This is a genomic window from Rhizobium vallis, assembly GCF_003985155.1.
GTDB lineage: Bacteria > Pseudomonadota > Alphaproteobacteria > Rhizobiales > Rhizobiaceae > Rhizobium > Rhizobium vallis.
The window spans coordinates 112978-170648 of sequence record NZ_ML133695.1; the positions used below are offsets into that span (position 1 = coordinate 112978).

Annotated in this window: 44 protein-coding genes and 1 pseudogene (2 of these 45 only partly in view); 25 read left to right on the plus strand and 20 right to left on the minus strand. The window is 62.0% G+C overall.

Translation table 11 applies throughout. The features are described from left to right. On the minus strand, positions 1-672 hold the start of the coding sequence (locus EFQ99_RS25060) for a putative bifunctional diguanylate cyclase/phosphodiesterase (protein ID WP_342635427.1). The gene continues 1047 nt to the left of window position 1, outside the view; the window shows 672 of its 1719 coding nt (coding positions 1-672); it begins with the start codon at positions 670-672; its stop codon lies off the left edge, out of view. A gap of 453 nt (positions 673-1125) precedes the next feature. On the opposite strand from EFQ99_RS25060, the gene EFQ99_RS25065 reads away from it, so the two are divergent. The 10 genes from EFQ99_RS25065 to gabD all read left to right on the plus strand — a co-directional run bounded on the left by EFQ99_RS25065 (position 1126) and on the right by gabD (position 11331). Then, a complete protein-coding gene (locus tag EFQ99_RS25065) occupies positions 1126-2295 on the plus strand; it encodes a transporter substrate-binding protein (RefSeq protein ID WP_126923908.1) in 1170 nt (389 codons plus the stop codon). Next, positions 2292-2879: an ANTAR domain-containing response regulator gene (locus tag EFQ99_RS25070; RefSeq protein ID WP_126923909.1), complete on the plus strand. Its 588-nt coding sequence runs from the start codon at positions 2292-2294 to the stop codon at positions 2877-2879. Before EFQ99_RS25065 ends, EFQ99_RS25070 begins: the two co-directional genes overlap by 4 nt. Before the next feature lie 19 nt (positions 2880-2898). Further along, a complete protein-coding gene (locus EFQ99_RS25075) occupies positions 2899-3792 on the plus strand; it encodes a proline iminopeptidase-family hydrolase (protein WP_126923910.1) in 894 nt (297 codons plus the stop codon). Between the two features lie 60 nt (positions 3793-3852). Then, positions 3853-4371 (plus strand): ABC transporter substrate-binding protein, encoded by a 519-nt coding sequence (locus tag EFQ99_RS36020; protein WP_281024289.1) that lies wholly within the window; start codon positions 3853-3855, stop codon positions 4369-4371. Further along, positions 4290-5549, plus strand: a complete 1260-nt coding sequence (locus EFQ99_RS25080) for an ABC transporter substrate-binding protein (protein ID WP_281024290.1) — start codon at positions 4290-4292, stop codon at positions 5547-5549. The genes EFQ99_RS36020 and EFQ99_RS25080 overlap by 82 nt, the downstream gene beginning before the upstream one ends. Positions 5550-5646: 97 nt before the next feature. Continuing rightward, positions 5647-6684 (plus strand): ABC transporter permease, encoded by a 1038-nt coding sequence (locus EFQ99_RS25085; RefSeq protein ID WP_126923911.1) that lies wholly within the window; start codon positions 5647-5649, stop codon positions 6682-6684. Positions 6685-6694: 10 nt separating this feature from the next. After that, positions 6695-7666, plus strand: a complete 972-nt coding sequence (locus tag EFQ99_RS25090) for an ABC transporter permease (protein WP_126923912.1) — start codon at positions 6695-6697, stop codon at positions 7664-7666. Between the two features lie 2 nt (positions 7667-7668). Further along, positions 7669-8694: an ABC transporter ATP-binding protein gene (locus EFQ99_RS25095; RefSeq protein WP_126923913.1), complete on the plus strand. Its 1026-nt coding sequence runs from the start codon at positions 7669-7671 to the stop codon at positions 8692-8694. Then, the gene (locus tag EFQ99_RS25100) at positions 8691-9677 is read left to right on the plus strand and encodes an ABC transporter ATP-binding protein (RefSeq protein ID WP_126923914.1); all 987 of its coding nucleotides are present in this window, start codon (positions 8691-8693) and stop codon (positions 9675-9677) included. Before EFQ99_RS25095 ends, EFQ99_RS25100 begins: the two co-directional genes overlap by 4 nt. Before the next feature lie 199 nt (positions 9678-9876). Beyond that, complete coding sequence (gene gabD / locus EFQ99_RS25105; RefSeq protein ID WP_126923915.1) at positions 9877-11331, plus strand: NADP-dependent succinate-semialdehyde dehydrogenase; 1455 nt, start codon at positions 9877-9879, stop codon at positions 11329-11331. Positions 11332-11382: 51 nt separating this feature from the next. Here the strand turns inward: gabD and EFQ99_RS25110 are convergent, their stop codons facing one another. From EFQ99_RS25110 to EFQ99_RS25145, 8 genes are all read right to left on the minus strand, one after another. Next, entirely contained in the window at positions 11383-14277 is a 2895-nt protein-coding gene (locus EFQ99_RS25110; RefSeq protein WP_126923916.1) for a patatin-like phospholipase family protein, read from the minus strand. Between the two features lie 13 nt (positions 14278-14290). After that, complete coding sequence (locus tag EFQ99_RS25115; RefSeq protein WP_126923917.1) at positions 14291-16084, minus strand: GMC family oxidoreductase; 1794 nt, start codon at positions 16082-16084, stop codon at positions 14291-14293. Positions 16085-16086: 2 nt separating this feature from the next. Then, complete coding sequence (locus tag EFQ99_RS25120) at positions 16087-18876, minus strand: c-type cytochrome (protein ID WP_126923918.1); 2790 nt, start codon at positions 18874-18876, stop codon at positions 16087-16089. A 16-nt stretch (positions 18877-18892) separates the two neighbouring features. After that, complete coding sequence (locus EFQ99_RS25125) at positions 18893-20368, minus strand: c-type cytochrome (protein WP_126923919.1); 1476 nt, start codon at positions 20366-20368, stop codon at positions 18893-18895. Next, positions 20365-20796 (minus strand): hypothetical protein, encoded by a 432-nt coding sequence (locus tag EFQ99_RS25130; RefSeq protein ID WP_126923920.1) that lies wholly within the window; start codon positions 20794-20796, stop codon positions 20365-20367. The genes EFQ99_RS25125 and EFQ99_RS25130 overlap by 4 nt, the downstream gene beginning before the upstream one ends. Then, positions 20793-22319, minus strand: a complete 1527-nt coding sequence (locus EFQ99_RS25135; protein WP_126923921.1) for a c-type cytochrome — start codon at positions 22317-22319, stop codon at positions 20793-20795. The genes EFQ99_RS25130 and EFQ99_RS25135 overlap by 4 nt, the downstream gene beginning before the upstream one ends. Positions 22320-22352: 33 nt before the next feature. Continuing rightward, positions 22353-23738 (minus strand): NADH:flavin oxidoreductase, encoded by a 1386-nt coding sequence (locus tag EFQ99_RS25140; RefSeq protein ID WP_126923922.1) that lies wholly within the window; start codon positions 23736-23738, stop codon positions 22353-22355. A gap of 537 nt (positions 23739-24275) precedes the next feature. Beyond that, entirely contained in the window at positions 24276-26738 is a 2463-nt protein-coding gene (locus tag EFQ99_RS25145; RefSeq protein ID WP_126923923.1) for a beta-glucosidase, read from the minus strand. 197 nt (positions 26739-26935) lie between these two features. Between EFQ99_RS25145 and EFQ99_RS25150 the strand changes: the two genes are divergently transcribed. The 3 genes from EFQ99_RS25150 to EFQ99_RS25160 all read left to right on the plus strand — a co-directional run bounded on the left by EFQ99_RS25150 (position 26936) and on the right by EFQ99_RS25160 (position 28581). After that, positions 26936-27574 carry a TetR/AcrR family transcriptional regulator gene (locus tag EFQ99_RS25150; RefSeq protein WP_126923924.1) on the plus strand — a complete coding sequence of 213 codons (639 nt, stop codon included), beginning with the start codon at positions 26936-26938 and terminating at the stop codon, positions 27572-27574. A gap of 224 nt (positions 27575-27798) precedes the next feature. After that, entirely contained in the window at positions 27799-27987 is a 189-nt protein-coding gene (locus tag EFQ99_RS25155; protein ID WP_126923925.1) for a hypothetical protein, read from the plus strand. A 6-nt stretch (positions 27988-27993) separates the two neighbouring features. Continuing rightward, positions 27994-28581 (plus strand): ATPase, encoded by a 588-nt coding sequence (locus EFQ99_RS25160; protein WP_126923926.1) that lies wholly within the window; start codon positions 27994-27996, stop codon positions 28579-28581. 13 nt (positions 28582-28594) lie between these two features. Here the strand turns inward: EFQ99_RS25160 and EFQ99_RS25165 are convergent, their stop codons facing one another. The 8 genes from EFQ99_RS25165 to EFQ99_RS25200 form a co-directional block, all read right to left on the minus strand. Further along, on the minus strand, positions 28595-29419 hold the full coding sequence (locus tag EFQ99_RS25165) for a DUF6030 family protein (RefSeq protein ID WP_245441587.1): 825 nt from the start codon (positions 29417-29419) through the stop codon (positions 28595-28597). Between the two features lie 351 nt (positions 29420-29770). After that, positions 29771-31801, minus strand: coding sequence for a methyl-accepting chemotaxis protein (locus EFQ99_RS25170; RefSeq protein WP_126923927.1), 2031 nt, complete (start codon positions 31799-31801; stop codon positions 29771-29773). A 319-nt stretch (positions 31802-32120) separates the two neighbouring features. Continuing rightward, complete coding sequence (locus EFQ99_RS25175; protein WP_126923928.1) at positions 32121-32603, minus strand: NUDIX hydrolase; 483 nt, start codon at positions 32601-32603, stop codon at positions 32121-32123. A gap of 113 nt (positions 32604-32716) precedes the next feature. Beyond that, positions 32717-33439, minus strand: coding sequence for an antitoxin Xre/MbcA/ParS-like domain-containing protein (locus EFQ99_RS25180; protein ID WP_126923929.1), 723 nt, complete (start codon positions 33437-33439; stop codon positions 32717-32719). A gap of 88 nt (positions 33440-33527) precedes the next feature. Beyond that, positions 33528-36554, minus strand: a complete 3027-nt coding sequence (locus EFQ99_RS25185; protein WP_126923930.1) for an alpha-mannosidase — start codon at positions 36552-36554, stop codon at positions 33528-33530. Between the two features lie 754 nt (positions 36555-37308). Then, entirely contained in the window at positions 37309-37680 is a 372-nt protein-coding gene (locus EFQ99_RS25190; RefSeq protein ID WP_126923931.1) for a COG4315 family predicted lipoprotein, read from the minus strand. A gap of 311 nt (positions 37681-37991) precedes the next feature. Then, on the minus strand, positions 37992-39230 hold the full coding sequence (serA, locus tag EFQ99_RS25195) for a phosphoglycerate dehydrogenase (protein ID WP_125848911.1): 1239 nt from the start codon (positions 39228-39230) through the stop codon (positions 37992-37994). A 179-nt stretch (positions 39231-39409) separates the two neighbouring features. Beyond that, positions 39410-40993, minus strand: coding sequence for a Na+/H+ antiporter (locus tag EFQ99_RS25200; RefSeq protein ID WP_126923932.1), 1584 nt, complete (start codon positions 40991-40993; stop codon positions 39410-39412). 509 nt (positions 40994-41502) lie between these two features. On the opposite strand from EFQ99_RS25200, the gene EFQ99_RS35655 reads away from it, so the two are divergent. Then, a complete protein-coding gene (locus tag EFQ99_RS35655; RefSeq protein ID WP_126923933.1) occupies positions 41503-41691 on the plus strand; it encodes a hypothetical protein in 189 nt (62 codons plus the stop codon). Positions 41692-41973: 282 nt separating this feature from the next. Further along, the gene (locus tag EFQ99_RS25210) at positions 41974-43113 is read left to right on the plus strand and encodes an ROK family transcriptional regulator (protein ID WP_126923934.1); all 1140 of its coding nucleotides are present in this window, start codon (positions 41974-41976) and stop codon (positions 43111-43113) included. Positions 43114-43139: 26 nt separating this feature from the next. Here EFQ99_RS25210 and EFQ99_RS25215 read toward each other — a convergent pair whose 3' ends face one another. Beyond that, positions 43140-44186, minus strand: coding sequence for a Gfo/Idh/MocA family protein (locus tag EFQ99_RS25215; RefSeq protein ID WP_126923935.1), 1047 nt, complete (start codon positions 44184-44186; stop codon positions 43140-43142). Positions 44187-44557: 371 nt separating this feature from the next. Between EFQ99_RS25215 and EFQ99_RS25220 the strand changes: the two genes are divergently transcribed. The 9 genes and pseudogenes from EFQ99_RS25220 (at position 44558) to repC (ending at position 55006) form a co-directional block, all read left to right on the plus strand. Next, positions 44558-45856, plus strand: a complete 1299-nt coding sequence (locus tag EFQ99_RS25220) for a type 2 periplasmic-binding domain-containing protein (RefSeq protein ID WP_126923936.1) — start codon at positions 44558-44560, stop codon at positions 45854-45856. An 85-nt stretch (positions 45857-45941) separates the two neighbouring features. Continuing rightward, positions 45942-46871 carry a carbohydrate ABC transporter permease gene (locus EFQ99_RS25225; protein ID WP_126923937.1) on the plus strand — a complete coding sequence of 310 codons (930 nt, stop codon included), beginning with the start codon at positions 45942-45944 and terminating at the stop codon, positions 46869-46871. Then, positions 46868-47710: a carbohydrate ABC transporter permease gene (locus EFQ99_RS25230; RefSeq protein WP_126923938.1), complete on the plus strand. Its 843-nt coding sequence runs from the start codon at positions 46868-46870 to the stop codon at positions 47708-47710. The genes EFQ99_RS25225 and EFQ99_RS25230 overlap by 4 nt, the downstream gene beginning before the upstream one ends. A gap of 43 nt (positions 47711-47753) precedes the next feature. Continuing rightward, positions 47754-48989 carry an ROK family transcriptional regulator gene (locus EFQ99_RS25235; protein ID WP_126923939.1) on the plus strand — a complete coding sequence of 412 codons (1236 nt, stop codon included), beginning with the start codon at positions 47754-47756 and terminating at the stop codon, positions 48987-48989. Between the two features lie 27 nt (positions 48990-49016). Then, entirely contained in the window at positions 49017-49871 is an 855-nt protein-coding gene (locus EFQ99_RS25240; protein WP_126924062.1) for a sugar phosphate isomerase/epimerase family protein, read from the plus strand. A gap of 22 nt (positions 49872-49893) precedes the next feature. Next, on the plus strand, positions 49894-50955 hold the full coding sequence (locus EFQ99_RS25245) for an ABC transporter ATP-binding protein (protein WP_126923940.1): 1062 nt from the start codon (positions 49894-49896) through the stop codon (positions 50953-50955). A gap of 240 nt (positions 50956-51195) precedes the next feature. Next, positions 51196-52404: a plasmid partitioning protein RepA gene (repA, locus tag EFQ99_RS25250; RefSeq protein ID WP_126923941.1), complete on the plus strand. Its 1209-nt coding sequence runs from the start codon at positions 51196-51198 to the stop codon at positions 52402-52404. A 70-nt stretch (positions 52405-52474) separates the two neighbouring features. Then, positions 52475-53446: a plasmid partitioning protein RepB gene (gene repB / locus EFQ99_RS25255; protein ID WP_126923942.1), complete on the plus strand. Its 972-nt coding sequence runs from the start codon at positions 52475-52477 to the stop codon at positions 53444-53446. 210 nt (positions 53447-53656) lie between these two features. Further along, positions 53657-55006, plus strand: a pseudogene (repC, locus tag EFQ99_RS25260) (plasmid replication protein RepC). On the opposite strand, the gene EFQ99_RS25265 reads toward repC, so the two are convergent. Then, complete coding sequence (locus tag EFQ99_RS25265; protein WP_245441580.1) at positions 54959-55372, minus strand: VapC50 family PIN domain-containing toxin; 414 nt, start codon at positions 55370-55372, stop codon at positions 54959-54961. The pseudogene repC and the gene EFQ99_RS25265 sit on opposite strands and share 48 nt — an antisense overlap. Positions 55373-55763: 391 nt before the next feature. Between EFQ99_RS25265 and EFQ99_RS35660 the strand changes: the two genes are divergently transcribed. Beyond that, on the plus strand, positions 55764-56075 hold the full coding sequence (locus tag EFQ99_RS35660; RefSeq protein ID WP_245441581.1) for an excisionase family DNA-binding protein: 312 nt from the start codon (positions 55764-55766) through the stop codon (positions 56073-56075). 19 nt (positions 56076-56094) lie between these two features. On the opposite strand, the gene EFQ99_RS25275 is transcribed toward EFQ99_RS35660, so the two are convergent. Then, on the minus strand, positions 56095-57671 hold the 3' portion of the coding sequence (locus EFQ99_RS25275) for a methyl-accepting chemotaxis protein (RefSeq protein ID WP_126923944.1). 229 nt of this gene lie beyond the right edge of the window; the window shows 1577 of its 1806 coding nt (coding positions 230-1806); its start codon lies beyond the right edge, outside the window; the stop codon is at positions 56095-56097.

Genomic DNA, 57671 nt, shown 5'->3' on the forward strand with positions numbered 1-57671 from the left:
TCCGCCGAGGCGCGCCGCCACATCTCCGGCCGAAATGGCCTCCAGGAGAATTTTGCTGACGTGACGGAGAACCATATCTCCGACCGCATGCCCGAAACGGTCGTTGATCTCCTTGAAATGATCTACGTCGATATGAAGAAGCGTAACCTTGGCGCTCTGTTCCCGCGCAAGCTCCGACAGGGCGAAATCGAAGCTGCGCCGGTTCAACAGACCGGTGAGATGATCGTGGTCCGCGGCAAGCCGCGCTTCCGCCCGGCTCCTCTCAAGCTCTTTGTTGAGGAGCACGTCGTCCGTGACGTCCCATTCGGCGCCGACGAAGCAGGGATCCCCGGCGGCGTCGACGAAATAGCGGGCGCGCGAGCGCAGGTAGCGGATCGCTCCGTCCGGCCGGGTGATGCGGAACTCGGATGCATAGTCCGATTTGGTTTCGATCGCCCGCAGAAATATCGCGTTGGTCGGCCCCAGATCGTCGGGGTGGATGCTGTCGAGCCATATGACATCGAGTGGCGCCTTGGGCACGCCATAGATCGCCTTGAGCTGCTCGTCCCATCGCGTCTGCTTTTTCGCGATATTATGCTGCCAGATCCCGATCCCGGATGCCTCGAGGGCCAGGCCGAGCTGGCGAAGCAGATTCTCAAGCTCGACGTTTGTCCTGGATCGTTTGTTACTCAAGACGCTCTCGCTGTTTCGTTCGCCCAAATGTCTCATTGAATATTTGATAGAGTACTAATCAACATCTCGTCGCTCTCCGGCGCTATATTTGAACGGCCGAAAACTCCACTTTGAGATTGCCGGGAGAGGCCGCTCGACAGTCCCTGCGGGCGGCGCATTGCACGGCCGCGCCCATACGAATGATCGAAAAATGAGCATGATTGTCGATTGACTATAAAGTGAGCTTGCCATAGCGTTGAGGCAGAAATGGCATTGATCGCCAACGGCAACCGAGCCCCGATTTCCGCACCTCCTGCGGACGGGGCTTTTTTTATACCGTTCGGCCGGTCGTGCCAGCAGGTGTTCGAAGCGAGACTTTGGCGTGATCAAGAATACCACCCGTCGGAATGGTCCATTCGCTGCATGGCGGCAGGCAATTGGCTGCCGCCCATGCGGTGAGTGGCGGGACACGCCATGATCCGCAAGCCCGTCCCTCTTTCGCTTCTCTATTCGACGACGGGCCCTTATGCGGCCCTTGGCCGCGATGCCGTCGACGGCGCCCTGGCGGCGGTCGCCGAGATCAACAACAATTCCAGCCATTCCTTCCAGTTCGAGCCCAGCATCGACGATCCGGCCGGCAATGCGGAACGCTATGCCGAGCTTGCAGAGACCGCGATCCGGCAGCGGGGATGCAGGCACATCGTCGGCGCGATCACCTCCTGGAGCCGGAAGGAAGTGCTTCCGGTCGTCGAACGCCACGGTGCGTTGCTCTGGTATGCCTTTCCGCACGAGGGCTACGAGACGAGCGACAGCGTCATCTATCTGGGCGCCTGTCCCAACCAGCATCTGCTGCCGCTGTTCGGCTATGTCATGCCGCGCTACGGCCGGCGGCCGTTCATCGTCGGCTCGAACTATATCTGGGGCTGGGAAATCGGCCGCATCGCCCGCGAGATCACCGAGGCGGCCGGCAGCGAGGTGCTGGCCGAGCGCTTCGTGCCGCTGGGTTCGGAAGAAGTCGACCACCTGATCGCCGAGATCCGCCAGAAGCGGCCGGATTTCATCCTCTCCAACCTCGTCGGCCGCTCGGCCCAGGCGTTCATCCGCGCCTATGCGGAACTGCGTGAGGAAGACGCAGAGTTCAGCGCCGATCGCCGGCCGTTTGTCGCCTGCAACCTTTCGGAAATCGATCTCGCCGATCTCAGCCCGCAGGCCAAGGCCGGGCACATCGTCACCAACATCTATCTGGACAGGCTCGACACCGACGAAAACCGGCATTTCCAGGCACGATTGGCGGCGCGTCGCGGCAACGACCGGCCGGTCACCGGGCCTTTCGTCTTCGCCTATATGGCAGTTTCGGTCCTCGCCCAGGCGATCGCCGATGCCGGCACGGACGATCCCGACCTGATCCGCAAGGTGGTGACGCAACGGCGGTTCGATACGCCGATCGGCCCGATTTCGTTTGATCCGCGCACACATTATGCCGGGTTGCGGCCGTTCATCGGCAGGTCCGACAGCGAGGGCGGTTTCGAGATTTTCGAGACCGAAAACCTTGTCGTCGAGGCGGACCCCTATCTCGTGCGTTCGATTTTTCCGGGCAAGCCCGACGGCCATGCGCCGAGAAGCGGATTGAAGGTGGTGAAATGAGCCGCTTCGAACGACCGATGTTTTCCAGTTGGCGCGCGGTGATCCTGCATCGGCCGCATCCGGCCGTCGACGCGCTGACGCGGCAGCTGGAATCGCTGCATATCGAGGTCAAAGCCGTCTGGCCGCAGATCGATGAGCGGGATGCGCTTGCCGACGTCGTCTTCTTCGATGCCGACATGGGACACGACCAGCAATTTCCCTGGCCATCCGGCTTTTCCCCGATGCCGCTCGTGGCGCTGATCGGCTCGGAAGCGCCCGGACGGATCGAATGGGTGCTCGCCCAGGGCTCGAACGCGCACATGCTGAAGCCGATCGGCTCCACCGGCGCCTATAGCGCGCTGCTGATCGCATCGCATGCCTACCAGAAAGCCCGCAGCCATGCCGACGATATCCGTGCGCTCGAGGACCGGCTGCGGCAGCGGCCGATCGTCGTCAGCGCCGTATTGCAGTTGATGCAGCAGGGCTATGCCGGCGAAGCGACCGCTTTCAAGCGCTTGAGAAGCATCGCGATGGACTGGGGCATGACGATCGAGGAAGCCGCGGACGCCATCTGCAAGAACGACCGACGGACCCTGGAAAGATAATGAAGAGGGAAGACGAAACATGGAGATAACCGAAGGCTATGCACCCTATGGCGCCTATCGGACCTGGTACCGGATCAGCGGCGATCTCGCGTCCGGCAAGCCGCCGCTGATCGTCGCCCATGGCGGGCCGGGCTGCACGCATGATTATGTCGACAGTTTCAAGGATCTTGCCGCCACGGGCCGCGCCGTCATCCATTACGACCAGGTCGGCAACGGCAAATCCACGCGCCTGCCGGAAAAGGGTGGCGATTTCTGGACCGTCGATTTCTTCAAGGCGGAACTCCACAACCTGATCGACCATCTCGGCATCCGCGAGGCTTATTGCCTGCTCGGGCAATCCTGGGGCGGGATGTTGTCGGCGGAATTCTCCGTCGATCGGCCGGCCGGCCTCAAGGCGCTTGTCATCGCCAATTCGCCGGCGGCGATGAAGACCTGGATATCAGAGGCCAACCGCCTTCGCGAAGCCTTGCCGGCCGATGTGCAGGCGACGCTGCTCAAGCACGAACTGGCCGGCACGACGGATAGTCCCGAATATGCCAAGGCGACCGACGTTTTCAACGAACGTCACGTCTGCCGCATCGTCCCCATGCCGCCGGAGGTGAAGCGAACCTTCGACGCCATCGGCGAGGATCCGACCGTCTACCACACGATGAACGGCCCCAACGAATTTCATGTCATCGGCACGATGAAGGATTGGTCGATCGTCGGGCGCCTCTCGGCCATCGACATCCCGACGCTGTTGATCTCAGGCCATTACGACGAAGCGACGCAGGCCTGCGTGCAACCCTATGCCGATGAAATTCCCGACGTGCGCTGGCGGATCTTCGAACAGTCCAGCCACATGCCGCATGTCGAGGAACGCGCGGCCTGCATGGCCGAGGTCGGCGCATTCCTCGATGAGAAAGCGCCGTAAGAGCCGAGCTTTGAATGCCCAGCCGTATCGAACCAGCAAAAAATGAGGGAACAAATAATCATGACGACACGATCGACGACATATATTCGCCGTGCCGGCGCGGCCTTCGCCGGCCTTCTGCTCGCACAGACCATGCTTTCGGGGCTTGCCCATGCCGAGGACCGGGCCGCGCTGATGGCCCAGCATCGCGGCGGCACGATGACGCTCTCGGCCGTTTCGGCGGCCGGCACCATCGATCCGATGATCAACTACACCGCCCAATACTGGCAGGTCTACCAGATGACCTATGATGGCCTCGTCAAATTCAAGCAGGCCGGGGGCACGGAAGGCTTCAAGATCGTGCCCGCGATCGCCGAGGCGATGCCCGAGATTAAGAATGACGGCAAAACCTATGTGTTCAAGATCCGCAAGGGCGTCATGTTCTCGAACGGCAAGGAGGTCACCCGGCCGACGTGTTGGCCTCGTTCCAGCGGATCTTCAGGGTCAAGGGCCCGACCATGGGCAGCTTCTACAATGGCATCGTCGGCGCCGATAAATGCATGGCGGACGGCGACACCTGCACGCTTGACGGGGGTGTGATCGCCGACGAGAAGGCCGGCACCGTCACCATCAATCTCGTCGCGGCGGATTCGGAGTTCTTCGCCAAGCTCGCGGTACCGCATGCGAGCATCGTTCCGGCCGATACGCCGGCCAAGGACGCCGGCACGACCCCCGTGCCGGGAACCGGCGCCTACATGATCGAAAGCTACAATCCGAACGAACAGATGGTGCTGAAGCGCAATCCCCACTTCAAGGAATGGAGCGTCGACGCTCAACCGGACGGCTATGCCGACGAGATCGATTACAAGTTCGGCATGACGGAGGAAGCCGGCATCAACGCCGTGGTCAACGGCCAGGTGGACTGGATGTACGACACGCCGCCGGCCGACCGCCTGCCCGAGATCGGCTCGAAATATGCCAATCAGGTTCATATCGATCCGCTGGCGGCTTTCTGGTATGCGCCGATGAACGTCAATCTGCCGCCCTTCGACAACGTCAAGGCGCGACAGGCCTTGAACTATGCGCTCGATCGTGACGCGCTCGTCGGGCTTTTCGGCGGCGAGGTGCTCGCCCAGCCGACCTGCCAGATCCTGCCGCCCGATTTCCCCGGCCATGCCGATGACTGCATCTATACCAAGGACCCCGGTCCGCAATGGTCGGAAGCCGATATGGACAAGGCCAAGCAGTTGGTCGAGGAATCCGGCACGAAGGGTCAGAAGGTGACCGTGATCGCCGAGGACAACGCCGTTGCGCGCGGCATCGGCACCTATCTGCAGAGCGTGCTCAGCGACCTCGGCTACGACGCCTCGATGAAGGCGATCTCGCCCAATATTCAGTTCGCCTACATCCAGAATACCAACAACAGCGTCCAGATCAGCGTTACCCAGTGGTACATGGACTATCCGGCCGCTTCGGACTTCCTGAATGTGCTGCTCTCCTGCGACAGCTTCCACAAAGGCAGCGATTCCTCGATCAATATCTCCGGCTATTGCAACAAGGACCTCGACGCCAAGATGAAGGCGGCCATGGCCCTTTCGCTGACCGACGAAAATGCCGCCAATGCCGAATGGGCCAAGATCGACAAGGCATTTATGGCCGAAGCGCCGCTTGCGCCGCTATTTACGCCGAAGAGCGTGAATTTCACCTCCGCGCGCCTCGGCAATTATCTGTTCAACAAGCAGAATCGCTGGATCATCTCCCAGTCCTGGGTGAAGTAAACGGCTCACGGCAATGGCGTGCGTCGCGCGCCATTGCCTCTCTTCTCCAAGTCCGGACCGGCAAGAGCTCGACCATGCGTGACGGCAAGAAACCGAAATGACCCTCGTACCTGACAGTATCGCAAATCCGATGGAGAACCCGCAAAGCCGGAGCGTGCGCAAAGGCTCGGGCCCCTGGCAGCGGGCCTGGCGGCTTCTCAAGCGCGACAAGCCGACGATCGCCGCCGCCCTCGTGCTGCTTTTGATGATCCTGTCGAGCCTTGCCGCGCCGCTTTATGCGAACTCCGTGTCGGCGACCGATCCGTTTCGCTCCAATCTCAGTGGCAAGGTCACCGTCGACGGAAAGAAGGTCAAGATCATGCAGCCTTCGACGGAGGGCCTCGGTCTCGGCGTCACGCCGATCGGCCCGACCTGGGCTGCGCAATATTTCCTCGGCGCCGACACGCAGGGGCGCGATGTCGCCGCCCGGCTTCTTTACGGCGGCCGCAATTCGCTGCTGATCGCCTTCTCAGCCACGTCAATCTGTCTGGTTTTGGCGGCGCTGATCGGCATCTGCGCCGGCTTTTTCGGCGGCGCCGTCGATATGGTCCTGTCGCGGCTGCTCGACATCCTCTGGGCCTTTCCGGTCTATCTTCTGGCGATTTCCCTCTCGATCGTGCTGATCTCCAAGGGCATCGTGCTCGGCCCGATCGAGATCACCGCCGACAGCCTGCTGCTGCCGATCGGCATCATCGGCATCATCTACGTGCCCTATGTGGCGCGCCCCGTACGTGGGCGGGTGCTGGAGCTGAAGAACAGCGAATTCGTGCTGGCAGCGATCGGGCTCGGCATTCCCGAATGGCGCATCCTCTGGAAGGATATCCTGCCCAACGTCGCCACGATGCTGATCGTGTTCATTCCGCTGATGATGGCGCTCAACATCGTCACGGAATCGTCCCTGTCCTTCCTTTCGATCGGCGTGCAGGCGCCGGATGCGAGCTGGGGAACGATCATCCAGGACGGACAGACCCTGCTTTACACGCGCCCCGCCGTGGCGCTGGCGCCCGGCATCGCCATTGCGCTCACCGTGCTCTCGCTCAACGTGCTCGGCGACAGCATCCGCGACGTGCTCGATCCGCGCACCAAGATCGTCTGAAGGAGCGGAAATGGTCTTTGCAATCCTTCAGCGTCTCGGCCAGATGGCCTTCGTCATGTTCGGCATCTCGGCGCTGGTGTTCCTGATCTTCTTCGCCACGCCCGGTTCCGATCCGGCCGCCCGCATCGCCGGCCGCAACGCCTCGCAGGAGACGATCGCGCAGATCCGCATCGAATTCGGCTTCGACCGGCCACTGCCGGTGCAATATGTGCTGATGATGAAACGTCTGTTCGTGACGCAGGATCTCACCTCCTACGTCAATCGCGGCATGCGCATCGTGCCGCAGGTTGCCGAAGCCGCGCCGGTGACGCTGTCGCTGGTGTTCGGCGCCGCCGTGCTCTGGGTGGTCGGCGGCATCGTCTTCGGCGTCGCCGCCGCCATGGCCCGCGACACCCTGCTCGACCGGGGGCTGATGGCGCTGGCGCTGATTGGCGTCTCCATGCCGGTCTACTGGCTGGGCGAGGTGATGAACCTGATCTCGCAGAGCCGCTTCCACGACAGCTGGGCGTTTTCCTGGGTTCCCGCACTCGGCTACAAGCCGCTATTGTCAGATCCTGTCGGCTGGTTCCTGACGCTGATCATTCCCTGGGCGACGCTTGCCGCTCTCTATGTCGGCATCTATGGCCGGGTGCTGCGCGCCAATCTCGTGGAAGCCTATCAGGAGGACTATATCCGCACCGCCCGCGCCAAGGGGCTAAGCCCGGCCCGGGTGATGCTCAGGCATGCGCTGCGGACCTCGCTGATCCCGTTCGTGACCATGTTCGGCCTCGATTTCGGCGCCCTTGTCGGCGGCGCCGCCCTTCTGACGGAAGTGGTCTTCAGCCTGAACGGCGTCGGGCGCCTCACCTATCAGGCGCTGCTCAACCTCGATCTCCCGATGATCCTCGGCACCGTGATGTATGCCTCGTTCTTCGTGGTGCTCGCCAACGCGTCCGTCGACATCGTCTACGTGCTGATCGATCCGCGCGTGAGGAAAAACTGACGATGCAGAACGTGGAAAAGCCCATCCTTCTCGATGTCCAGGGCCTCACGGTTTCGTTCGTCACCGATGGCGGTCTCGTCCGGGCCGTGGACGACGTTTCCTTTTCCGTGCGCGAAGGAGAAATCCTGTCGATCGTCGGCGAATCCGGCTCCGGCAAATCGGTGACGCTGCTGTCGCTGCTCGGCCTGCACGATCCGAAGACCACCGATGTCGATGGCGCCGTCGCCTTTCGCGGGGAGCGGATTCTCGAACTTTCGGCAAGCGCCATGCGCCGTATCCGCGGCAAGGAAATCGGCCTCATCTCGCAGGACCCGATGACGGCGCTGACCCCGGTCTACAGGATCGGCTGGCAGATCGCCGAACAGATCCGCGCCCATGAGCCGATCTCGGCCCGGGCCGCCCGCTTGCGGGCGATCGAGCTTCTCGGCGAAGTCGGCTTCTCCAACCCGACCGAGGCAGCCGAGCGCTATCCGCACCAGCTCTCAGGCGGCATGCGCCAGCGCGCGGTGATCGCCATGGCGCTTTCCTGCCGGCCGGCGCTGCTCGTCGCCGACGAGCCGACGACGGCGCTCGACGTGACCGTGCAGGCGCAAGTGCTCGACCTGCTGCTCAGGCTGCGCAGCGATTTCGGCCTGGCGATCGTCCTCATCACCCACGACATGGGCGTGGTCTCCGAGGTCGCCGACAAGGTGGCGGTGATGTATGCCGGCCGCATCGTCGAGCGCGGCACGACGCGCGAGATCTTCTCCAATCCCGTTCATCCCTATACCTGGGGCCTGATGGCCTCGATCCCGCCGCTGATCGGCGAGCGGCCGGAGCGGCTGATTTCGATCGGCGGCATGCCGCCGACACCAGGCAGCATTCCCGAGGGCTGCGGCTTCCAGCCGCGTTGCCGCTTCGCCCGGGCCGAATGCGCCGCCCGTCCGCCGACCCGCCACATCGGCGATCAGTCGGTGCTCTGCGTGCTCGACGGAGCAGAACGCGACGCACTGCGCAAGACCGTCCTCACATCGGAGGAGCTCGCATGAGCGCGAACGGAAACGTGAAGCCGCTGCTTTCCGCCGAGGCGCTGACCAAGAACTTCGTCGTCGGCAAAACCGTCTGGCCGGGTTCGGGCCGCACCCTGCATGCCGTCGACGAAATCAGCCTCGATGTCTATCCCGGCGAGACACTTGGCCTGGTCGGAGAATCCGGCAGCGGCAAATCCACGCTCGGCCGCTGCCTGACACGGCTCTACGATATCACCGCCGGCCGGCTGACCTTCGACGGCCAGGATATTTCGAAAGCAGAGAAGCGCGCGCTTACACCAGTACGGCGCAGGATGCAGATGATCTTCCAGGATCCCTCGTCCTCGCTCAATCCGCGCCGCAAGGTGCGCGACATGCTGGGTGAGGTCCTGAAGGTGCACGACATCGTCAAGGGAACGGCAATCGACGACCGGCTGGCCGAACTGATGGAAACAGTCGGCCTGCGCCGCGAATTTCTCGACCGCTACCCGCACGAATTCTCCGGTGGCCAGCGCCAGCGCATCGGCATCGCCCGCGCGCTCGCCGTCGAGCCGGCGCTGATCGTTGCCGACGAGCCGGTGTCAGCGCTCGACGTTTCGGTGCAGGCGCAGATCGTCAACCTGTTCGCCGACCTGCGCCAGCAGCTGAACCTCACCTATGTCTTCATCGCCCATGACCTGGCCGTGGTTCGCCAGGTATCGAGCCGGGTGGCGGTCATGTATCTCGGATCGATCGTCGAGGTCGGCGAGACGGATGCGCTGTTCGGCACGCCGCGTCATCCCTATACGCAGGCGCTGCTTTCGGCCGTTCCCCAGCCGCACAACCGCGGCAGACAGGGGCGCATCCTGCTCGAGGGCGAGATTCCGAGCCCGCTCGATCCGCCCAAGGGCTGCAAATTCTCGACCCGCTGCCCGCACGCGAAGCCGCTTTGCCACGAGGTCCGGCCGCAATTGGCCGGCGAAGCCGGCCGCCACACCGTCGCCTGCCATTTTCCGCTTGCGTGAAGGCTCAGACGGTTCGCGCCCAAATCCTGCTTCAACATGGTAGTCTGTTTGCGGACCGCCCGCTCCCGACAGCGTTGACGACAGCAGCTCCGCAAAACGGCGCAGCGGTTTTTCAAGTCCGCAATTGCGCAAACACGAAAAGAGATAGAGCATCGCCGTGACTCGAAGAAAACGGAAATGGTAATCTGAGGAGACAGTCATGGAATTGAAGGACGTAACATTGTTTCGGCAGGCCGCCTTGGTTGGCGGCAATTGGATCGAAGCCCGTGCGGACAATGCGATCGGGGTGGACAATCCGGCGACCGGCGAGATCATCGGCCGGGTTCCCAACCTGGGTGCCGCAGAGACCAAAACGGCGATTGCCGCAGCCGCTACCGCGCAGAAGGAATGGGCGGGGCGCACCGCCAAGGAACGCTCAGTGATCCTGCGGCGCTGGTTCGAGCTGATGATGGCAAATCAGGACGATCTCGGCCGCATCCTGACAGCCGAACAGGGCAAGCCGCTCCCCGAAGCCAAGGGCGAGATCGCCTATGGTGCAAGCTTCATCGAATGGTTTGCCGAGGAGGCGCGGCGCGTCTATGGCGACATCGTTCCCGGCCATCAGAAGGACAAGCGCATCCTTGTCATGAAGCAGCCGATCGGCGTCGTCGCCGCCATCACCCCTTGGAATTTCCCGAATGCGATGATCACCCGCAAGGCTGGACCGGCCTTTGCCGCCGGCTGCGCCATGGTGCTGAAGCCGGCCTCGCAGACGCCGTTTTCGGCGATCGCCATCGCCATCCTCGCCGAACGCGCCGGTTTCCCCAAGGGCCTGTTCAGCGTGCTCACAGGCTCGGCGCGCGCCATCGGCGGCGAGATGACCGCAAGCCCCGTCGTGCGCAAGCTGACCTTCACCGGCTCGACCGAAGTCGGCGCCGAGCTTTACAAACAGAGCGCCCCGACCATCAAGAAGCTCGGGCTGGAACTCGGCGGCAATGCGCCTTTCATCGTCTTCGACGATGCCGATCTCGATGCCGCCGTCGAAGGCGCGCTGATCGCCAAGTTCCGCAACAACGGCCAGACCTGCGTCTGCGCCAACCGGCTCTATGTGCAGGAGGGCGTCTATGACGCCTTTGCCGAGAAGCTGTCGAAGGCGGTCGGCGGTCTGAAAACAGGCAACGGTTTCGACGAAGGCATTAATCTCGGTCCGCTGATCGATGAATCGGCCCTTGCCAAGGTCGAAGAGCACGTCGCCGATGCGCTTTCCAAGGGCGGCCGCGTCATTTCCGGCGGTCATCGCCACCCCCTCGGCGGACGCTTCTACGAGGCGACCGTGCTGGCCGACGTCACCGCCGCCATGGCCGTCGCCCGGGAAGAGACCTTCGGGCCGGTCGCTCCCCTCTTCCGCTTCAAGGATGAGGCCGATGTGATTGCCCAGGCCAATGACACCGAGTTCGGCCTCGCCTCCTATTTCTACGCCAAGGATCTTTCCCGTGTCTTCCGTGTCGCAGAAGCGCTGGAATACGGCATGGTCGGCGTCAACACCGGGCTGATCTCGACGGCCGAAGCCCCCTTCGGCGGCGTCAAGCTCTCCGGCCTCGGCCGCGAAGGCTCGAAATACGGCATCGAGGAATTCACCGAAATCAAATATGTCTGCCTCGGCGGCATCGCCTGAGGCCAGCGATCCGGTCGCCGAAGGACAAGAGATAGTTCTGCGCGTTCGCCCTCAGCGGGGCGCGCAGGACAGTCCTTCTCCGCTTTGCTTTGCGGCAAGAGCGGCGAGCAGTTTTTTCCAGTTTTCGTCGTGTTTTGCGACATTATCTTGATCAGCCCAGGCCTTGACCGACCTGGCCGCGTCGCCGTCCTCGTAGTTTTCCGCGATATCGCTGTGCAGCGCCAGGACCAGCGTTTCGACGTCCCGGGCAGAGAGGATTTCGGTCTGCGACGTGTTCTCCGGGTTGGTGAAGGAGAGCGAATTGGGCAGCAGCCAATGCGTTCCGATCCCGCCGTCCCTGTAAACGCGCGGCATGGTGATCTCGTGGATGCTGACCTCCGAATGATGATCGCAGTAGAGCTTCTCGATCGCCGCGCGAAGCTCCGTCTCCAGCCCGAGGCCGAGCTGGCCGCCGGCGCCGAGCACCGAGCCGAAACCAAAACTCTCGCTGTAGCGGCCCGCCGAGGCCGAGACGTCGGCGATGACGACATGCAGCGGCGGCAGCGCCTGCGAGGGCGCCGACCGGAAGGCATCACGGATGGAATAGTAGAGCGTCATGGCGCCACGGTTTTCGACAGCTCCGCCGTCGGTGACCCAGTATCGCTTCCCCATTTGGCCGGGGGTCTCGATGTCGATCGCCGCATCGGGAAAGACCGGCGGAAAGTTTGCGCTGAGCGCCGCGGCGCGCCCGATCGATATGTCAGCATTGTCGAGCGTGACGAGCTGCATGTGCAGCGATCCGTCCTCCGGCGGAGGCGCCGGCGCGGCAAGATTGGTCAGCACCAGCCGCCCGCCCGCCTGCGCCGCATCCAGGAATTGGCGGCATTGCGTCGCCTTCTCGGGCAGCGAAAGGCTCGGATCGACGTCGCAGAAAGGGCTGTTGCCGGAAGAAGGGCGGTCGGCAGAAAAAGATCCGACAATCGCGGTGTTGAGCATCAGGCCGAAGGATGGCGCTTCCATCGTTGCGGCGCCCATCTCGCAGACGAACGATTCGGAGAGAATGGCGCCCAGTCTTGACCGCGCCGGGGTCCAACCGTTGGTGCTCTGATCCCCCGTCTTGGCTTCATGGCAGGCCGAAGACGCCCAGTGCCAGCGGCCGAAGGCGAAGCGCATGTCGCTCGCGCCATCGATCACCTGTTCGATGAAGGGCATTGCCATGGCCTGCGAGAAATCATCCCATGCCTTGACGTCCAGGGAGTCGCGCGGCCGGCGAAGTTCCTTCTCGTGAAGCGCGAAATAGCCGAGTGCGGCGCTGCCGCCCGACACGCCGCTGACCAGCATGACGTTGCAGATCTGGTCGTGTTCGGCCAGCCCCCGCAACAGCGAGGCGGTGTAGATCGCCGCCCGCGTGCCGCCGCCGGAGGCGACGACCGCAATTCTCGGCGTGGTGGGCTGGAGGGTCGCGCAGCTCTCGCCGTTGCGCTCACCGCTTGCAAACAAGAATGCTGCCGGCTGTTTGCCCACATGCCGTTCGGAACGGATCGCAAGTTCCGGCGGCTGGATCGCCCACAGGAAGCTGAAGGCAGCGGGACCACCGATCAGGCCATAGGCGAGAGCGCCGACGAGGGCGGGATAGACGAGCGTCGAACGCTGGAAATTGCGCAAGCTGGCAAGCAGGTCTCCTGCCGGAGCCTGATCGACGGGCAGGCGCTCCAGCTGCGCGCGAAACTGGGCGAGCAGTTCCGCCGGCGTCATGAACTGGATCGCCCTGTTCGACGCGGCCTTGGTCTGTCGCTGGTACCGATCCTCGTAGCGGCCCTCGATCTTCAGGCGTCCCGCGCCATGCAGCGCGATCGTCCGGCCCTGTTTCTGGACCGTGCTCAAAGTCTCGCTGCCTTCATAATCGTAAGCGATTTCAACCGGCGTGATCACCTGGTGCTGCTTGTCAATGAGGCGCATGAGCCGGCGCGCGACGAAGTGATCGCACCAGAAGCCGTAGTACCAGGCGACGGCATAGGCGAAGACGATGTAGCGCATGAGCGTCGTGTTGCCGTAGCCTCCGGAGCCGGCGTTGAAGAGATAGGTGATGTAATGGACATCGGCGAGGCGAAGCACGGCGACGACGATGACGAGAACGCTGATGACCCGCTGCGGGCCGATGAAGAAGAGGCGTCCGATCGTCTGCAGGATTTCCATCAGCCGATCGAACAGGATGCCGAGGAAAAGGGCGATCCATGCGACGGCGGCGGTCACGTAGAAAGCGTAGCCGAGATAGTGGTCCGGCACGAACAGGGTGAGCAGCGATCCGGGCAGAAGCAGCTCGACCGGATAGCGGATCGGCGCGATGAACAGGGCTGACGCCAGCGCGGCGATCGGCCCCCGGCCCATGAAATCGTATCGGTTCTTCGGCAGGAAGAGCTCCACCTTCGCCAGGCTGTCGGCAAGCCCGCCGCCTGCATTGGAGCGGAACAGGCTCCGCGAGAGCAGCCAGGCCGCCGGGAGCGCAAGAACGAGTGCGAAGACGATCGCCGCTCCGACATGCAGGCGGGGCCGCGCCGTCATCATGCCATAGGTTTCCGGGCGCGAATTGATGATGAGAAGCGCGGTAAGGACCGCAAGGATGACGAGCTGCCCGGCCAGCAGATACTGGTTGAAGAGCGCCTGCCTGCTGGCGGCCGCATGCAACAGGAAAAGAAGCGCGAAACCGATGGCAAGCAGGCCGAGATTGCCCCAGCGCATATCGACGGTCGGGCCGAGCGCCATGGCAAGCGTCAGAATGGCCGCGAGCGCCGGCACGAACCAGGCATAACCGTCCGGGGCAAGCCATCGCCAGGCGAGGCGTCGGTTTGGCGGCAGCGGCTGGTTCAGCCAGGCATCGAATTCCCGCCACCATCGGACGAAGCGTCGAACCTGTTCGCCGAGCCAATTGTAGATGCTGGTTTCCCGATGGATGCGGTGTTCGTTCATGACAGTGTTCCAATCAGCTGTCGGCGAGAATGACGTCGGCCGCCTTCTCGGCGATCATGTAGACGGCAGTGGCAAGGAAGTAGCCGGGAATGCGGGGAAAGACGGAAGCATCGACGACGCGCAGACCTTCGATGCCGTGCACCCGGAAGCGGCTGTCGAGCACACCACCACCTTCGCGGGGGCCGATGGCGCAGGTGCCGCAGGCATGGTGGCCCCAGGCGTTTTCGGCGACGTAGCGACGAAGCGCATCGTCGCTCTCGTTTTGCCGGCCGGGCTCCTCTTCGCTTGTGATGAGACCGTCCATCGCATCGTTGACCTTCCTGACGAAGCGGATGGCATGGACGACCGCATCGAGATCGAGGTCGTAATTGCCGGTTCCCTCGAAGAAGGAGTGAAACATTACGGCAGGCAGGGTCGCGGGATCGGCGCTTCGCAGCCGCACCGTTCCACCCTGGTTTTCGGTATAGGCCTTGAGGATCGCCCAGGTCATGTAATCCGGCTTGCGGATGCGCTCGGAATAGCCGGGATAATAGCCGCGGAAATCGGCCAGCAGCGAAAAGCAATGCAGGTCCGGCTCCGTGAGCGTGTCGCGGGATTTGAGCGTCAGGGAAAACATGACGCCGTTGCTCGTATAGTTGCCGATCCTGAATCTGCGCCAGCGCCGGTAATGGGCGTCGCGGGTCGTATAGGTGACACCCTTCAGCGCCGACCATGGTTCGGTGACCCGGCTGACGACACCGACCTCGTAGCGATCCTGCAGGTTCCGTCCGACGCCGGGAAGCGCTTCCACGACACGAATCTTGTGCTTCTTGAGATGGCCGGGATCGCCGATGCCCGACAGCATCAGAAGCTGCGGCGAGGCGAAGGCGCCGCCTGCGAGGATGATCTCCCGGCCGGCCCGGATGATCTCCTCGCGCCCTTCCCCGTCGATGCAGCGAACTGCGACCGCCCGTTTGCCTTCGAATTCGATACGCGTAACCGTGGTGTTGAGGCGAAGCGTCAAACGGTCGGGATGCCGTTTCATTACCTCGAGCAGCCGCTCGCGCGGCCCGTGCCTGACGTGACGGCGCGTCGAAAGCGGGGTGACGCGCACGCCGCAGGCGCCAATGTTCCAGTTGCGATTGTCGTTGGGATCGATCTCGGTCGTCTCCCAGTCGGAGCCCCGCTTGCCGAAGGCATCGGCGGCCGCACCGACGCAGCGAAGCAGAGCCCGCCACAGCGGCCAATCGCGCAAAGCTCGCAGCGGCAGAGCGCGCTCCGTCGTCATCCATCCCCACCAACCATGGCCGGTCGGATTGAATCCCGTTACGGCGGCGAGCCACCGCCACAGGAAGAAGCGGTAGCGGCAGCGCTCGATGCGCTCGAAATAGCGCTGCATGTGCGAGGCCTTCCAGCTTTCGTCGCCGGTAATCGCAAAGATGTGGTTCCAGTCGCAATGATTGGGCCGGACGATGATCATCGCGTGATGGGCGGTGCAGCCGCCGAGCCCGCGCACGCGCGGATAAAGCACGCCGTCCTTTTCCCTGGAGTAGCGCCAGTCGCGCTCCTGCATCTCCTGATTTTCGTAGTGGCGCACCCAATGGTTCTCGGCCATGCCGGGATGTTCCGAGGCGAAGGCATGAAAGGCCGGCACGCGGGAAGCATCGGCAAGCGGCATGTCGGAACTGTCGTCCACCGTGGCCAGCGGATCGCCGCCGGCTTCGATGACGAGCACGGTCCGGCCCTCTTCGGCGAGCCGCGCGGCGAGGACGGCGCCGCCCGCCCCGCTGCCGATGACGATATAATCGTGGGTCGGCGCGCCGGACATGGTCAGAACTGCTTTAGATAGGAAATCAGGGCATTCTTGTCCGATTGCGGCAGAGCAGCGCCGAAGCTGTGCCCGCCATTGACGACGTAATCCGGGCACTTGCTCAAGCCCACCAGGCGGTCGATGAGCTTGGTATCGCGCACCACCTTCTCGGCTTTGGCAAGCACGGCGGGATCGGCAAGCTCCTCCGGCGTGCATTGCCCGCCGAGCTCGGAAAAGGCCCCGATCAGCGCCGGGCCGTTGGCGATCAGGCGCTTGTAATTAGCAAGCTTGTCCTCGTCGTCATTGTCGGGCAGCAGCTCCGTATTGGTCAGCGCGTTGACGGGGAAACCGGCCGGGAACGGGCCGACGGTGATCGAGCCGTCCTTCTTGAAGGCCCAGCCGGCAACCTTGTTCATCAGGCCGGTGAAGGGCCTGACCTTGTCGGGCACGAAGCCTGCCGGGACGATGAGGCAGGAGGGAGCGCTGGTGCGGTAGATATAGCCCGGCACCGGCGCCTCGGTCATCTTGTCCATGCGGCGCGTCTGCGGCGAGAGCATCTGGCGGATGGAGCGGTCGAAAACCCCAAGCCTGTTTTCGACGCAGGGCAGATAGGGATCGCCGGCATCCGCCGCCGGGCAGGCGGTGCCGCGACCACCGCCGTAGCCGCCGGCATAGCTTTGATTGTAGTAGTCGGTTCCGTAATAGCTGTCCTCGTGGCCGACCGAATTGTTGAGCAGGAAGGGCGCTGTCGACCAGAGGCTGACGAGCGAGGGCGGCCTCAGATAGCCGCGGCCGTTGCCTCCCGCCTGCAGTGGCGTTGCCGCCCCGGAAACCGGATGATTGACGGTCACCTCATGCGGCGGCGGCAGCGACTTGTAGGTGGAAGAGGTGAAATTGTCCCAGATGTCGCCGGAAAGCCCGTTTGTGGCGATCGCGCTGCAGGCATTGGTGCGCACGACATCCATCGGCACGCGCCGTTCCGTCGAGAGGTAATTGCCGTCGAGGAAATCCTTTCCATCGGCATCCTTTTCGGTGACGAGCTTGACCATGCCGGCCTTGAAGGCATCCGATTGCGCCCAGGCCCAATAGCGGTCCCAGCATTCGCGATAGTGCGGGCCGGACCCGCCGCCTGCGCAGATGCCCTGATCGACGCCGAGATCCGGCGCCGGCACCGGCTGCTTGCTCGAATGGCAGGCGGCGCAGTTTTCGGCAAAGACGATCTTGCCGCGCTCGACCTCGGCCGGATCGCGTGCTTCGAGCACCTTTGCTCCGACCGGCGTGTCCTTGAGGTGATCGGCGCGGGCGGCAACCAGGAAGAAGATCGCCATATCAGGCGTCATTGCTTCGGTCGCCTGCCAGTAGACGGAGTTCTTCTCAGCGTCGGCGATGCGGATCGGCGAGATCTTCTGTCCGCCGAGGAAGGGGCGGAAATGCAGCAGCCATTCCTCGCTGAAGAGGCCGATATTGAGATAGACGCGATTGAGCGCGCCGAGCGTGCCGACGGAATCGGCGCCGTCCTTGAGCACGCGCATCGAGGCGACCGTGCCGGTCGCCTTGTCGTAAAGCGAACCGAAGGCCGCGGTCTGCGGATAGTCCTGCGCCTGCTTGTTGTCCTTCTCGTCTCCCTTGATGATTTCCTTGCCCGTCTTCGCCCCGATGCGCAGCCGCTCCAAGACGTCGTAGACGGCGTTCATCGTGCGGGGGTTGTTCATGTAATCGCTGGAGACAAGTGAGGTATCGAGCGAACCTGGCGGGTTCGTATGGAACAGCTGGAAGAGGAAGTTCGCCTCGTTCGGGGCTGGCTCTCCCGGCGTCGCGCGCGGTTTGGTGTTCCAGAAGAAGATGCGGTCAACCCAGAAATACTGGGCGCCGGGATTGGAGGAGATTTCAGAAAATTCCGGGCGCTCGACATTCTTCGGCGGATTGATCGGATTGGGACCGACATGGCAGAAGGCGCAGGACATGCCGACGCGATAGGGACGCACGAGATCCTTGTCGTTGTAATAGGACGGATCGGTGTAGTAGCGCAGCGCATCCCAATGTTCGGCGGCCTTGCTGTCGAAATCGGGATTGGGGAAGAGACGCAGGCCCATCACGCCCGTCGGCTCGCCATAATAAGAGCCGACCGGGATTTTCTTGTCTTCGCCCTTCACCTTGACCGTAGTGCCGCGCGCGCCGATCTGGACGCCGGGATAGCGGGCATCGGCCTCGGCATTGCCGCCGAAACTATCGGCTGCGCAGTCCGTTTTGCGCTGATCGAGCCACAGCCCCCAATGATTGGGATCGGCGCCTTTCGGGGTGTCGAAGCAGGGTTCGTTGACGAGCCCGAGATAGCGGAAGCGGTTGTCGCGGCCATAGGCCATCGTCGGGTAGGAGGAGACGGTCTTCAGGAGATCGAAGGAACCGATCGTTGCGCGGGCGGCGAAATCCCAGAAGCGGTCGTTGCCGCCGGTCCAGACGATCCAGGCGTTCTGTCCGCGGATCGCCGCCTTGCGGACGGCCTCCGGATCGAGCCCGGTGGCGGTGGCGACTTCCTTGATCTCGGGGGGATAATCGGCGCCGGCTGCCGGCGGCAGCAATAGGCCCTTGTCCATGGCCGCGAAGTAAGGCTCGCCCGCCCCGGGAAATTCCTCGACCGTGCGATGGACTTTCTTCGCCTCATCCTCGACATGGCCGAACTGGCTCGCATCCGGCTCGATCAGCCACCAGACGATGAGCGCAACCGCAGCGATGGCGATGACGGCGAGGGTGACGACGGCCGCCACGATCCAGGCGAAAAACCGCACGATGCGCTGTCTGACGTTTGCCATTGCCCCCTCCTGATGGTCAAAGTGTCTTGAGATAGGAAAGCAGCTGCTCCTTCGCCTCGGCGGGCAGATCCGTGCCCCAGAGGTGGCCACCATTGCCGTTGCCCGGAAGGCTCGTATCGTAGAGCGTGCCGTAGCGTTGCCCCGGCGTATCGGGCGCGCTCATGAAGCCGCCATTTTCGGCATCCACCAGATCGTAGCCGCGGTAGAACCGCGCCGGCCGCTCGGCCGGCGGAAGCAGCAGCGCCCGCAATGTCGGAACGCTGCCATTATGCAGGTAAGGGCCGCGTAGCCAGAGGCCGCCGAGGCTTGTCGCGACATAGCCGTCGGTCTTCTGGAAATTGGCAAAGCCCCAGGCATATCCAGGCTCATAGACCGCATAACGGTCGCGGGCCGCGGGCGTCCACATATCCAAGCGATGGCGGTCCGTGCCGAGTTCGACGATCGAGATCGGCGTGCGGAAGCGCGCGCCCTTGGCATCGTGGCAGACGGCGCATTGCGAGACATAGATCGCACGGCCGGCATCAACCGCCGCCGCATCGACATGATAGGGATCGCCTTCGGGCCTCAGCGGAGAAAAGGGCGAGGGCGGCGGCCCCTGCAGGCGGACGAAATCCGTGATGCGGCGAAGGCCCTCTTCGGTTCCGCCATAGGATTTGTAGGTCATGCCGTCGCCGATCGCGCCCGAAACCACCGTCTCGTAGAGATCGGTCTGCAAGCCGTCCCAATGCAGCGAGAAGCGGCGCGTATTGGTGGCGGCGACATCGGCAAGCGACCAGAGCGGCATCATGTCGGAATTGCCGATCGTGTGGTCGTCGGCAAGATGCAAATTCTGGAACTTGACCGGGTTGAAAGGATCGATCCGGCCCGGACCCCAGTCCGGTCTGTCCTTCATCCAGGCAAACTGCCGCCCCTGTTCCTGGAGGGCGGACCGGGTCGCGGGGATCAGGACGAAGCGATAGAGCGCCCGCTCCCAGAGCGGCATGTCGTAGATCCTGCCGATCTCCGTCATCACCCGGTCGGCGGTGAAACGCGGATCGGCGCCGACATCGATGAGGAAGCGGATATAGGCCTGCGGGTTGACCCTCGTCCCCGGACCCGCATCGACCAGCCGCGCCGGTTCGTCGGCGCGCAGCCGATAGCTGCCCTGGTGGCAGAAGGCGCAGTTCGGCGCGACGCGCTCGATGACGCCGAGCGTCTTGACCGACAAGCCCACAGAAACCTCGTCGCCGGCGCGCCAGTAGAGCCCGAAAGCGCGGTAGCCGTCCGCATTGGCCGGCAGATGGTCGGGGAAGAGCTGCGGCAGGACGCGCCAGATCCAGTAGGGAATTCCCTGTGCCTCTTCGTTGCCGATCGAACCGTGATTGAAGACCTCGGCGAGATCATTCGTCCTCGCCTGGGCGACCGGCCGGAAGAGCAGGAAGAACAGCGCGAAGGCGCCGACGACGAGCAGGATCAGAAGCGCGAAAAGCCATTTCCAGAAGACGCGCCTCATGCCTGTCTCCCTTCGGAGATATTCTGTTCGAGCCGCAGGATGCGCAGCAGGCAGAAGAGCGTCGCAATGCCGATCGAGCCGTCGAGAAAGACGCCGGCGAGATAGCCGATCGGCTGGCCGAAGACGAAGACGGCGAGAAAGAAGAAGACCGTGCCGAGCGTGCGGGAAGGAAAGACCGCGAGCCAGGCGAAAACGCGATAACGGTCGATATCGAGCGTCGCCGGAATGTAGAAGATCGACAGGATTCCGAGCAGCAGGCCTGCAAATCGCGGCCAGATCAGCTGGTTGACGGTGATGCCGAAGAGACCGAGGATCCATTCCGGACAGAAGATGAGCGGCAGGACGAAGGCGAAGTTCAGAATGATGCCGATCCAGACGAGGACCGCATGCCGTGCCTTCCATTTGCTGAGCGATCGCGACTGGGTCATAGCGTTTTCATATATTCGACGAGGGCGTCTTTTGCGGCATCCGGCAGCTCCGTGCCGTAGCGATATCCTTCGTGGCCGGCATTGCCGTTGCCGGGCCGTGTCGTGTCGTAGCGAAAGAGATCGCCGCCGGCCGACTGGTCCGAGCGATAGCCGACCTTGGCGAGATCGAACTCGTCGCTGCCGCGAAACCAGACGGGCGGCCGCTTGGCGCTCGGCTCAAGCAGATCGCGCAGCGTTGGCACCGAGCCGTTGTGCAGATAGGGTGAGCGCGCCCAGATGCCGTCGAGCGGGTGATTGGCATAGCCGTCGGTCTTATGGAAGCGATTGAAGCGCCAGGGATAGCCGGCATAGAGCAGGTTCTGCTCGGCGGCGAAATTTTCCGTATAGGAGGTCCAGCGTCCGACATCGGTGCCGATCTCGGCGAGCGGAACCGTCTTGCCGAGCCGCGTGAAACGCTGCCTGTCGTAGCTGTAGTCGTTTGCATCCTTGAAGCCGTGGCAATCGGCGCAGTAATGCAGGAACAGCGTCTTACCCTCCCCCGCCTTTGCCTGATCGATCTTGGCGGCAACGGGGAATGGCGGCGAAGGCAGATCCCACATCCAGTTTTCGATGCGCTTGATCGATGCCCGGTCGACCGTCACGGGCGTGACGCCGGCGCCGAGTGCGGCGCTCAGGTTTCGTTCGGCCACGGAATCATTGTTGCCGTCCCAATGGAGGTTCATGCCTTCGCGCGGGCGTTGACGCCAGATGGCCGGATAGTCGGAAGAGCCGTTCAGCGCAGCACCCGATATATGGGCCTCGTCCATCGGAAAATTGAACTGCAGCGCCTTGTAGGGATTGAACGTATCGACGCGGCCCGGACCCCAATCCTCCTGGCGCTTGACGAAATCGAGCTGGGTGCCCAGATCGAGGAAGGCGCTCTTGACCCTCGGGAAGACCACGTAGCGATAGACCAGCCGCTCGAAGATATTGAGATCGCCGCCGACCTTGGGACTATCGATCGTCGCGATCAGCGCGTCAGCGGTGAAGCCCGGATCGCGGCCGACATCGATGAAGAAGCGGATGAATTCCTGCAGGCGCAGATTATTGGAGGGCGCGCCGGCAATGAGATGGCGAACCGGATCGCCGGGAAGATGATATGTGCCGACATGGCAGACGGAACAGTTGAGCCAGACCCGCTCGACGCCTGAGACCACGCGGCGCGACACCCCGATCGGAAGGTCGTCATCCGGCTTTTCGTAGAGGAAACCGAAGCGGCCCCAGCCTTCCGGCCCGAGCTTGTCGGCATACATGACCGGCAAGGCCTTGAAGACCCAATAGGGCGGCCCCGTCGCCGTCTCGCTGCCGATCGAGCCATGCATGAAATGCTCGCTCTGGCCTTTGAAGGCGACGACATACTGGTTGACGAAAACCAGATAATAGACGACCGCCAGCAACAGCAGCACGACGATCGCCAGCCACCAGCGGCGGTGACGGGCGACGGCGATCTCGACGGGCGTCTTGCGGTCGTTGTCGCTGCTCATGGATCCCCTCCGGATGCGCGTGCGATGCGGGCCTCAATGGAAGGTCGGCGGCTCGAAAACCGACATGACCTGCTTGATCATCTCTCTGTAGCGATCCTCGAAAGTCGCCCCGTCGAACCGGCTGAGGTCATAACAGCCGAGCGGGTTTTCGAGATCGTTGAGCAGACACTTGTTGCAGTAAGTGCATTCCTTCTCCGGACCATTCGCCTCGGCAAGGATGTGCGGCAGATTGTTGTTGGCGATCAGCGGGCGGGCCATGGTGACGCCGTCGCAGGCCTTCGAACGGATAGCCTCGGCGATCCTGTCGGCATGCTGGAAGCCGCCAGTACAGAGTACCTTGATATCGGGATCGATCTTGCCGATCGCCTCGGAAACGGCGCGCGCATAATCAAGATTGATGCCCTCGATGACCTTGCCCCGGCGCCAGCGCCAGAGCGCCTGGAAGGCGCGCCCCAACACCGGATTGGAGAAAATCGCATAGTTCATCGGCGCCCGTGTGCCCTGCGAGAGCATGCCGTCATACCAGCGGTGGAGATCTTCCAGCGGCAGGTCGCCGGCGGGATTGCGCGGATGCGGAAAGGTCGAGCCGCTCGAAACATGGAAGGAGTCGACGCCCTTGCCGCCGTCGAGCAGCATCGTGCAGATCTTGACGGTCTCGTCGAGCGTATTGCCCTTTTTGATCCAGGGATAGAGCCAATCATTGTGGTCGACGCCGTTGATCTTCATCTGCAGATGAAAGTCCTGGCCGACCTCGCGGCGGATCGCCCTGACGATCTCGAGCACGAAACGCGCCCTGCCCTCCCAGCTGCCGCCATATTCGTCCGTCCGGTCGTTGATGCCGGAGCTGAGGAACTGCGTCAGCAGATAGCCGTTGGCGCCGTGCAGCTCGACGCCGTCGAGCCCCGCTTCCCGGGCGCGCCGCGCCCCTTGCGCAAACTGCTCCACGACTTCGGCGATCTCCGGTTTCGTCATCGCCTGGGCGAGCAGCCCATGGAAATAATCGCTTTTGTTGGTCGAGCTCAGCCCCTTGTTGAACAGGTTCTCGACGCCGCCCATGTCCTGCTGGCGGCCGGAATGGCTGAGCTGCATGATGAACCGACAGTCATGGCCGTGGACGCGCCGACCGACCTCCCGCCAGAAGGGGATCTTGTCGTCGGCGTCGATCATCGCGTAACGCACGAGGATGCGGCCGCGCACCGAGACCGGGGTGAAGGAGGAGATGATGCAGCCGATCCCGCCGCGCGCGAATTTCTCCTCCCAGTTCAGCCGGGCATTCCCGCCGTGCCCGTTATAGTCGTCGAACTGGCCTGATATATTCGATCGGAAGAGCCGGTTCTTGACCGTCAGCGAGCGAAATTTCAGCTCGTTAAAGATAAGCGCCGCGTTGTCGGCATGGGTGAACTGGCTATCTGGATGCATGCTGGCCTATCCGAATAACGTGCCGAAGCAACGAGGGAGAATAAAAAGCCGAAATGCAATGCGAGAGCTATAACTTCAGAGTGTGGTCGACGGTAATGCAATCTTATGTGGTTTGCAAACGGATTTCAGCGCGCTTGCCCAGCTAAAAATGTGTGCAAATACAGTCATGAATAACAACGTGTGAAGCACCTGCATGCGTCCCACCGGTTATTCCCGGACAACCGGTCTGCCATGCTTTATTTCGAGCACGTGGACAAACAACGCCGCTCATTGATCTCGGCACTGATGTTCGTTTCAGCACCTTGAGATCAGTATTTCCCAGACGAAAAGACCACGCGTCGTTCGTCTGCGCTCCGCCTATGTAATGACCCCGCAAAAGCAATAGCAAAGCGGAGATGGGTCGAAGCCACCTGCCGAGATCGACTGCGCCAGGCGCGTCTATCCCTCGATGGACGCGCCGATCCCCCGGCAGGCCGTCGGCCTGCCGGTGCTACTGCTATATGCTTCGGACCTGAACGAGTGGCCCTAACCTGCCGCTTAATACGAAGTCGGCAGCAGATAGCTGGAGGGCGACGCTAGGTCGATCACGAACCTGATGTCCGCGGCATTCGCCGCCACGACCAGCTGATAGTTCCCCGCTTCGGCCCGGAAGGCACCGGTTTCGATGTCGAAATAGGCGAGGTCGCGCGGGGTGATCTTCAGCGTGGCCGTGCCTGTTTCACCGGGCTGCAGCGAGAGCTTTGCGAAGGCGCGCAATTCCTTGTCCGGCCGCTCCACCTTGGCCTTCGGCGAGCTGGTATAGAGCTGGACCAGCTCCGAGCCGGGCCGGTCGCCGATATTGGTGACGTCGACGCTGACGATCACGCCTTCGGAACTCATTTCATTCGCCGACAACAGCGGTTCGCTCCAGCGGAAACGGGTATAGCCGAGGCCGAAGCCGAAGGGGAAGAGCGGCTCGACAGCGCGTGTATCGTGGTGCCGGTAGCCGACGAAGACGCCTTCGGCATAGCGCACATGCCCGTCCTGGCCGGGATAGACGGCGGGATCGCCCGTAATGGCGGAATTGTCGGTGAGCGCCTTCGGGAAGGTCTGCGGCAGGCGGCCGCCGGGTTCGGCATCGCCGAACAACACGTCGGCGACGGCATTGCCTAGTTCCTGGCCGGGATACCACATCTGCAGCACGGCGCGGACCTTGCCGAGCCAGGGCATCTCGATGGGGCCGCCGGTCTGCAGCACGACGACGGTGTTGGCGTTGACGGCAGCGACCTTCTCGATCAGTTCTTCCTGCGGGCCCGGCAGCCGCATGTCGGGCAGATCAAGCCCTTCCGTGTCCCACTCGCCGTCACGGCCGACGAAAAGAAGGGCCACGTCGGCATTGCGTGATGTCTCGACGGCGGCCTCGATATCGGCCTCGCCGAGCGGTTTTTCGACGCCGAAACGCACGGCGATGAGGTTGATCCCCTCCTCGCTCGCCGTGGACGGCTCATACTCGACAGTGATCTCATAGGCTTTGCCCGCTTCGAGCGTCACCGTGCCGCGCTGTTCGTCATTGGCGGTGCCGAAATAATTCTCGCCGCGCGTCCAGCCCTCGCGGCCGTCGACCGTCAGCTCGCCGTCGACGAAGAGCCGCGCCAGGCCGGCATTGGTCATGCCGAAGACGTGCTCACCGCCCTCTTCCGGCACAAACTGCATCGTCATCCGCGCCGAGAAATCGGCGGGGTCGAGTTCGCCCGACGGCAGCTCGAACCAGAAGAACTCGCCCTTGTCCACGATCTCGGCATGGAGGGGATCGCCCTTGCAGCCGCGCCCTTTAAAATATTCGACCGCGATCTTGCCCTTGAAGACGTCGATCAGTCGGTTGTGGCGACAGCCCACGACGTGGCTGATGCTGTTGGCGTTGGAAAGGGCGGCGCGAATGCCTTCGAGCGGGCTCACCGTGTAGTGCGCCGCAATCTGCGCGCTGCCGCCGCCCATGACGCGGGCGCTCGCGGCATTCGGCCCGATGACGGCGATGCGGTCGAGCGAGGTCTTGGCAAGCGGCAGGATGCTGTCATTCTTGAGGAGAACCGCGCCTTCCGCGCCGAGACGCCGGATCAGCGCCCGGTCTTCCGGCAGATCGATCGCCCGTTCGGTAAGGTCGGGTCTGCTCTTGAACGCGCCGACCCGCTCGAGCAGCAGCAGCATGCGCCGCGCCGCCGCCCGCACGGCTGCTGCCTCCACCTTGCCCTCGCGCGCGGCCGCAACCAGCTTCTCGCCGCGGTCGCGCGCCGGGCCTGGCATTTCGAGATCGAGACCGGCATTGATCGTCTCAGCCGTCGAATGCGAGCCGAACCAGTCGGACATGACGATACCGTCGAAGCCCCATTCCTCGCGCAGCACCTTGGTCAGCAGCCAATGATGCTCGCTGGTATAGGAGCCGTTGAGGCGGTTGTAGGAAGACATGACGGCCATGACGCCGGCGCGGCGGACGGCCTGTTCGAAGGGCGGGAGATAGATTTCGCGCAGCGTCCGCTCGTCGATATCCGACGACATGGTCTGCCGCTCGATTTCGGATTCATTGCCGGCAAAATGCTTGATCGTTGCGGCGATCCCCTCGCCCTGCACGCCCTCGATATAAGCGACGGCGAGTTCTGCGGTCAGCATCGGATCTTCGGAATAACATTCGAAATTGCGCCCGTTGAGGCCGGAGCGATGAATATTCACCGTCGGCGCGAGCAACACGGCCGCACCCTTGCTCTTGGCCTGGCGCGCAAGCGCTACGCCCATCTGCTTGACGAGGCTGGGGTTCCAGCTGGCGCCGAGCGCGATGGCGACGGGAAAACAGGTCGCCTTGACGCCGGCGACCAGCGAACCCGCGCCGCGGGCGCCGTTCGGCCCGTCCGTCACCTTGATCTTCGGCACGCCAAGACGCTCGACGGGAACGGTCGTCCAGAAATCGGCTCCTGATAGCAGCGAGACCTGCTCTTCAAGCGTCATCTTGTCGAGAATGGAATCGATCATGCAAACCTCCCGTTGAAAGACATTGCGAGCGCAGCAAGCCATCCGTCGGGCTTGGGGTCGCCTTCAGCAGTTCTTAAACCTACCGATTACTCGGTATTTTTAAGATGTCAACCAGCCCCAGCGTGTTGTATCAATGGACAAAGGGGAAATCGGCCGGAGGCTTGCCGATCGCCGCTGGAAAGGGCAGACGGGAAACCATGGTGGAGTTTTCAAAAGCAGAGACCGGACAGGCGGAAACGCGACGGCGCCGATCCCGCAAGGGGGAAGAGCGCCGGGCGGAGATCCTGGCAGCCGCTATGCGGCGCTTTGCCGAAGACGGCTACCAGAATGCCGCGATCGGCGACATCGCCCGCGATGTCGGCCTGTCGCTGCCCGGTCTGCTGCATCATTTCCCCACAAAGGTCGATCTGCTGCTTGCAATTCTGGCCAAGCGCGATCTCGAAAGCGCCGATTTCATCGGGCACTATCGTTCAGATCTCAGCGGCCTGCTCAAGGGCATGGTCGAGGTCTTCCGCCGCAATACCGGAATGATCGAGGTCGTCAGGGCCTTCGCCATCCTGAATGCCGAGAGCCTGATGAAGGATCATCCCGCCAAGACATGGTTTCTGGGTCGCGCCACCGAGATGCAGAACGGCATCGCCGCGACCTTCGAGCGGGCCATCGCCGACGGCTCGATCGATGATAAGACCGACAGCCGCGCGATGGCGGCGGAGCTGATCGCTGTGATGGACGGCCTGCAGATGCTCTGGCTGCGCGATCCCGACCGCTTCGACATGGTCGGCGGCCTGGAAGCCTATGTCGACCGCCTGCTGACGAGCCTCGGTTTGCAACAGTGACCGCTGACGGGGCATGACGCCTAACTTCCGTCGAAGCGGCTAAGCGGCTCATTCTCGCAGAGGCACTGTTTCCGGTGGAAGATAAAGTCACCCTTCGTAAGGCAGTGGACCGCGCAGCGAGTGGTATGGTCGGCGGTCCTGCCAAGGGGTAACGAGGAATCGACTGGTATCGATCGTCAAAAATTCTGATATGATGGGTGTTACTAAGAACAACAGGTCTCTACATGCTTCTGGAACTGCTAGAAAAACACTGGATCAGAGTGGAGCGCATAGGTCTCGACGCCGAGAAGCGTGGCGAGGCTATAGGCGTGGAACCGTCTTGGGAAGACGGCGAGATGATCAAGCGTTCGAAAGCAGCAGCTAAGGCTCTGGACAAGGCACGTCAGCCGCGCAAAACGAAGGCCAAAGGCTAATTTTTAATGGCTAAGCCGTTTTGCACGTTCTTCGCGGGACCTAATGGTTCCGGCAAATCCTCGATCTATGAGAAGCTTCAACCTCCGGGCGAATTCGTCAACGCCGATGAGATCGCGAAGACGCTGCCCAAGGAACTTGAAGGTAGTGCTAGACAGGTAAAGGCCGGTAGGCTTGCCATCACTCGCATCAACCAACTGATTGCAGCTCAAGAGGACTTCGTGTTTGAAACGACCCTCAGCAGTCAGCATTCGATAGGCGTCATGGAGAGGGCGAAAGCGGCCGGTTTTCATGTCAGCCTCCTATTTGTGGCTCTCGATAAGGCCGAACGAAATGTGGAACGGGTGCAGTTCCGAGTAGCCGACGGCGGGCATGACATCCCGGCGAAAACCATCATCCGACGTTATGAGGCTTCCTTCTCGAACTTGGTTAAGGCGCTTCAAATAGTCGATGAAGGAGTGCTAATGGACAACTCCCGGAGGACACCTCACATCGTCGTCGCGATAAAAAATGGCAAGATCGTCGCAAGATCCTACAGAACAGCGCATCTGAACCGGAGGCTGATGGAGATCGCTGAAAAGGCATTAGTGCGGTAGCTGACTTTGACGCTCAGCCACAGTTCCCGCTTGATCCTGGATTGTGACCGGTACTTGCTCCTTCATCGAGCGCAATTGGCTGATCCGGACGTGCCGTTGCGGCCGATAAGGATGAAGTTTGCGGGATGCGCTGATCTGTCGTGGTCAGCCAGCGGTCTGCCGAAAAATACGCCCTTGTCCTTGCTTGTGAATCTGACGTGGCCTTAAGGCCAAGAGAAAAATTGAAGCTATTTTCACTGCCGGCTTCGCGCGTGAAACTGAGATAGGAGCCAAAACGTTCGTATTCGACATCGCGAAGGCTTTGGATCGACGCAAGCGCATCTTCAAAATCACGCCAGCAGGCCTGCTTCACAATGATCTCGAAAATGCGCAGGACAGGCGGGGCGAGATGCCCCTGGTCATCCACCTTGGGCCCGACGATCTTGGCGCGGATCTCGACAATATCACCCATTTCATTTCCACGAACCCTGAGGAAGGTCGAACTGAGCGGTCGCACCTCGTCCCGTTCGTGGATGCGCTGAAAATAACATTCATAATCGCGATTGCGCATCGAGGCGGCTTTCCATTCGCTCACCTCAATGCCGGCCTCTCGAAGAGCGCCACAAATATTGGTGCCCGAGACCCGCCACGCCCGCAGAAACTCACTTGCCAATTCGAGCTTTGGGAGTTCAATCAAATGCGGCGATATAGATTGCGGCGGAAGAGGAGATGGAGCTGCCGTATAGGGTGGGACGGCGATGTTTGATGATCGGGCAGCCTTATCGAGCGGTCCAATCGGGGCTCCGGCGTGGCGGATTTCAAGATAAACGGCGATGCCTGCAAGAAGCATAACGGGCATCAAAAACGCTGACCAGACGAGCCAGCGACGGCGGCTCCGCAATGAGAGCTTCCACTGCCGGGGTGGGCTGTCACGAGGAGGACCGACTGCTGATAACCCTTTATCCACGGCGTCACCCCGCAAACCTGCGACCGGCGGCGTTGGTCGGCGCACGGCCAACCAGCCTCCAGCGGCGCGTCCTTCTCCGGCGAGCAACGATGTGAAAGCAGGTACAGTCGACTCACCTTCGACGTCAGCGATTCTGATGTCGAGTGTATGAAGCGTCAAGCAGGAGCCTCAGGGCGGCTCACCCGAAGCGCGTCGCGATCCTTCAGACCTGTCGCGCTGATCCGTCGTCGCGGCCGCTTCCGTTCAGAACTCCTCCCAGGAAGCGGTCGCCGTTGCGGCTCTGCCGCCGAAGGCGCCGGCGAGTTTCTGGCCGAGTGCGCGGGCCGGCGAGGTCGCCGGTCTGCTTCGAGGCGTGACGGCGCGAGGCGTCGATTGTGCGCCATCCAGCTTGAAACGGGCGATCAGCCGGGCGAGGCTTGCTGCTTCGTCGGCAAGCCGGTTCGTCGCCGCCGTCGATTCCTCGACCATGGCCGCATTCTGCTGCGTCACCTGGTCCATCTCGTTGACGGCGGTCGAAACTTCCGAAAGCCCGGTCGATTGCTCTCTTGCCGCCGTTGCGATCGAGCGCACATGCTCGTCGATCTTGACCACGTGGCCCTGGATGTCGCCGAGCGCTTCACCCGTCGCCGTCACCAGCTTCACCCCGGAATGGACCGCCTCGTTGGAGCGGTTGATCAGCACCTTGATGTCCTTGGCCGCATTGGCTGAACGCTGCGCCAGCTCACGCACCTCCTGCGCGACGACGGCGAAGCCCTTGCCGGCTTCGCCGGCGCGCGCCGCTTCGACACCGGCGTTCAGCGCCAGAAGATTGGTCTGGAAGGCGATCTCATCAATGACGCCGATGATCTGGACGATTTCGCCTGACGCCTGCTCGATCCGTCCCATGGCCGAAACGGCCTGGCCGACGACGGCGCTCGACTGGCCGGTGCTTTCCTTCGCCTCATCCACCATGCGGCTGGCTTCCAGCGCTCGCGCGGTCGAATTCTTCACCGCGACGGTGATCTCTTCGAGCGCGGAGGACGTCTCCTCGAGCGAAGCCGCCTGCTGCTCGGTGCGTTTCGACAGGTCCCCTGACGCAGTCCGCATTTCGCCGGCACCGCCATTGATGATGTCGACGGCGGCGCGCACCTCGCCGAGAACGGAGCGCAGATTGGTCATCGTCGCATCGACGTTTTGCTTGAGCTGGCCGAAAGCGCCCTGGAACTCGCCCCTCATATTCTCGGTCAAATCGCCCTCGGCAAGCGCAGCCACCACGCGGCAGGTCTCGGCGATGCCGCGGTCGACTGCCGTGACGAGGTCATTGACACCAGATGCGAAGCTATCGAGATCCGCGTAACCGTATTGCGCGGCGGCGCGATGCGTGAAGTCGCCGGCAACCGCCGCGATGATGACCGCATCGACATTCCTCTGCATTTCGATGACCTTCGCCCGCTTGCCCGCGTCGGCGGCATCCAATTCGCGCACCTTGATGCCGTTCCGCTTGAAGACCTCGACGGCGCAAGCCATCTGGCCGATTTCATCGCGCCGGTCGGCGAAGGGGATGTCGGCGTCGAGTTTGCCCTCAGCAAGATCGCTCATGCTTTCAGTGATCCGGCCGATCGGCTTTGCGATCGTCCGGGCGCCGAACACGGCGGCAAAGATGAGCGTGGCGATGGTCAGCAGGCCGATGCCGAGATTGAGGTACAGAACGACAGCGGCGGCGGCATTCGCCTCTTCCTCGGCCTTCGCAGCCATCGTTTTAGCCGCATCCACGCCTTCGTCGATCAGCTTGGCTGCCTCGTCTGAAGCCACCTGCAGTTTTGTCAGAACGTCCGCCTCCTTCGCGTCGAGCGAGGGATCGCCGGCTTTGAGGGCGAGCTTTGCCTTGGCGATGTCAGCCAGCTCCCCGGTTGCTGCGAAGATGCTGTCACTCAATGCTTTGAGCTTCGTAACCCTGTCCTTGTTGGCCTGCAATCGCAGCCCGCCCATCGCGTCGTCCAGATATTTGACGACCGAGTGATGGCGCGCGGCGATATAGTCGGTGGCCTTGGCGATGTCATCCACGGAGGTGGCGAGACGCTGATCACGCACGCCGATCAGCATGCCGCGCAATGAAGCTTTTGCATCGACCAGATCGCGCGAAACGGTTAACTGGCTCTCCTGATATTTCGTGCGTTCATAGACGTGCTGGCCACCCTGCCAGACGGTCAAGAGCATAACTGCGACCAGGAAAATGCCGATGGCCGAAAGCGTGGCCAATTTGGTGCTGATGCGCGAAAAGATGCTTGCGGGCATGGGTCAGATCCTGCTTGGCGGCAACAGGAGTCTTCATATCCCCGGCTGGCAACGAAATAGCGATCGACTTCATTCGACCGAATATCTACGGCCGGCTTTGCGAGATCCCCTTACGGTTGAAGGGGAATACTTTTGCCAGGGCCTGAGCCGACTAACAGATCGATAAAAATCTAATAAAAGGTTCACTTTCGCCGAACCCGGAACTTGAATGCGCGAATGGGATAATAAACGCCAAAAGTGGATAGGAACGGCGTCACCTTGCCCTATCCGATTTCTGGGACGTAACTTCACGCTCGCGAACGGTCGGCCAGTTCTCAAATCACGGCGTAACATGCTTTTCCATGCGCCGTAGCAAGCTCTTCAGTTCAGGCTCGTTCACCGCCGAGGCCGCCTCAGCGGGTGACATCCAGGCGAGCTTGCGCTCTTCGCATTCGGGGAACCGTTTCTTAGTGCCGCGCACATCGAGGAGATGCACCTCGACAAATGCAGGTTTCTCGCGTCCGTCTTCGAGAGACTTGATATAAGCGAAGTGACCGAACACCCGCTTCTTCGCCCGCCCCTTCACGCCGGCTTCTTCCCACGCTTCTCTTTCGGCCACTTCGTGGGGAGCAAGCCCCTTGATCGACCAACCCTTGGGTATCGTCCAGCGGCCAGTTTCGCGAGTCGTGACAAGAAGGACTTCGACGCCGTCGTCGGCAGTCCTGCGAAAACACAGCGCGCCGTATTGCTGGATGGATCCGCCTTCCAAGATCGTCCGGGTGTGGCCGGCCAGACGCGTGAGATGAGTCGCAACCCTGTTCATCTCCCAAAGATGCAGCGCAATTCAGTTCGAGGCAAGGGAAGGACGGCCGCGCCGGCCGGCGAGTTCCATGGAGGCGACTTGAACGAGGCGTTGCAGGACTGATTTATCGAGACTCATTGCGCGGCAAAATAGGTCTGAGCCGCGTCGATGACCTCGTCGGCGCGATCCTGTTTCAGGAGGTCTATGGGCCTGCGCCCGCCCAGCATGGGGTTGGGCTGGCTGAGCCACAGCCATGCCACCCGCTGATTGGAAACGAGAGCGGCGACCATTGCTATGCCCCTTGCGGGACGCCCGTCGATGAACTGTTCGATCGGATAGACGTGCTTTCTCGTTCCCTTCAACAGTGCGATCACCTCGCCGGCGTGCTGCCAGCGATTGAGCGTGGAGCGCGCAATGCCGAAATCGCGCTGGAGTTCGCTAGCGCCGGCAACCGGCCCGGCCCAATCCTCAAGTTTACGGGCGACCGCAAGCTCGCCCAGCAATCGCTGGCCCTCCTCGGCCGTGACGATCTTTCCGAGTCCCTCGCCGCCGGAGGGTTCCACGGCCTTCGGAATCTCGAGTGCGATCTTGCCGCCGGCAGGCGCATCGCTGAACGTCTCCACCAGGCCACGAATGCGGCGGGCAAGTTCGCCCTGGCGCTTGCTGAGCTCGCGCCGCACGCTGACGGGAAGATCGACGATGGCCGCGGCCGCCGCGCCCGCAATGCTGGCCGACAGGGCCACCGAGCCGGACTCGAATGTGGCGTCGGCTTTCAGCACGTCGGCGACTTTAGCGGCGACACGGTCGGCGACCCTTGCCTGACGGGCACGATGCAGCCGGACCTCAGAACCAGCCATGAGACTATCTCCATTCTTCGATGAACTGATATAGTCTCAAATGGCCAATTTGTCCAGTTTGTCCCATTCGCGCGACGCGGATGGATGATCAGCCCTTTCGCAGCCTCCAGCTCCTGACTTCGAAGGGCATGATATCGGCGGGGCCTTTGCGCTCCATCGGCTCTTCGAGAATGTTGAGCGGCTGCGACGCCGTCCATCCGGAAGGCAGGGTAAGGGAAAGGCGGCCGCGCCGGCCAGCCGGTTCGTAGAGGCGCAGGATCAGGCCTTCGCCCTCCTCCGCCGGTTTCAAGCCGGAGAACGCGACGGGGGTGCCCTCGACGCCAAGCGGCGCGAAACTGCCGGCGGAGAGGCCGCTGGCTTCGGCCGTCACAAGCGGCTGGTTGAGGTCGAGCGCCTCATCGAGGACGCCGCCTTCATGCCAGGCGCCGTCATGCGGCATCAGCGCATAGGTGAAGCTCTGTTCGCCTTCGTCGGCGAGCGGATCGGGATAGATCGGCCCGCGCACCAGGCTCATGCCGATCACATTACCGCGGGCGCTGTGGCCATATTTGGCATTGTTGAGGAGCGCCACGCCGAAGCCCGGCTCGCTGATGTCGACGAAGCGATGGGCGGCAGCCTCGAACATCGCCTGTTCCCAGGAGGTGTTCGTATGCGTCGCCCGCTCGACGATGCCGAAGGCGCATTCGAAGGTCGCCTTGCGGGCTTGCACGTCGACCGGGTTCAGGGTGCGCAGCAGAGTGCGGCGGTCGTGCCAGTCGATCGTCGTTTCGATATCGAGCCGCCTCGCGTTCGCGGTCAGCACATAGGTCTGCGTGACGCTCGAATTCCGGTAGCGGTGGACGACGCGGATCGCCGCACGGTGCGGGCCGCTCTCGACGAGGCTGATGCTTTCGGGCGCTTCGAGACGGACGCCCTTTTCGGCATAATCCGCATCGACATCCCAGGCGTCCCAGTTGCGCGGCTTGTCGGCCGGGTAGACCCAGAGCTGGTTGGCGGAGCCATCGACCGCTTCGCGGCCGGTCGTCTTGTGGATGAGGCTGGCAACGGCGCCATCCCTGCCGATGACGACCGAGAGATGATCGTTTTCAAGACGGTCGGAGTCGGCCTTCAGCCCACTCGCCGGCTGCAGGGCGCTCTTGTCGAAGACCGCAACGGACAAGGGAGCGACGATCTCAGCGCCCGAAAGCGCCGTGCCATCGGCAAGCCTGGCGCTCACCGGTCGGGCCGCAAGCGACGGATTGACGACGATGAGCGCATTGGCGATCCCGCCCTTCGGCAGATTGGCCGATAGCGCCAGCAAGGCTCTCGCCTGTTCGGCCTTGGCACGGTCGATGACGCCGCCGAGCTCCTGCTCCGCATCCTGATAGACTTCGCGGATGCTCGAACCCGGCAGGATGTCGTGGAACTCGTTCTTCAGCACCACCCGCCAATCCGATTCCAGGCTGCGGGGCTTGTCGGCGCCGAGCAGATGGGCGAGCGAAGCGAGGGTCTCGGCGGTGATCAGCGCGCGTTCGGCGTGGCGGTGCTTGCGCTTGACCCCGCTTTGCGACGTCAGCGTCGCGCGGTGCAGTTCGAGATAGATCTCGCCGTCCCAGACGGGAAGCTTCTTCTCCCCAGCGGTCTGATGCGCCTGCTCGTAAAAGCCCTTGACGGTGCCCCAGCGCGCCTGCGGGATGGCGGGGAAATCGCGCAGCTGCACTTCGCGTTCCACCATCTCGGGCGTCACGCCGCCGCCGCCATCGCCGTAGCCGACGGCGAGAAGCGAGGCGTGATGCTGCGTCTTGCCGCGGAAATTCTTCCATGTCGGCAGGTAGCAATCCGGCTGCACGAAGCCGTTATAGCCCTGCATCGGATTGTCGAACGTATGGGTCAGCACCCGGCTGCCGTCGAGGCCCTTCCACCAGAAGAGATCGGAGGGGATATGGTTCGTCTCGCTCCAATTGACCTTGATCGTGAAGAAGCTGTCGATGCCGCCCTGTCTCAGGATCTGCGGCAGCGCGCCGGAGAAGCCGAAGCAATCCGGCAGCCAGCAGACCGTATGGCGCGCGCCAAACGTCTTCTCGAAATAGCGCTGGCCATAGAGCACCTGGCGGACGAGGCTTTCGCCTGTGGGCATATTGGTATCGGGCTCGACCCACATGCCACCGACCGTTTCCCACTTTCCTTCCGTGACCTTCTGCTTGATGCGTTCGAGAAGCTCGGGATCTTCCTCTTCCATCTGCGCGTAATAATGCGCGGTCGACTGGTTGAAGCGGAAATCCTCGGAGCGTTCCATCAGCGAGAGCGCCGTGTTGAAGGTGCGCCGCATCTTCCGCCGCGTCTCGCGATAGGGCCAGAGCCAGGCGAGATCGATATGCGCATGGCCCGTCAGCACCAATTCGCCATTCGGGGGAAACCGCTTCTGCAGCTCCTTCAGCCGCACTGTAAGGGCGTCGAAGGCTACAGCTGCCGATGCGCTCTCCTCGTCCGTGAGACCCGCCGGATTTTCCTGGAGCTCCGGCAGTTCCCAGATCTTCTGCTGCATGACGGCGTCGGACGTCCGGGAGATGTAAGCCGCGGTATCCGACGGCCAGTCGAGGCCGCGCAAGGCGTGTTCGGCAGCGTCCACCAGATGCGGTACGACCTCATGTTCGCCGAGCGCGCCCACCGCCTCGGCGATCTGCTTCAGAAGAAGATGCAGACGGTGAACGGGGCCGTCGAGCCAGATCAGCCGGGCCTTGTTGAGCCCTGGCGCCCGATTCGGCTCGCCGAAGGGAAAGCGGGCGACACTTTCCGTCGCGATCGAGAAGCGGCGGCCCTTCACCGGAAATTCCTGATGGTAGGGATCGAGACCGAATGTTTCGCTCTCGCCGTCGGGGTAGCTCAGCGTAATCAGGCTCTCGCCGCCGAGATCGAGCTGCAGGCGAATATCTTCAAGAGGCCAGCCCTCCGGCGCTTCGGCGCTCGCGGCAAAATGCACGACGCCGTTGCGATGCGGCCAGTCCTGGTGATGAGCGATCGGCTCGCCCTCGAACGTCCAGCCATCGATCGGGCTGCTATACCGGTCCCGCCAATGCGCAAGCTCGGCGATGCGGACCTTCAGACTGTCGTGGCGTTGAGCAATGGTGAGCGGCATGGCTTATCCTGTTGAAAATCGGCGGCGCGAGATCCGGAATCATGGCTTTGGGAGATGAAGATGGTGCGACAAGGATCGCAAATGCCGGCCCCTCCTCCCAGCGGGTCCTGCCGATGCTTAGATTAAGTAACTTTGATTTGGCGTCAAGCCCGGAAGAAATGCATTGCGGCAAGTATGCAGTGGGCAATGAGAAATCCAAGCTCGTTCAGGCCAAATACCCTCGAAGTTGGCCATTTTTGAAGCCGAAATTGGCCAACTGCATAAAACACAATTCCAGGCACTGCAGAGCGCCTGGAATTTTGCGAAGTTCGAGGTTGCCTATTCGTCTCCGTCAGGACGCGGCAAGTGGGCCAAGTTGAAATGCGGCCCTGAGGCATGATTAGTGGTGAATCCGCGTAGGTTCGCGCCTGAGAGCCTTGGTTTGGTAGTTTCTCCGCGATAGGTGTGAGCCTGAAGCGTAAGCGGCCAACATCGTCCATGCCCGCCGATCGCGATCACTCAAAGCGGCGTACCGGATGGCGAGGCTCCGCCTCCGCGCCCGAGTTGTTCCTGCTGGGTAAGGTTCTACATGTTGAGAACGCACTCGGGATCGGTGGATTGCCCGGCCAGCAGCCGCAGAGTAGCCGTGTGTACCTACGCGGGGCCAATTATTCAATCGATGGCACCAATGATCGTTTTCGGCCCATTGCGGTCATTGAAATCTTAGGGTTCAGGGCGATCCGACGACCGCCCATTCGAACCCGTCGCCGGTGAGCTATTTGGCCACGTGCCACACTCCTCCAACGCCATCGCCATTGGCTTCACCGGCTTTCTTGTCCTCGACATAGGTGTAAAGCGGCTTACCCTCATAGGCCCACATCTCTTTGCCATCCGCAGCTTTGACTAGAGACCATTCGCCTTCCGCCTTGGCCTTGGCTCCAGCGTGGAACGCCGGCCACTTCTTCAGGCAATCGCTATCGCAGTTGGATTTGCCTTTTGTATCTTTGTCGAATGTGTAAAGCGCCATGCCTTTTTCAGTGGCCAGGACCTTGCCCATTTTTGTCTCGACCATCTTGGCCGGCTCGGCCGCAAAAGCAGACCCGGTTAAAGCAGTTAACGCACCTATCGCGATTAATATCGTTCTCATGATTTTTCTCCCATTCGGCAGTGCCGGCGGAATGCCAGCAGTATCCGATCTAACTGACAGAAACGCCCAACTATGAAAGCGGTTCCGCCCATGGGGGACGAACACGCCAGCAATAATTGCAAGATCCACGAAGCGCCAACTCCGGACCCTTGCCAATTATGGCAGAAGGGTCGAGTCTCGACCCCAAAGCATGTGTAATCGGGCGGTCCCACAAGGGGCAGGCTCCCATGACATTGCCAATATCACATCAAAACCATCTGGCGGCGTGGAGCGCCTACGCGTCTCCATGCGGATGCAAATTGCTCGATGAGTCAGTAAAGCAATCTCGTTCTGATCGTTCCCGGTATCTCGCGTAGCGCCTGAAGAATATCGTCGGCTGTCTGGGACATGTCCTCGACTTCGATGACCACGTACCCCGTGTCGCCATGCGTCTGCAGGAATTCGGCGACGATATTCAGCCCGCGTGACGAAAAGATCTCGTTCAACTGGATGAGCATGCCGGGACGGTTTTCGTGAACATGGATGAAGCGCGTACCGTTCGGGCGCTCGGGCAACTGGACCTGCGGAAAGTTGACTGCGCCCATCGTCGAGCCGATGTCGGAATATTCGACCAGCTTTCTGGAGACTTCCCCGCCGATGCGTTCCTGAGCTTCTTCTGTCGAACCGCCGATATGCGGTGTCAGAATGACATTGCTCAAGCCCTGCAGCGGCGTTTCGAAACGCTCCTTGTTCGATGCCGGCTCCTTGGGAAACACATCGACCGCAGCACCTGCCAGATGGCCCTCTTTCAAGACTTTCGCAAGCGCGTCGAGATCGACCACCGTGCCGCGGGAATTGTTGATGAAGATGGCGCCTTTCTTCATGCGACGCAGTTCGGCTTCGGTGATCATATTGTGCGTCGATGGCGTTTCCGGAACGTGCATCGTCACATAATCCGAGATTTCCAGAAGCTCGCCGAGCGAAGCCATCGATTCTGAATTGCCGCGGCGCAGCCTATCGGAGAGATCGAAATAGCGCACCAACATGCCCATGCTTTCCGCAAGAGCACTCAGTTGCGAGCCGATATTTCCGTAGCCGACGATGCCGAGGGTCTTTCCACGGACTTCTCGACTGCCGACAGCAGATTTCTCCCATCCACCCTGATGTGCCGACGCCGAGCGTGGGAAGATCTGCCGCGTCAGCATGATGATCTCGCCGATCACAAGTTCGGCCACCGAGCGCGTGTTCGAATAAGGCGCGTTGAACACCGGAATTCCGCGGCGGCGTGCCGCTTCCAAATCGACCTGGTTTGTGCCGACGGAAAAACAGCCGACGGCAATCAGCTTCTTGGCAGATTCGAAAATCTCTTCTGTCAGCTGCGTTCGGGAACGAATGCCGATGATGTGCGCATCGGCGATATGGCTCTTGAGATCCCTGTCATCAAGCGCTTTCGGCAGATGCACGAGATTGGTGTATCCGCAAGACGAAAAATAGTCCACGGCGCTCTGGCTGATGCCTTCAAGCAGAAGCACGGAAATTCGGTCACGCGGGAGGGAAAGCTGGAGAGGCATAGAGAGACTTTCGTTTTCCGTTTAAATAGGTCAATGTCGATTGCGGCCTTGCGGCGCATTACAACATGGCTTTGCGACCATCCGACAACCAGCGCAAGCACAAATCCCGATATTCTCTGCCTCCATTGAACGCGCTTCGGCGATTCAAAGAACTGCGGGCCAAGACATCGCGAGATCGGTCAGGCCTTGGCGGAGATGGCGCTCAATTCTTCCAGGTCGAGGTCACGTTCAAGCTCACGCAGGGTCTCATCGTCGATCTGCCCTGAGCGATGCAGCCGTATGAGTTCCGTCCGGCCAACCGCGACCGCCTCAAGAACAACATCGAAATGGGCGTGCAATATCGGAATGTAGTCCGCGGTGCGCTCGGCATAGTCGACGATTGCCGTAGCGCGATGTTCATATCTTTTCAGTAGCTGAGGATGGATCAGCTTGCCCTCGCCATCGTAGGCAAGTTCGCTCACTTTCGTGAACTGAACCTGCGCCATCGCGGCCTCGGCCTGACTCATCGTCATCGGTGAGCGCTCGGCTTCTACCTCTCCCAGGCCAGCCCAGGAAATCACCCAACCAAGCGTCGTGCCCTGCACAAGCACCGTCCCCATGATCACGGCAAACGACATGACGAGGATGAAGTCGCGTCCTGGAAATCCTTCGGGAAGGCTCAAGGCAAGGGCAAGGGTGACCACACCGCGGACGCCCGCCCAGCTCAACACCGTCGCCGCTCCACCTCCCATTGGAACCGATCGAGCAAGCCCTATCCTGTTTGCGAACCTGATCGCCAGATCGGAGCCGAACACCCAGACGAAGCGAGCCGCAACAAGGGCGACAAGGATCACAAGCGCCGGAAACGCCATGGTTTCGACCAGCACCCCGAAGCCGCCGCCGCGCTCGACGACGTCGCGCAGCGAAAGGCCAATCAGGATGAACACCGTCGCCTCCATGAGGAAGACGAGCACGGTCCAGAAGGAAGTGCCGCGCATGCGCGTCCCCGCCGACATAACGGTGTGCTGGTGCCACGAGGCGATCAAGCCCGCCATGACAGTGGCGATCACACCGGACACGTGGAGTTGCTCTCCCAGAAGATATGCGATCCAGCAGAGCAACGTGGTTGCCGCGATCATGAGGTAGTCGTCGCGCAGGCTCCGGATGAGCCTGACCCATGCGAAACCGAGCATGCCGCCCAGCGCGGCCCCGCCCGCGGCAAGCACAAGGAACGTCCCAACTGCACTGACCGTGCTGAACGCGCCAGTCGCTGCCGCTGCAACGGCGAAGCGGAAGAGAACCAATCCGCTCGCGTCATTCAGCAGGCTCTCGCCTTCGAGAAGGATCTGAAGACGTCGTGGCAGGCGAACGTGCTCGAGTACAGCTCGAGCAGACACCGCATCCGGCGGCGATACGATGGCTCCAAGCGCCGCGCAAGCGGCCCACGGCAGCGAAGGCATCAGGAGATGAGCGACAATGGCAACGACAATGGTCGTGAAGAGCACCGCGCCGACTGCGAGTGAGGTAATGCCGAACATGTGGCGCTTCAGCCTGTCGACGGCGATAGACCACGCCCCATCGAACAGGAGTGGCGGCAGGAAGATGACGAGGACAAGTTCAGGATCGACCCTGATAGCTGGCAACCCGGGAACGAATGCGAGCGTAGCGCCGCCAGTCAGGAGCGCCACCGACGGCGGCAGCCCAAGCCTGTGTGCGAGATAGTGGAGCGCGATGATCGCAAGAAACATCGCAATCACCAGCTCGAAGAGATGCGTGCCGTCCATGTGTCTCCCCGCGACCAACCTGGGCCATCAAATGACGGCTTCGATTGAAACGCAACACCTGTGGTCGGCCGCAGTCCTTTTCAGAAGTCGGTGGAGACTGAAATCTCTCGCCACTGCTTTATGATCGCATCATCTGACGCATGCTTGACTTTGATTGCGGCGACGGTGTCGCTGCCGAAGGGCATGCGAACCGGCGGTTCGGGGACATCTGCGAATGCCACAACCTGTCTGGCGAACCTTTCCGGACCGCCGAGCTGATTGTGGTTCATCGCTGAAGCGTGTTCGCGCACGGCCCCTGCCGTCCCGTCGTAGTCCGGGATCCTGTTTCCGCTTCGGGGGCATCGACACACGCAGATAACGTGTCCGTAAACTTTCCCGGTTCGACGCCCGGGACCGGGCTCTTCGACGAATAACGAAATCTTGATCGGCGACAACGGTTATCGGATCGCCACATCGGCCCTATTTCCCAGCAATTACGCTGAAATGCGGGCATCGATTGGGAGGGTAGGATGCTTCAAATTCGCAAATCACTGGCAGCCGCAGCTGCCGTCATCATAGTGGCCGTGTCGGTATCATCCTGCACGACAAGCTCAAGCGATTCGATACACACCGGCTCAGTCGGATATGGCAACGCCGACTTTTCGCTTCGGCCTGCCTGCGCCTCCGGATTCGGCAACGATCGTCCTTGCAGCTACTAAGGAAATTGCCGCTCAGAAGAGCGCCGGAAATTTCGATTTGGAAACCACCAGAACCGACCGCCGCAAAGATCCGGAGCCATTCGGATTGATGCGACGTTCGGCTAAGAAATGTCTGCCAAGCCCGGGTTACCGGGCTTTTTTAATATTTGGAAAGTGATAGCAAACATATCGGCACGCATTTCAATAGAATCAATTGCTTGCAGAACTCAATTGGAAAATACTTGAGGGACATCGCCGGCGGATGAAGTACATAACCGAAGTGGCGGTCTAGGAAAGACGATCATGCGGTATCTTCGGTCAGGGCCGCGTCGGCTTCATACCCAGGAGATGGGCGCCCCGCGCGCCAAAACGGTTGGGCTGAGATCGGGGGAGATCGCCGACCGGAATATTCGCGTCATTCTCGAAGCCATTCGCCGGCACGGGCCGCTGACGCGCACCGAACTTGGGCGGCATAGCGGGCTGACTGGGCCTGGGATCACCAATATTCTGCGCAGGCTCGCCGAAGAGAAGCTCGTGACGTCGAACCGGCGCAACGGGCTCGGCGGTGGTGCCACAGCCACGGAATTTGCGCTACGGCCGGAGGGCGCGTTTTCGATCGGGGTCAAGCTTCGCCGTAGCCGCGGCGAGATCGTGCTGATCGATCTCAGCGGCCAGGTGCATAACCGGGTCTATTTCGACGTCGAGCCGGGTGAGAGGATCGCCGCGGTGCATGCGGCGTTCAAGGATATGGCCGATCGGCATGCGACAGTGCCGATCATCGGGCTCGGCATCGCCGCCAATGAATGGAGCGACGAGCAGAGCGCGCAGCTTACCGCGATGTCGGCGATCTCGCGTCTCTATGTCGAGAACGAGTGCACAGCGAGCCTGCTTGCCGAACGCACCATCGGCAGCGCCATGCCGGAAGGCGGGCTGGCAATGATCGTCATCGACGACGACGTGCAGGCGGGCTTCCTCATCCGCGGCATTCCCTATTCCGGCGTGCATGGCCGGGCGGGCAGCATCGGCGAAATGCTGACCGGGCCGGATAATGTCCAGCTCAACACCGTCGTCGGTTTCGGCTCGCTGCGCTCACGCATCGGCGAGGAAGACTTCGCGCGGCTGCTGAAGGGCGAGGAATTCTCCTCGCCGTCGCTGTCGCAATGGATCCGCGAGGCCGCCGGCCATCTGCTCGACCCGATCATCGCCATGGCCGGCTTCATCGCCCCGAGCGTCGTCATGATCGGCGGCGACCTGCCGCAGGGCGTGATCGAAGCCTTGATCCATCAGCTTTCCATCGAGCGGCGCGACACCTCGACCAGGCCGTTCCTGACGCCCTGGATTTCGCCGATGCGGCCCGCAAGCTTCAGCGGCGGCGGCGTGGCGCTCGGTGCTGCCCTCCTGCCCTTCCTCAACACGCTTCTGCTGCCGCCGGCTTCTGCCTGAGCTCAAAAGTGCGCGCTTTAGCCGGCTCAGCCAAGCGCCTCGTCGGCGTGGCTGAGATCGGAGGCTATCGCCTTGTCGAGCACCTTCTGGATATTGGCTGCGCGGCGGAAGGACGGCTCCTGGGTCTTGCCCGCCCGCACCGCCTGAACGAAACGCTGGTAGTTCGTCTCGACCGGATCGAAGGGCAGGTCTCGCCAAGTCGCCGTGTGCACGTCTTCGCCAAGACAGGCACGCAGCGTCGACGTTCCGGTATCGTAGATCATCTCGACCGAGCCGGTTTCGCCGTAGACCCGGAGACGCAGCTGATCCATCTGGCCGGCGGCCGTGCGCGTCGCCTGGATCGTGCCGATTGCGCCATTGGTGAAATCGACATTCATCGTGAAGCTGTCATTGGCATCGAGATCATATTCGCCGATCCTGTCGCCCGGCGCCTTATTGAAGGTCTTGAGCCGCGCAAAGACATGGGCGACGTCGAGGCCGGAACCGTAAGAGGCGAAATCGACGATATGGATGCCGATATCGCCGAGCGCGCCGTTCGACCCGTGCTTCTTGCTCAGCCGCCACAGCCATTTGCTTTCACTTTTCCAATCGCCCCAGTGGCGGCCGACCAGCCAGCTCTGCAGATGCGACGCCTCGACATGGCGCACCGCGCCGATCTCGCCGGCGAGCACCATCTGCCGGCCTTTCTGCAGCGCCGGCGAATTGCGATAGGTGAAGTTGACCATGCCGACCTTGCCCGCCCGCTCGATCGCCTCGGTCATCTCCATGGCTTTGACCGCATCAGTGGCGAGCGGCTTTTCGCAGAAGACATGCTTGCCGGCGGCGATCGCCTGGAGCGTGGTCGGGTGATGAATGCTATCGGGCGTGACGTTCGCCACCGCATCGAACTCGCCCCAGGCAAGTGCCTCCTCCAGCGAGGTGAAATGATTGGCGATGCTGTGTTCGGTGCAGAAGGCGGCCAGCCTTTCCGGAACGACATCGACGCCGCCGACGACGCTGACGCCTTCGATCGCCTTGAAGCGCGCGGCGTGCTGATTGGCCATGCCGCCGGTGCCGAGAATGAGTAAACGCATCTTCTCCTCCATGGATTTCAGTTTCCGGCTGCCGCGGCGGCCGAGCCAAAACGAGAGCGACACCATCGCGTCCATCCGCGATCGGCTCGGCTCTTCTTCGGGAAAATTGCGGGTGGGTGCGCCGCGCGTCTGACAAGACGCTTCATCACTTCAATTTGGCACTTTAATTTCGCGCATCCCTTCCGAAACGGCGGATGCGCGCTAGCTGCTGTTGAATGTCGCCAGCATCTCAACCTCCCAGGCTCTCGCCTCCCAAAGCTGTGGCTTGACATCAAATCAAAGTAACTTAATCTAATTAATGCAGCACGGAAATGAGGAGAGGTCAACCGACCGCCAGGCTGTATTCGTTCAAAATGGGGAGGAGACCCATCATGAAGAGCGCCACCTTCAGCGCATTGACGCTGAGCACTATCTTATTTTCAGCATCCGCCGTTTTTGCCCAGGAACTCGCCACTAAAGACCGGATCGGCCTTGCCGATGCACCGAAAACTCTCGTCGTCCGCCTGACGAACGATAGCCCGAACAATTCCGACCCCGCCATCGCGGAGGGCTACCAGAAGCTCTTCGTCGACTTCATCAAGAAGCACCCGGACTGGAAATTGCAGATGCAATTCATGTCCTCCGACATCGGCACCGAACAGGCCAAGATGCTGGAGCAGGCCAAGGCCGGCAACGCCCCTGATTGCGCCGCCGTCGACTCCTTCGTGCTCTCGCAGTTCATGGTCAACCACGTGCTGGCCGATTTCACGCCCTATTTCTCCAAGGAAGAAGTCGCCGACCTCTTCCCCTTCATCCGCGACGGCATCACCGACAAGGACAAGACGGTGCGCGCCTGGTGGTGGGATACCGACCTTCGCGTGCTCTATCGCAACAAGTCTGTGGTAGCGGATGCGCCGAAGACTTGGGACGACCTGAAGAAGGCGGCACTTGCCTCCACCAAGGAGGGCATGGAAGGCGTTCTCTTCAACGGCGGACGCTGGGAAGGCACGACCTTCGACTGGCTGGCAAACTACTGGGCGCTCGGCGGCAAGCTGGTCGACGACTCGGGCAAGCCGGTCTTCGGCGAAGGCGAGAACAAGGAGAAATTCCTGAAGGCGCTGAACTACTTCAAGGATCTCGTCGATTCCGGTGCTGCACCCAAGCGCGTCACCACCATTGCCAATTACGACGATATGAACGCGGCAGCGGCCGCGGCGACGACGGCGCTCTTCATCGGCGGCAACTGGCAATATGCACAGCTGAAAACCACGCTCGACGAAGGCGAATTCAAGAACTGGACCTTCTCGCCGATCCCAGGCCCCACGGCCGACCAGAAGTCGACGGGCACCGGCGGCTGGACGGTCGCCTCCTTCAGCAAGGATAAGGACAAGGTCGAGCTCTGCGCCAATCTTGCCCGCGACGTCTATATGGGACCGGCAAACGCGCTGCAGCAGCAACTGCCGACCCGCAAGTCGCTCTTCGACAAGTATGAGGTCTTCTCGACGGAAGCCAACAAGACCTTTGCCAATGCGCTGGTGGACGGCCAGGCCCGCCCCGGCGTGCCGATCTATCCCGAGATCTCGAACCAGATCCAGATCATGATGGGTGACGTGCTCTCGGGAACGAAGAAACCGGAAGAAGCCCTGGATGCCGCGTTCAGCGCGGCGATGGAGGCTTACAAGCGCCTCTGACCCCGGGCGTTTCTGACGCTTTCGACCGCGACGGCGCCTGCCATTGAGGCGCCGTCGACAGTGCCAAACCCGGACAGAGATGCCAATGAGCCCTATTGCCATCGAGGCTGACAGCCCGCCTCAAAGCAGAACGTTCATGCGCCGGTTCGCAGGTGCGCCCCTGCCCTGGATCATGCCCGTGATCGTCGTCATCGGCATATTCTACCTCTATCCCGTCATCGATGTTTTCCGGCTTTCCTTCACCAATGCGACGCTGATCGGCGAAAACCAGCAATATACGTTTGGGTCGATCGTCAATGCGCTGAGCTCACCGCAGCTGCCCGACATTCTCTGGGCGACGCTGATCTTCGTCGGCGGCAGCGTCATCGGCCAGCAGATCCTCGGACTTGCCGTCGCCGTCACCGTCATCCGCGGCGAAAAGCGCGGCCTGTTCGGCACCACGATCCTGAGGACGACGGCGCTCATCGCCTGGGTCGTGCCGGGCATTGCCGGCGGCATCATCTGGCAGATGCTGTTTTCCGAAGCGCCGTACGGTGCGCTGAACAGCATTTTGCGGCTGATGCATATGCCGACCGTCGCCTGGCTTTCCGACCCGGCGATGGCGCCCTGGTCGACGCTGATCTCCAATATCTGGCGCGGCACGGCCTTTTCGATGGTCGTCATGTATGCGGCGCTGAAATCGATCGATCCCTCGCTCTACGAGGCGGCGGAGGTCGATGGCGCCACCGCTTCGCAGCAGTTCTTCTTCGTCACCCTTCCGCAGCTGCGCGCCGCGATCCTCGTCAACATGATCCTGATCACCATCCAGACGGTGAACACTTTCGATGCGATCATCACGCTGACCGGCGGCGGTCCCGGACGCGCAACCGAGGTGATATCGCTCTACGTCTTCAACATCGTCTTCCGAAACTACGATCTCTCCGGCGGCAGCGTGCTTTCCGTGCTGATGCTGATCATCAGCCTCGGGCTTGCCTTCGTCTATGCGTCGTTCCTGCCGAAGGAGGAAGAGCAATGAGCGGACGCACCGGAAGCCGGCTCGGCGATACCATGAGCTACCTCTTCATGCTGGTGATGTTCGTGTTCTTCGCCGGCCCCCTCACCTATCTTCTGTCGATGGCGCTGCGTGACAAGCGTGAGGTCTATCGCGGCGCGGCGCGTTATATTCCCGACAATCCCACCATCCAGAATTTCATCACCGTTCTGAACAACAGCTACTTTCCGATCTATCTCTGGAACGGCCTCAAGCTTGCTGCCTTGAGCGGCCTCGGCGTGCTGATCGTGGCACTGCCAGCGGCTTACGCCTTTTCCCGCTTCCAATTCCGCGGCAAGGGCCTCTCGATGATGGGGCTCCTGCTCTTCCAGATGATCTCGCCGCTCGTCATCATGGTGCCGCTCTACCGCTACATGAACCGCCTCGGCCTGCTGGACACGCATTTCGCCGTCGTCATGGTCTATATCGCGCTCGGCGTTCCCTTGGCGACCTGGCTCCTGAAGAGCACGGTTGACGGCATTCCGCGCAGCCTCGACGAGGCGGCGATGATCGACGGCTGCAACCGCTTCTCCGTCTTCTGGCGCATCATCCTGCCCCTGTCGGCGCCGGGCATCGCCTCGGTCTTCATCATCACCGTGATTGCCGGCTGGTCGCAATTCCTCGTGCCTTTCCTGCTGCTCACTAAAAATGACCTGATGCCGATCGGCGTCGGAATCTTTAACTTCCGCGGCATGCAGACCGACTCGTCCATCCAGCTGCTTGCCGCCGCCTGCCTGATCTCGGTCGTTCCGGCGATCGTGGCCTTCCTGTCGCTCCAGAGGCTGATCCTCGGCGCGATGACCAGCGGCGCGGTGAAGGGATGAGACGGTCTCATTCACTCTCCACGCCCGAGGAAGGATTGAACGCATGAACGAGACACCGGCCGCCAGGCTCTCTCCCGATCTGACGGGCGCCAATGTCGAGGATGCAGGCGAGCACAACAGAGCCGTCGTCCTGCGCTGCATCCACCGCCAGGCGCCGATTTCGCGGGCCGAGATCGCCCGGCGGACGGGCTTCACCAAACCGGCCATCGCCCGCATCGTCGATCGGCTGCTGGACGAGGGCCTGATCATGGAGGCCCGCCGGCGGCATGGGCTGAGAGGCCAACCGGCGATCGAGCTCGAGATCAACCCGGACGCCTATTTCGCCATCGGCATCAACATCGATCGCGACCATCTGACGATTCTCGCCGTCGATGCCGTCGGCAATGTGCGCGCCCGGGTGCATCATGAGAAACGCTTCATCCTGCCGGCGGAATTCATGCAGCTGACATCAGATGCGATCTCGCATTTCCAGCGCAGCCGGCTGATCGACGATGTGCACCTTGCCGGCATCGGTCTGGCGATGCCGGATTGGCTGGGCGAAATCTCGCTGCTCGGCAAGCCCGAGGCCTATCAGGAATGGACTGAATTCGACGTGCGCGCAGCGCTCGAAAACCTGACGCCGCATCCCGTCTTCATCGAAAACGAGGCCAATGCCGCAGCCCTTGCCGAGCTCGATTACGGCCTCGGCGCCGAAAGCAGCAGCTTCTTCTATATCGCCGTCAATGCCTGCCCCGGCGGCGGCCTCGTTCTCGACGGCAACGGCCATCGCGGCGCCATGGGACTCAGCGGCGAAATCGGCTGGCTTCCCATCGCCGATGGCGACGGCGAGGCGCACAAGGTCCAGCTTCTCGGCGAGATCTTCTCGCTGTTCTTCCTCTATGATTTCCTGGCGCGGCACGGCGTCGAGGTGAGTTTTCCGCAGGATCTGCTGACGCTCGATGCGCGCGGCAAGCGCCTCGTTTCGCAATGGCTGAAGGAGATGAGCGCGCATCTGGCGGTCGCCGTCAAACATATCGCCATGATCGTCGATCCCGATGCCGTGCTCGTCGGCGGCCGCCTGCCGATCCGCATCGTCGATGAATTGCTGCGCTATGTGCACGAACATCTCGATGCCGAGGACACGAACCTGCCCTCGCTCCATCGCGCCTCGATCGGCGAAGACGCCTCGGCCATGGGCGCGGCGGCAATGCCGATGGCGGCAGCTCTCATGCTGGCCTCGGCTGATGTCGCCCAGCGCACGCGCTCGCCGCTGAAATTCATGGATCGCCTGAACAATTGAAACGGCCGCAAGGCTTCGGAGGATATGGTGAAGATCGGCTTCTATACCTCGACATTCAATGACCGCCCGCTGGAGGAAGTGGTGGATTTTGCCGCATCGGCGGGCTTCGACGCGATCGAGATCGATGTCGGCGGCCATATCAAAACGCCGGAGCGGGTGGAGGATGCCGTCTCTCTTGCAAGAAGCCGCGGCCTCTTCGTCTCCTCGCTCACCTATTTCGGCAACCAGCTCGACGCTGACCGCGACAGGCGTCGGGAGCTTCGGGCAAGGACGGCGGAATTTGCCGAGGCGATCGGCGGGGCGGGCGTTCCGATCTTCGTGATCTTTCCCGGCCGAGACGACACCGCAAGCGACGAGGCCAATTACGACGACTTCGCCGATTTCGCGAACGGGCTGATCGCCGGGACGCAAAAAAGCGGCCTCACCTTCGCGATCGAGAATTGGCCGGGTCCTAAGGACAATTTCATCGGGACGACGCCGAAGGGATGGCAGGAGCTTTTCCGCCGGATTACGGACCGCCGCTTCGGGCTCGAATTCGATCCCTCGCACCTCATCCGCATCGGCGTCGATCCCTATTGGGCGATGGAAACGGTGAAGGATCGCATCGCCATTCTTCATGCCAAGGATACGGCGATCGACAGGGAAGCCCTGCAAGCGGTCGGTTATCACGGCAAGGGCTGGTGGCAATACAAGCTGCCGGGGCTCGGCCTTCTCGACTGGCCGCGCTTTCTGCGCCAGGCCCGCGGCCACGGTTTCGACGGCACGATTTCGATCGAGCATGAGGATGCTGCCTATGGCTGGCCGGGCAAGGACTTGGCGGCGCGCAAGGCGGGCGAGCGCCTCGGTCTCGATTATTTGAAAAATGTCCTGAACGGACTTTGACGGCGATTTCGGGAGGAGTTTCATGGCCCATGTTTCGGTCAGTAATGCGCGCAAGGATTACGGCGCGTTCAAAGCCATCAAAGGCGTATCGGTCGATATTGGCGACGGCGAGTTCGTCGTCCTGGTCGGACCTTCCGGCTGCGGGAAATCGACGCTTCTCAGAATGATCGCCGGCCTGGAGGGCATCACTTCGGGGAAAATCCAGATCGGCAAGCATATCGTCAACGAGCTTGCGCCGAAGGATCGCGACATCGCCATGGTGTTCCAGAACTACGCGCTCTACCCGCACATGACGGTCGCCAAGAACATGGGCTTTTCGCTGCGGCTGAAGCGCATGCCGCGATCGGAGATCGACCAGCGGGTCGGCAATGCGGCAAAGATTCTCGGCTTGGAAACCCTGCTGGAGCGCTATCCGAAACAGCTCTCGGGCGGCCAGCGGCAGCGCGTCGCCATGGGCCGGGCGATCGTGCGCGACCCGGCCGTCTTCCTCTTCGACGAGCCGCTGTCGAACCTCGACGCCAAGCTCCGCGTGCAGATGCGCTCGGAGATCAAGGAGCTGCATCAGCGGCTGCAGACGACGACGATCTACGTCACCCACGACCAGATCGAGGCCATGACCATGGCCGACAAGATCGTCGTCATGAAGGACGGGCTGATCGAGCAGTCCGGCTCGCCCTTGGAACTCTACGACCGCCCGAACAATCTCTTCGTCGCCGGCTTCATCGGCTCGCCGGCGATGAATTTCATCCAGGGCACGATGACCGAAGACGGGTTCCGGACCGAGGACGGCCTGCTGCTGCCGAGCGAGCGCCGGCCGAGCGATGCCGTGACCTACGGCATCCGTCCCGAACATATCATGCTCGACCCGAACGGCATCGAGGTGACGACAATCGTCGTCGAGCCCACGGGCTCGGAAACCCTCGTCCTCGTCCGGCTGGGAGCCCAGACGCTAACCTGCGTCTTCCGCGAGCGGATCCGGGCCGCCCCCGGAGACGTCCTGCGGATCGCGCCCGGCCACGACACCGTTCACCTGTTCGGCGCGGACGAGCAGCGCATCACATCGGGTGAAGCGCCCTTAAGCTAAGCCTGCCGAAAGCCCCCTCCCCTTCGGCCGGGCGACGCCGGGGGCGCGTTCGCCGCGCCCCCGGTCCAAAATTCCCGGCCCCTCCAGATCATCATGCAGCACGGCCAAGTGTTTGAACGGGCACCGAAAAGGTTAATATGCGTTAACCTTAAAATTCTTGGCCGGCACCGGAGAATCGCGGATAATAACGGTTACAGGGGCTTTTGATCCCGAAAATCGTTATCCGAGAGATTGCTGCCGATGAACGCTAATTCGAACGCCTTGAAGGCCGCGCCATTGCATTTCGAGGATCAGATTCTCGAGCAGGGCGACGTGATTTCGAAGAAGCTGCATCTCTTGAGCGTGCAGCGCTTTCCGCCGAACGCGAAGAAGACGCTGCGCAGCTTTTCCCTCGCCGAGGTCGCCAATTATGTCGGGGCGTCGCAGAGCACGCTGAAGAAACTGCATCTCGAAGGCAAAGGCCCCTGCCCGCAGACCTCGCCTTCCGGGCGGCGCTCCTACAGCGCCGAGCAGATGCTGGAACTGAGGCGCTATCTCGATGCGCATGGACGCTCCGAAAGCCGCATGTATGTTCCCCATCGCCGCGGCCATGAAAAGCTGCAGGTCATCGCCGTCGTCAATTTCAAGGGCGGCTCGGGCAAGACGACGACAGCAGCCCATCTCGCCCAGCATCTGGCGCTGACCGGTCACCGTGTGCTTGCCGTCGATCTCGATCCGCAGGCATCGCTCTCCTCCCTGCACGGCTTCCAGCCGGAGTTCGACCAGGCCTCGTCCCTTTATGAAGCGATCCGTTACGATGGCGAGAAGAAGAAGCTCTCGGAGATCATCCACAAGACGAATTTCCCCGGCCTCGATATCGTGCCGGCCAATCTCGACCTGCAGGAATATGAGTACGACACGCCGCTCGCCATGGCCGACAAATCGACCAATGACGGCAAGACCTTCTTCACCCGCATCTCGCGTGCGCTCGGCGAGGTCGACGACCGCTACGATGTCGTCGTCATCGATTGCCCGCCACAGCTCGGCTATCTCACGCTGACGGCGCTGACGGCGGCAACGAGTGTGATGATCACCATCCATCCGCAAATGCTCGACGTCATGTCGATGGGCCAGTTCCTCCTCATGCTCGGCGGCATCCTGAAGCCGATCCGCGCCGCCGGCGCCGAGGTGAACCTCTCCTGGTATCGCTATCTCATCACCCGCTACGAGCCGACCGATGTGCCGCAGGCGCAGATGGTCGGCTTCATGTCGACGATGTTCCACGAGTTCATGCTGAAGCACCAGATGGTCAAATCGACGGCGATCTCGGATGCCGGGATCACCAAGCAGACGCTCTACGAGGTCGAGCGTGCCTCGATGAACCGGGGAACCTACGATCGGGCGCTGGAGGCGATGGACGCCGTCAACGCGGAGATCGCCGGCCTTATTCACCAGGCTTGGGGGCGGTGAATTTGTCGGCTGACAAATTCACGGTTTCCCCAAGCCGAATCAATTGGTTCACTGCCGATCGGAGGACGTGATGGCACGAAAGAATCTGCTGGAAGGGCTGGCCGACATGCCCGACGAGAACGCTGCGCCGAACTATCCGATGCGCGGCGCAGGCCGGTCGCTCGTCCGCTCGCTGGATGAGCTCGCCAAGCAGGCGGAGAAATTCCTGGAGGGCGAGGCGGTCGTCGACCTCGACCCCGATGTCGTGGAAGCCTCCTTCGTCAAGGACCGCCTGTCCGAGGACGACGACGACTTCCAAGCGCTGGTCGAAGCGATCCGCGCCCGTGGCCAGGATACGCCCATCCTGGTGCGTCCCCACGGGAAAGTCGACGGACGTTATCAAGTGGTCTTCGGACATCGACGGCTGCGCGCGGCCCGCGAGCTCGGGCGCAATGTCAGGGCCGTCGTCAAGACGATGGACGATCGCACCCATGTCATCGCCCAGGGGCAGGAGAATTCGGCGCGCGCCGATCTCACCTTTATCGAGCGCGCACTCTTCGCCCGGCGGTTGGAAGAGCTCGGCTATGACAGGGAAGTCATCTCGACGGCGCTTGCCGCCAATGCGGCGGCGGTCTCGAAGATGATGTCGGTGATGGATCGCATCTCGCCGGACGTCGTGCAGGCGATCGGAGCAGCACCCGGTGTGGGCCGCGAGCGCTGGGTAGAGCTGTCGCTGCTCGCCGGCAAGGCATCGAATGCGGCGGGTATCCCCCAGGTCCTGCAAGACGACAACTTTCATCATCTACCTTCCGACAAACGTTTCGAAGCGCTCTACGCAGCGCTGAACAAAAGCGCGCGGCCGGTCAAGAAAACGGTCGCCGCGAGGAAGGTCAAATGGCAGCCGCGGGACAAGGAGGTCCAGGCGGAAATGAAGAATGATGGCAAGGCGTTCTCGCTCTCGATGAAGGCGAGGAATGCCGGCCGCTTCGGAGAATTTCTCTCCAGCAAGCTGGATGCGCTCTATGAGCAATTCCTCGCCGAGGAGGGCAAACAAGGAGACTGAAACCGCAAAAGAAAAAGGCCCCCAACGAACGAGTCGTGGAAGCCCTTCTCACATCCTTAAGCAAGACAGAGAATCGCATTTTCACGAATCCCAGTCAAGAGTCCTGCAGCACCCTCGCGTCTCCTCAGACGCAGAAATGACGCTGCGGCACTTTCAACCTCGCATCGTTTCGGTGAGCGGATTTCTTTTGCCTGATTGAAGGTGAAGGAAATGGAGAGTGAATATGTGACGACGCCCTTTGGGCGGCGGCCGATGTCGCTTGCCCTGCTGCTGAAACAGCGGCGAGGCGAAGCGATCGCGGCCGGGACGACGCGCAACAAATGGAAATTGTTCCGATCGGTCTGCGAAGCCCGGGCAGGGCTCGGCGTGACCGACCGGGCGCTGACCGTGCTCGATGCGCTGCTGACCTTCTATCCCGAGGACGAACTCTCCAGCGAAAAACCGCTGGTGGTCTTTCCGTCGAATGCGCAGCTTTCGCTGAGAGCGCGCGGCATGGCGGCCGCGACGCTTCGCCGGCATCTCGCCGTGCTCGTCGAGGCCGGCCTCATCTCCCGCAAGGATAGCCCGAACGGCAAGCGTTATGTCCGCCGCGGCAGGGAAGGCGGAATCGACGAGGCCTACGGCTTCAGTCTCGCCCCGCTTCTCGCCCGGGCATCCGAGATCGAAGCGATCGCGGCGGGGATCGCCGCCGACCGGCAGATGCTGCGCGGAATGAAGGAGCGGCTGACGATCTGCCGGCGCGACATCGCCAAGCTCGTTGCCGCCGCCGTCGAGGAAGCCGTTCCCGGCGACTGGGAGCGCATGTCTTTAATGTTCCAGACGATCCTGCAGCGCATTCCGCGAGCCGCGACGATCGAAAACCTCCCGCCCATCCTCGAAGACCTCGAGGCGATCCGCGAAGATATCGTCAACCTGTTGGAACTGCATGAGAAAATGCAGATAGCGAGCACCAGTGAATCCCAGATTGAGCGTCACATACAGAATTCTCACACCGAATCCATATCTGAATCTGAACCGGGCTTGGAAACGGGGCAGGGGACGACGACGGCGGGGCCGGCTGACCGGGATCAGCAACTGGGAACGAAGCCGGACAATGGCGGGCTGAAAGGGCGAACAAACGCCGGGAAGGGATCGAGCTTTGCCGTCCGGTCGAGGGCAGGCGAACTGAAATCCTTCCCGCTCGCCACGGTTCTCCAGGCCTGCCCCGATATCGCCGACTACGGCCCGGGCGGCAGGATCGGCAGTTGGCGGGATCTGACGACGGCAGCCATCGTCGTACGCTCGATGCTCGCCGTCAGCCCGTCGGCCTATGAGGCGGCGGCAAACGTGATGGGACCGGAAACCGCCGCCACCGTCATGGCCTGCATCCTGCAAAGGGGAGGGTGAATCAACTCCGCCGGAGGTTATCTCAGGGACCTGACGCGGCGCGCCGAACGGGGAGAGTTTGCGCTGGGTCCGATGCTGATGGCGCTGCTGCGGGCGAACTCGCCGGGGAGCGTCGTTGCGAGCAGGTCAGCGATGGATAAGAGCTTGGAGGGCCTGCTCGGCGAACCGGGGTGAGGTGAGTGCAAGTCTTCCGATCGGTTCGCTCGTGGTCAGGGTTGGCCGCCGATAGGCCGCCGCCTGCATGGTTAGCGCCCTCAGTACCTTCATCTTATTGTTCGCGAGTATTTCGGTGAGAAATTCGTCAGGGGTCAAGGCGACGATACCATCGGGAAGACTGCCGAAATCGCGGATGTTTGACGTCACGATCACTGCAGCTTCGGCCGCCACTGCCGCCGCGACGACATGCCGATCCTTCGGATCATTTCGCATCGTCGGCTCGATTTCTTCCCAGCCTTCCACATTCGCTTCAGGAAATGCCTCCTGCATAACAGTTCGCAGCGCCTCTGCCCTGGATGGTTCCATGCCGTAGTCGCTGATCAAGTTGCGTGTCATTTCCTCGAGAATGCGAGGCTACCAGTGGGTCCGGAAACAACCTTCCGACGCAACGCGCAGCAGCGTATCCCGCAGCAGCATCGGAAACAGCACATTGGCATCAAGTACAGCGACCAGCATCTTCATCCATGCGAGTTTTCCAATTGCCCTGAACTAGTTGGTTGCGTTTATAGCGTTTGTGCACCATATTGCCGGCATGGCCACACCCCATCGCACATCGTCCGAAAAAAATCCCGCCAAAAGCTTGAATGCCGTTCCGGCGCCAGAGAGATCGGCCGCCGCCCGCATAGCATCGCTTTTGCGGGCGACTTCGAAAAAGCAGCGGGGGAGTGTCCAGGTCATCGACGCTGACGGCGAGCGTCTGGAAGTACCGCAGGTATTGGCCGAGATCATCTTTCAGGCGGCTGAGTTTCTCGCGGAAGGGCGCCCGGTGATGGTGCTTCCTGATGAAGAGATGCTGTCGACCCAAGCTGCGGCGGATATCCTCAGTGTTTCCCGGCAGTATCTGGTCCGATTGGTCGACGCGGGAGAGCTCCCGGCGGAAATGGTCGGCAGTCACCGCCGCCTGAGAGCAGCGGATGTCGCGGCATTCAAGGCGGCTCGGGACGCCAAGCGCAACTCGGCGCTGGATCGGCTGACCTCGCTGAGTGAGGATGTCGACGGCTATGCGCTTGGAAACAAGCCTCGCTGACAGGCCTTGAACCTCACGCTTACGCAGCGTCGCGATAACCCCGCGCGCCGGACTCCGCCCCGCCCAGGTCGAACTGGGTGACCAGTTCGCGCAGGCGCTCGGCTTCGCCGGCCAGCGTGACGCTGGCGGCGGTGGTTTCTTCCACCATGGCGGCGTTCTGCTGGGTCACTTGGTCGAGCTGGCCCATGGCCGAATTGACTTCCGAAAGGCTGGTCGCCTGGTCGCGCGCCGAAGCGGCCAGCGCTTCCATGCGCTGGTTGATATCGATGATGAAGCGGCCGATGTCGCCGAGTGCCGCGCCGGTGTGGTTGACCAGCTCGACGCCGCTCGCGACCTTGGCGGATGCCCGTCCGATCAGCTCCTTGATCTCACGGGCTGCCTGGGCCGAGCGCTGGGCGAGTTCACGCACTTCCTGGGCGACGACGGCAAAACCCTTGCCGGCCTCGCCGGCGCGCGCGGCTTCCACGCCCGCATTGAGCGCAAGGAGGTTGGTCTGGAAGGCGATCTGGTCGATGACGCCGATGATATTGTTGATCTGCTTCGAGGATTCCTCGATCTGGCTCATGGCGTCGACTGTCTGAGCCACCACCTTGCCCGAGGCCATGGCGCTGCGATTGGCGTTGTCGGCGACATCGCGCGCCTCTTCGGCGATCTTGAAGGCTTCGGTCACCTTGGCGGTCACGGCATCAAGCGCAGCAGCGGTCTCTTCGAGCGTCGCGGCCTGCCGCTCGGTGCGGCCGGACAATTCGTTGGAGCCGTTGTTGATCTCGCGGGTGCCCGTATTGATGATCGACACGCTCTTGGAAACCGAAAGAAGTGTGCCGCCGAGCTGCTCCACCGAGGCATTGAAATCATGCCGCAGCGGTTCGAATTCCGGCGCGAAACGATCCGCGAGCTTGAAGGCGAGATCGCCCTCGGCAAGCCGTTTCAGGCCGGTGGCAAGACCCGACGTGGCGGCCTTCAGCCGCGCTGCGGCGCTCTGCTCCGCCTGTTCCTGGTCGGCCAGCCGGTTTGCTTCGGCGAGGCGCCGGTTTTCCTCGGCCTGGCTTTCGAGCCGGATCCGGGCGATGGCGTTCTGGCGGAAGACTTCGACGGAGCCCGCCATCAGGCCGATCTCGTCGCCGCGCCCGGCATAGGGGATCGCCTTATCAGTCTCGCCGGCGGCCAGTTCCTGCATGGAGCGGGTGATGCGCTGGATCGGGCGCGACACATGCCGGGCGATGGCGATGAGAATGCCGAGGCCGATGATGGCGGCAAGGCCCGCGAGCGCCAGCTCGGTTTCGATCTTCGTTTCCAGCGCGCTGCCGGCCTCAGTGACGCTCTCGGTCGCGATCCTGTCGACGATTGTGTTGACGGCTGTGATGCCGGTCAGGATTGCTTGCTGCGAGCGCGCGAGCTTCTCGGCGGTCGGCACTTCGTCGGCCTGCTGCAGGCCGAGGCTGACCTTGACGTCCTTTTCCCAGGCGCCATGCGCCTCGCGCAGCGAGCGCACACCCTCGGTCAGCGAGGTCGCGAGATCGATGCGGCCAAGCTCGTCGAGCGATTGCGAAAGCGCGCCGTTGCTTTCGTCGAAGGCGGCCTTCACCTCGGCCGCCG

Coding starts and splice junctions, on each gene's coding strand:
- EFQ99_RS25065 (WP_126923908.1), top strand. CDS start 1,126: ATGATCCGCAAGCCCGTCCCTCTTTCGCTTCTCTATTCGACGACGGGC.
- EFQ99_RS25070 (WP_126923909.1), top strand. CDS start 2,292: ATGAGCCGCTTCGAACGACCGATGTTTTCCAGTTGGCGCGCGGTGATC.
- EFQ99_RS25075 (WP_126923910.1), top strand. CDS start 2,899: ATGGAGATAACCGAAGGCTATGCACCCTATGGCGCCTATCGGACCTGG.
- EFQ99_RS36020 (WP_281024289.1), top strand. CDS start 3,853: ATGACGACACGATCGACGACATATATTCGCCGTGCCGGCGCGGCCTTC.
- EFQ99_RS25080 (WP_281024290.1), top strand. CDS start 4,290: ATGGGCAGCTTCTACAATGGCATCGTCGGCGCCGATAAATGCATGGCG.
- EFQ99_RS25085 (WP_126923911.1), top strand. CDS start 5,647: ATGACCCTCGTACCTGACAGTATCGCAAATCCGATGGAGAACCCGCAA.
- EFQ99_RS25090 (WP_126923912.1), top strand. CDS start 6,695: ATGGTCTTTGCAATCCTTCAGCGTCTCGGCCAGATGGCCTTCGTCATG.
- EFQ99_RS25095 (WP_126923913.1), top strand. CDS start 7,669: ATGCAGAACGTGGAAAAGCCCATCCTTCTCGATGTCCAGGGCCTCACG.
- EFQ99_RS25100 (WP_126923914.1), top strand. CDS start 8,691: ATGAGCGCGAACGGAAACGTGAAGCCGCTGCTTTCCGCCGAGGCGCTG.
- gabD (WP_126923915.1), top strand. CDS start 9,877: ATGGAATTGAAGGACGTAACATTGTTTCGGCAGGCCGCCTTGGTTGGC.
- EFQ99_RS25110 (WP_126923916.1), bottom strand. CDS start 14,277: ATGAACGAACACCGCATCCATCGGGAAACCAGCATCTACAATTGGCTC.
- EFQ99_RS25115 (WP_126923917.1), bottom strand. CDS start 16,084: ATGTCCGGCGCGCCGACCCACGATTATATCGTCATCGGCAGCGGGGCG.
- EFQ99_RS25120 (WP_126923918.1), bottom strand. CDS start 18,876: ATGGCAAACGTCAGACAGCGCATCGTGCGGTTTTTCGCCTGGATCGTG.
- EFQ99_RS25125 (WP_126923919.1), bottom strand. CDS start 20,368: ATGAGGCGCGTCTTCTGGAAATGGCTTTTCGCGCTTCTGATCCTGCTC.
- EFQ99_RS25130 (WP_126923920.1), bottom strand. CDS start 20,796: ATGACCCAGTCGCGATCGCTCAGCAAATGGAAGGCACGGCATGCGGTC.
- EFQ99_RS25135 (WP_126923921.1), bottom strand. CDS start 22,319: ATGAGCAGCGACAACGACCGCAAGACGCCCGTCGAGATCGCCGTCGCC.
- EFQ99_RS25140 (WP_126923922.1), bottom strand. CDS start 23,738: ATGCATCCAGATAGCCAGTTCACCCATGCCGACAACGCGGCGCTTATC.
- EFQ99_RS25145 (WP_126923923.1), bottom strand. CDS start 26,738: ATGATCGATTCCATTCTCGACAAGATGACGCTTGAAGAGCAGGTCTCG.
- EFQ99_RS25150 (WP_126923924.1), top strand. CDS start 26,936: ATGGTGGAGTTTTCAAAAGCAGAGACCGGACAGGCGGAAACGCGACGG.
- EFQ99_RS25155 (WP_126923925.1), top strand. CDS start 27,799: ATGCTTCTGGAACTGCTAGAAAAACACTGGATCAGAGTGGAGCGCATA.
- EFQ99_RS25160 (WP_126923926.1), top strand. CDS start 27,994: ATGGCTAAGCCGTTTTGCACGTTCTTCGCGGGACCTAATGGTTCCGGC.
- EFQ99_RS25165 (WP_245441587.1), bottom strand. CDS start 29,419: ATGCCCGTTATGCTTCTTGCAGGCATCGCCGTTTATCTTGAAATCCGC.
- EFQ99_RS25170 (WP_126923927.1), bottom strand. CDS start 31,801: ATGCCCGCAAGCATCTTTTCGCGCATCAGCACCAAATTGGCCACGCTT.
- EFQ99_RS25175 (WP_126923928.1), bottom strand. CDS start 32,603: ATGAACAGGGTTGCGACTCATCTCACGCGTCTGGCCGGCCACACCCGG.
- EFQ99_RS25180 (WP_126923929.1), bottom strand. CDS start 33,439: ATGGCTGGTTCTGAGGTCCGGCTGCATCGTGCCCGTCAGGCAAGGGTC.
- EFQ99_RS25185 (WP_126923930.1), bottom strand. CDS start 36,554: ATGCCGCTCACCATTGCTCAACGCCACGACAGTCTGAAGGTCCGCATC.
- EFQ99_RS25190 (WP_126923931.1), bottom strand. CDS start 37,680: ATGAGAACGATATTAATCGCGATAGGTGCGTTAACTGCTTTAACCGGG.
- serA (WP_125848911.1), bottom strand. CDS start 39,230: ATGCCTCTCCAGCTTTCCCTCCCGCGTGACCGAATTTCCGTGCTTCTG.
- EFQ99_RS25200 (WP_126923932.1), bottom strand. CDS start 40,993: ATGGACGGCACGCATCTCTTCGAGCTGGTGATTGCGATGTTTCTTGCG.
- EFQ99_RS35655 (WP_126923933.1), top strand. CDS start 41,503: ATGCTTCAAATTCGCAAATCACTGGCAGCCGCAGCTGCCGTCATCATA.
- EFQ99_RS25210 (WP_126923934.1), top strand. CDS start 41,974: ATGCGGTATCTTCGGTCAGGGCCGCGTCGGCTTCATACCCAGGAGATG.
- EFQ99_RS25215 (WP_126923935.1), bottom strand. CDS start 44,186: ATGCGTTTACTCATTCTCGGCACCGGCGGCATGGCCAATCAGCACGCC.
- EFQ99_RS25220 (WP_126923936.1), top strand. CDS start 44,558: ATGAAGAGCGCCACCTTCAGCGCATTGACGCTGAGCACTATCTTATTT.
- EFQ99_RS25225 (WP_126923937.1), top strand. CDS start 45,942: ATGAGCCCTATTGCCATCGAGGCTGACAGCCCGCCTCAAAGCAGAACG.
- EFQ99_RS25230 (WP_126923938.1), top strand. CDS start 46,868: ATGAGCGGACGCACCGGAAGCCGGCTCGGCGATACCATGAGCTACCTC.
- EFQ99_RS25235 (WP_126923939.1), top strand. CDS start 47,754: ATGAACGAGACACCGGCCGCCAGGCTCTCTCCCGATCTGACGGGCGCC.
- EFQ99_RS25245 (WP_126923940.1), top strand. CDS start 49,894: ATGGCCCATGTTTCGGTCAGTAATGCGCGCAAGGATTACGGCGCGTTC.
- repA (WP_126923941.1), top strand. CDS start 51,196: ATGAACGCTAATTCGAACGCCTTGAAGGCCGCGCCATTGCATTTCGAG.
- repB (WP_126923942.1), top strand. CDS start 52,475: ATGGCACGAAAGAATCTGCTGGAAGGGCTGGCCGACATGCCCGACGAG.